Consider the following 57,671-nt stretch of genomic DNA (forward strand, 5'->3'; position numbering starts at 1 on the left):
TAATTATGAAAGAATCACTACCATAAAAATCATCAGCATTTATTACTGCAAAATTAGTGGTAATAACGTTTCTTGCAGACCAAATTGCGTGGCCAGTACCCCATGGTTTTGTTCTTTTGGAAGAAGTAAAATCAAGAGGTAAATTTTGAGTGTCTTGAAAAACAAAATCTACATCAATTTGATTATTAAATTTTGCAATGACTTGTTTTTTAAACTCTTTTTCAAATTCTTTACGAATAACAAAAACAACCTTAGAAAATCCAGCTCTTTTTGCATCAAAAACGGAATAATCAATAATGGTTTCTTTGAAAGAATTAATAGGGCTTAATTGTTTTAATCCACCAAAACGGCTACCCATACCAGCAGCCATTACTAAAAGAGTTAAACTCATAGGATAGTGTTTTTAAATATCTCTCATAATTTCTAAAGGCGTATCTTTTTTCCATTGACCATTTGTAAAATCAGGTATAGGAATTGATAAACTTTTACTAGCTACTGAAATTTCAGAAAGCGGTGTGATAGCGCTCCACATAACACTATCGTAAGCATTAATATCTAACGGTAAACCAAGGTTCAAACATCTGATAAGTCGATACATCATTACAAAGTCCATTCCTCCATGCCCTTGTTTGAAACTTTGACTTATGGTTTTTAATTTTTTAATTATTGGGTGTGTATATTTTTTTGAATAGGATTGATAATCGTCTTTAGAAAGCCATTGATGCCCCCAATAAGCTAGCTCTTCTTTGTCAATATATAATCTGCTAGGATAACCATCATGAGTTGCTTTTGTTCCTACAACTTTATTTATTCTTGAGTATGGACGACCAGTATGAACATCAAACTGAAGTAAAATACTTTTACCTTTAGCTGTTTTAATCATGGTTGAATTCATATCACCACATTTAAAATTTGTGTATGGAGAATTTAGTCTTTTAGCAGTTTCACTTAAGTTAAGTTCTCTAGAGCTCATAGATGTTAGATGGTCAAAAGTATCTCCACGACCAATATTTAAATAAAAACTAATAGGGCCTAAACCATGAGTTGTGTAAAAATTACCATCTCTTTCAATGTGATGCTTTAATCGCCATTGATCTTCATAATAATCTGAACTCAACATGTGAGCTCTTAAATCGTGTAAATAAGCACCTTCAGTATGAGTGATATCTCCAAAAACTCCGTTTTCAATCATATTAAGAACAAATAATTCCTCTTCATTATAACAGCAGTTTTCAATCATAATACAGTGTTTCTGATTTCTTTCTGCAGCTTCTATTAGTTCCCAACATTCACTTAAAGTATAAGCAATTGGTACTTCACATGCTACATGCTTTCCTTGATTCATACCATATATACACATAGGTGTATGTAGTTCCCATGGAGTAGTAATTAATAATAAATCTATATCATCTTGCTTTGCAAGTTTTTGCCATTCGTTTTTATCTCCAAAGTATAAGTTTGGCTTTTTCTTTTGCCATTTACTTAAGCTATCAGCAGCCTTTTGAACTTTTTTCTCTTGTAAATCAGAAAGAGCTACTATTTCACAATATCCTTGTTTAGCAAGCCATTCATACATTTGTAATAGAGTGGTACCTCTATTACCAAGTCCTATAATTCCAACTTTAACTTTTTTTATAGGTGAAGCTTTAAACCCAAACAAATTCCCTTTAGTGGGTTTATAGGTTGCTTTAATTGCACCTAATAGAGCATCATTATCATTAGCATAAGATGAAAAAGGCATTGAAATAAATGCAGAAGCACCTAAGAGTGATTGAATAAAATTTTTTCTGTTCATGAGAATAGGAATTATATCTTGTTTACAGTTACATAGAAGTTGTTGTCTACAACAAGAGTTTTAGTGTTTGTTTTTAGTGTTTGCCATTTTTCAGTTGGCTTTAATGTACAAGCTTTATTGTTGGCTGTAACTTTAATAGCCATGTTAAAGCCTTTTACAACATTATTCCAACGGTATTTTAATTTATTATCAGTAATTTGATACTCAAAAACAGGAATTTTAACGGTACGTAAATATTGATCAAAAACTTTGGTTAAATCAATACCAGATTTATCAATCATATACTTTTCAACTTCTTGAGTAGTTACTGTTTTGTGATAAAACTTTTTATTTAAGCCACGTAAAATTTTACGCCATTTTTTATCATTATCTATTAATTGACGAATTGTATGAAGCATATTTGCTCCTTTGTAGTACATATCACCTGAACCTTCACTATTTACATTATATTGTCCTATAATTGGGATATCGTTTCTTATAGATCGTCGAGTACCAATAACATATTCAGCTGATGCTTTTTTCCCATAATAATAATCTAAGAATAAGTTTTCAGAATACGCGGTAAAGCTTTCGTGTACCCACATGTCAGCAATATCTTTATTAGTAATATTATTAGCAAACCATTCATGACCAGCTTCATGAATAATAATAAAGTCGAATTTTAATCCCCATCCAGTACCAGATAAGTCATTTCCTAGGTATCCTTGTTTATATTGATTTCCGTAAGTAACTGAACTTTGATGTTCCATGCCTAAATAAGGAACTTCTACGAGTTTAAAACTATCTTCGTAAAAAGGATATTTACCAAACCAATGTTCAAAAGCCTTCATCATTTTTGAAGCGTCTTTAAACTGTTTTTTTGCTTTTTCTAGATTATCACGTAAAACGTAATAGTTCATATCTAATACACCATCTTCACCGTCATATTTTTCTGAAAAATTCACATAATCACCAATATTTACATTAACACCGTAATTATTAATAGGATTCTTAACAAACCAATGAAAAGTAGTAGTGTTGTCATTGTGCTTTTCAACTTTTCTAAGTCTACCATTAGAAACGTTTGTTAAATTTTTAGGAACTCGAACACTTATAGCCATACTATCAACTTCATCATACATATGATCTTTATTAGGCCACCAAACACTAGCCCCTAATCCTTGGCATGAAGTTGCTACAAAGTGATTTCCATTCATGTCTTTTTTCCAAGAAAAACCACCATCCCAAGGAGCTCTTATAGCTTCTTTGGGGGTTCCTTCATAATAAACTATAATAGAGTTTGTAGTACCTATTTCTTGTTTTTCTTTTAATTGAATGAAATGAGCATTACCTTCTGAAGTAATCATAAGGCTTTTTCCATTTTGGGTAGCTTTTGTAATTTTTAAAGGAGCTTGTAAATCTATTTGTAGCCTAGAAGCAGGTTTTAAAACTTTATAAGTTACTTTGTTGTTACCTTTAATGAATTTTTTATCAGGATCAACTGAAATATTTAAATGGTAATAAGATAAGTCCCACCAAACTCTTTCAGGAGTAATGGAACCTCTTAGTGTATCTTGACGAGTAAATGTATTTGTGTGTTTAAATAAAGATGTTTGCGCAAAACTTAAAAAGCTTGCAAATATTAAGAAACTACTAAAAATAATTTTTTTGCACATAATTTTTACTGAAATTGAGTTGCTAATATAAGTTTTTAAAGTTTTTTTATTGACTTTAACTTTTGGATATTTGTCTAAAATTATATAGAATGTCAAAAGTTGTATTTATTACCGGAGCTTCTTCAGGAATAGGAAAATCTATAGGATTGTATTTGCATGGTAAAAATTATAAGGTGTACGGTACTAGTAGAAATCCGAGTAAAGTAAATGTTCCTTTTTCAATGGTAGCTTTAGATGTTACTCAGAAAGAATCTATTAAAAGAGCTATCGGCGAAGTGATTGGGATAGAAGGAAAGATTGATGTTTTGATAAATAATGCAGGTAAAGGAATCACTGGGCCAATTGAGGATACGCCAACTGAAGAAATGAAGTTTAATTTTGATACTAATTTTTTTGGAGTTATTGATGTAATTAAAGAGGTGTTACCTTCTATGCGGTTAGAGAAGAGTGGACTCATTATTAATACAACTTCAATAGCAGGTTATATGGGATTGCCATTTAGAGGAGTATATTCTGCAAGCAAAGGGGCTTTAGAATTGGTAACTGAGGCGTTAAGTATGGAAGTTAAGAGTTTTGGTGTACGAGTGGTGAATGTAGCTCCGGGTGATTTTGCTACAAATATTGCTGCTGGTAGATATCATACGCCGGTATTTGAAAATTCAGCGTATAAAGAAAAATATGCTGAGAATTTAGCATTAATGGATAGTCATGTGAGTTCAGGGGAAGATCCAATGATGATGGCAAAAGCTATTTATGAAATAATAAAAAGCAAGTCACCTAAAATACATTATAAAGTAGGAGGGTTTATGGAGAAATTTTCAATTATTTTAAAAAGAGTTTTACCTGATAAAATTTATGAAAAACTATTAATGAACCATTATAAATTGTAAATTTGTAGCGTATTAGAAGAAATATTTTTTTAGAAATAGAACACAACTTTTTAAATTATAAATAGATGAAATTTTTTATTGACACAGCTAATCTTGATCAAATTAAAGAAGCACAAGCTTTAGGTATTTTAGATGGAGTAACTACTAATCCGTCATTAATGGCAAAAGAGGGGATTACTGGAGAAGAAAATATTATTAACCATTATAAAGCGATATGTGATATTGTTGAGGGAGATGTTTCTGCTGAAGTAATTTCAACTGATTATGAAGGAATGGTAAGAGAAGGTGAGGCATTAGCAGCTCTTAATCCACAAATAGTAGTAAAATTACCAATGATTAAAGATGGTATAAAGGCATGTAAATATTTTTCTGATAAAGGTATTAAAACAAATGTAACATTAGTTTTTTCTGCTGGGCAAGCATTATTAGCAGCAAAAGCAGGAGCAACATATGTATCTCCTTTTATAGGTCGTTTAGATGATATATCTACAGATGGTTTAAACTTAATAGCCGAAATTCGTCAAATTTATGATAACTATATGTTTGAAACAGAAATTTTAGCTGCTTCTGTTCGTCATACAATGCATATCATTGATTGTGCTAAATTAGGATCTGATGTTATGACTGGACCTTTAAGTGCTATTTCTGGATTATTAAAACACCCTTTAACTGATATAGGTTTAGAAAAGTTTTTAGCTGATTATAAAAAAGGACAACAGTAATTGTTAGCTGAATTCTTTGAAAATGAAATATAAAGAAATCATATAAAAAATAGATTTCTAGATTAACAAATAAGAATTCCACACTATTAGTGTGGAATTTCTTTTTTAGTAATACTTTTGCACTCTGATGTATCCAAAAAAACAATTAGCACAATTAGTAATTTCAGCATGTCAATTTTATAATATTGGTACTGTTGTAATATCACCTGGTTCAAGAAATGCACCTTTAACAATAGGTTTTACTAATCATCCTGATGTGGAAACTTATAGTATTGTTGATGAGCGTTGCGCTGCGTTTTTTGCTATGGGAATAGCTCAACAAAAACGAAAGCCAGTGGCGATAGTATGTACTTCAGGCTCAGCATTACTTAATTACTATCCAGCAATAGCTGAGGCTTTTTATAGTAAAATACCTTTGTTAGTTATATCCGCTGATAGACCAAAGCACTTAATTGACGTGGGGGATGGACAGGCTATTAGACAAGAAAATGTTTTTGCAAATCATATTTTATATTCAGCAAATTTGTTAGAAGATACAAATGAACTGGGTCGTAATGCGGAAATGTTAAGTGAAGCTATAAGCACAGCAATACAAAAAAAAGGCCCGATACATGTAAATGTTCCTTTTGAGGAGCCTTTATATGAAGTTGTTGATGAGATAGGAGAGGTAATTAAGGATGAGGTATTGAAGGTATCTAAAGAATTAACATCAACTGCAAGGAATATCAACTATGAGTATTTTGCTGATATATGGAATTCAGCAGAACGTAAATTGATTTTAATTGGAGTAAATTACCCTTCTGATGAGTTGCAAAGTATTTTAAGTAAGTATGCAAATGATGAGTCTGTTTTAATAATGACTGAAACAACGTCTAATTTATATGGTTCAAATTTTGTAAATAATATAGATGTATTAATTACTCCACTTAACGAAAAATCTTTTGAAGCTTTAAAGCCAGATGTTTTAATTACATTAGGTGGAATGGTTGTGTCAAAAAGAATAAAACAATTCTTAAGGAAGTATCAACCAAAGCATCATTGGCATATTGATAAACTTGAGAAATTAGATACTTATTTTTGTTTAAGTGAGTTTGTACAAGAAGTGCCAGAGATGTTTTTTTTAGAGTTAATTAATTACAAGAAAAAGATATCAAGCAGTTATAAAGAACACTGGTTAGAGATAGAAAATAAGAGAATAGATAGTCATGAAAATTTTGTAAAAACTATTTCTTATTCTGATTTAGAGGTGTTCAATGTATTGTTAAAATCTTTACCAAATAATTGCCAATTACAATTAAGTAATAGTTCAGTTATTAGATACACACAATTGTTTAAATTGAATCCAACATTACGAGTTTTTTGTAATAGAGGAACTAGCGGGATTGATGGAAGTACTAGTACCGCAATTGGAGCTGCATTAGCAAGTAAAGAACAAACCGTATTTATTTCTGGAGATATTAGTTTTTATTATGATAGTAATGCTTTATGGAATAGTTATGTGCCTAGTAATTTTAGAATCATTATAGTAAATAACTCAGGGGGAGGAATTTTCAAAATAATACCAGGGCCTCAAACAACGAATGCGTTAAATTATTTTGAAACACCACACAGTTTAAATGCTGAATATTTGGCAAAAACATATGGTTTTGAATATGAATCAGTAACGAATATAAAAGAGTTAGAAAATAAGTTATCTGGATTTTACAGTGATTCACAAAAACCGAAAATTTTAGAGATATTTACACCTTCAAGTGTAAATGATAGTATATTAAAAAAATATTTTAAAAATTTATAATGGATTTAAAAATAGGAGATAAGGTAGATTTAGTAATTGGTACTGAAAGTCATTTAGGATATACAGTATTAATAAATGAAGAATTTGAAGGATTACTTTACAGAAATGAAGTTTTTACTGAATTAGAAGAAGGGTTTAAAACTGTAGGTTACATAAAAAAGATTCGTGAAGATGAAAGAATTGATGTTTCACTACAACCTCAAGGTTTTAGAAATGTAATAGATGCTGATGTTGAAAAAATTCTGAATAAATTAGAAGAAAAAAAGTTTCTTTTATTGACAGATAAAAGCTCTCCTGAATCAATTAAATTTCATTTACAAATGAGTAAAAAAGCATTCAAAAGAGCTATTGGTAGTTTATATAAGAATAAAAAAATTGTTTTAAAAGAAGATAGAATAGAATTAAGTTAAGATATTATTTATCCTCCTCTTTTTCTTCTTCTTCATTATCTTCTTCAGGAAGATTTTCTTCATCTGGTTTTTGACTACCCATTAAATCATTCACTCGCTTTATGTTTTCATAAAAAGAGTCAGTGTTAGGATCTGATGGATTCATTTTTCCATAAGCGGCTTTGTAATAAAAATCTGCTTTTTCATAGTCTTTACCAAGTTCATGAAATTTTCCTACATAATAATCTCCTAAATGTAGGTCTGGATATTTAATCATAACAAAATCACCTAAAACTCTTAAGTAGTCACCATCCATTTTGTCCATAACAATACCTTCAATAGCGTAAATATCATCTAATCTTACATTTAAATTAGCGCCATATAAATATTGAATGTCTAAATATTTTTTCTCTAAATATTTTATTGCATCAAGAGGATCTAAGTCTTTTACGTTTTTTTCATATTCACCTTTAGATATTTTGGAGTATAAAGAAAACATATTTGTAAAAGCCCTAGGTATAGTTTCACTAATGGTGGCTAAAAAACTAGGAGAGCTTTCAAATTTATCAAAGTTTACATGAAAGTTTTCAGCATTAAAAGAAGATAAGAAAGTTCCGATTTCGCTATATCTATCATATAACTCTTCTGTTGTTTGTTTTTTAGAGTTACTAGCATATATGTAGTAGGTATTGTCTATTTTTCCAAGTCTGCTAAGTGTATATGAATTGATGATTTGAGGAGCATATTTTGCAAATTCAGGGGTAGCACATATGTAGGCATTAAAAATAGGTTCAGGTTCTTTTAAAAAATGAGTTAAAAAATTAGCTCCTTTTCCTTCACCTGTAATAGACATAAAAGGTGATGTTTTAAAATTGGCTTCCATATAAGGAATTAATTCATGCTTAATAAAGTTATAAAAATGAGAAGATCTACTAGTTAGCATATTAGTAGCTTCTACTATGGAAATATCTTTAGCGTACGTTTTTTCCATATCAATACCAACAACTATTTGTCTTGGAGCTTTGTCAACATTGGCAAACAATTTCGCGTTTCCAACATATAAATCAAATAAATATTGATTACCCAATACAATAGCTAGTGGGTAATTAGCAGTTAAATCTTTTTTGTAGTTTTTTGGAAGGTAAATTTTAAAACTTCTTTTTCGTTTCAATTCTTTAGAATCGATAGATTTAGTAATGACTTCCTGGGAAAAAGAAGAAAATGAAATGCAAAAAGCAAATACAAGAGACAGATATTTCATAGGGATTGGTTTATTAATACTCAAATATAAAAAAGAAAATAAAGTTATTATGCTATTTTTGCTTTATATAACGATAATAGTTTGAAATTATGATACAACCTCAATGGGAAACCGCCAAAGAGTACGAAGATATTACGTATAAGAAATCACACAATGTTGCAAGGATAGCATTTAACAGACCTAATGTGCGTAATGCATTTCGTCCACATACAACATCTGAATTGTTAGATGCATTTAATGATGCACATGAAGATACTAATATTGGAGTTGTATTATTGTCAGCTGAAGGGCCATCAACTAAAGATGGTGTTTGGAGTTTTTGTTCAGGAGGAGATCAAAATGCACGTGGCCATCAGGGATATGTTGGAAAAGATGGGTATCATCGATTAAATATTTTAGAAGTTCAACGATTAATTCGTTTTATGCCTAAAGCTGTAATTTGTGTAGTTCCAGGTTGGGCAGTAGGTGGTGGACATAGTTTACATGTTACTTGCGATTTAACTTTAGCAAGTAAAGAACATGCTATTTTTAAACAAACAGATGCCGACGTAACTTCATTTGATGCAGGATATGGCTCTGCATATTTAGCTAAAATGGTAGGGCAAAAGAGAGCTAGAGAGATATTCTTTTTGGGTAGAAATTATTCTGCGCAAGAAGCTTATGAAATGGGAATGGTGAATGCTGTTGTACCTCATGATGAGTTGGAGCAAACAGCATTTGATTGGGCTCAAGAAATATTAGAAAAATCGCCAACATCAATTAAAATGTTAAAGTTTGCAATGAATTTAACTGATGATGGAATGGTAGGACAACAAGTATTTGCTGGTGAAGTTACACGTTTAGCATACATGACAGATGAAGCTAAAGAAGGACGTGATGCTTTTTTGGAAAAGAGAAAGCCGAACTTCCCTAAAACATGGATCCCTTAAAATTAAATTAACTTGTTGTTATAAATAAAAATGATGAAGTAATCTCATTTTAAAGGTTGCTTCGTTTTGTTTGTAATGACGTTTTGTTTTATAGAATGAAAATAATTTGTATAGGGCGTAATTACGCTAAACACATAGAAGAATTAGAGAATGAGAAGCCTGAAAGTCCAGTGGTCTTTTTAAAACCTGATTCTGCAATTTTACCTAAAAAAATGCCTTTTTTTATACCGCCTTTTTCAAATGACATTCATTATGAAGTTGAGGTGTTGGTAAAAATAAATAAAGTAGGGAAGCATATTTCACCAAAGTTTTCACCTAAATACTATGATGAAATAGGTTTAGGTATCGATTTTACTGCTCGTGACGTGCAGGCTAAATGTAAGGAAAAAGGATTACCTTGGGAAAAAGCAAAGGCATTTGATGGAAGTGCTGTTATAGGAAACTTTTTCCCAAAAGAAGAATTTGATATAAATAAGTTATCTTTTCAGCTTAAAAAAAACAATGAAGTAGTTCAAGAAGGAAATACACAATCTATGTTATGGAAGATTGACGAGTTAGTAAGTTATGTTTCTCAATATTTCACATTAAAAAAAGGAGATGTAATTTTTACTGGTACACCAGCTGGTGTTGGTAAAGTAGAAGAGAATGATGTGTTAACAGGAATTATAGAAAATAAAGAAGCATTTCAAATAAAAATTAAATAAAAAAAGAAAGTTATGTTAGGATTAGTATTGCTCTATTTTATAGGGAAAAAGTTTTATGAATTAGCAGATGAGTATAAAATGAATAAATGGGGTTTTGCCATATTGGGAGTTGTTGTTTATTATACAGGAGCTTTTATTTTTGGTATTGCCTTAGGTGTTTATGCAGTAATAACTGAATCTGATTTTTTAGATACTACAAATGATTTAGTATTAGGGATAATAGCAATGCCTTTTGGACTTTTGAGTTGTTATGGATTGTATTATTATTTAGAGAAAACGTGGAAAAAGAAAAAACCATTAGAAGATAAAATGATAGATCAAATAGGGAATAACTAATTTCTTATTTCAATTTAAACCACTTTATAGCTTCAGCAATACCTACTTCAATAGGTGTTTGTTTAAGCTTTATTTTTTGTGTAGCTTTTTGGTTTGAGTAATAATTATGTACACATAATGTTTTTACATTAATGCTTGATAAATCTGTTTTCACCTTAAAAAAACGAAGTAGATCACCTAAATAACCAATAGAGAATAATAGTAATTTAGGAATTTTAATAAAATAAGATTTTTGATTTAGTTGTTGAGTAACTTTTTTATAAAAGCTTAAATATGATAAATTTTCACCAGATAGAATATAGGCTTCCTTATGTTCGCCATGAATTATTGATTGAATAACTGCTTTAGCTGCATCAATTACATTAATAAAACTTTTTCCTCCTGGAGGATAAAAAATAATTTTCTTTTTATAAGCACTTAAAACCAACCTTCCAGAACTAGGTTTTGTGTCGTAAGGGCCAATCATAAAAGTTGGATTTAAAATTACAAGTTTTGTATGCTGATTTTCTTCAGATAAATTTAAAAGCGCATCTTGTCCTTCCAATTTACTTTTAGCATACAAAGATTTTGTAAAAGGGAAAGAAATAGCTTTCGTTTCGTTTCCTAGATTGTTTAATGAACCATAACCAAAACAATTAGCAGTACTAACGTAAATAAAAGTTTTGATATTATTTTTAATTGCATTTTTATATAGGATTTCAGTGGCTGTAGCATTTACTTTCTTGTATACATTATAATCAATAATGTTTTGATTAGTTAATGCAGCAACATGAATAATACAATCTGTGTTTTTAAGAAGTTCAGTATAAGATTCAACTTGGGTAATATCACCAATTTGTAATTGAAGATTTTTGTTTGGTTCTAATGTAAAACTGTTTGAATTTCTTAGAAAGCCAATAACTTCATTGTTTTGTTGAAGTAGTTGTTGTATGATATTTGTAGCTAATAAACCATTAGCACCAGTAACTAAAATTCTCATTTAAACCTCAATTTCTTTTTTTATAGCTTTACTCAATAATTTTATTTTGGTATTTAAGGGTAAAATTTTTAAGATTACCTTGCTTAGTTTATTTAGTTTACCAGGTATAACTCTTTTTTTACTTTGAAGCATTTTCTCAATACTTTGAAATGCCATTTCATGTAAACTTACTACTCCAGATTTTACAAAACCACTTTGTTTTTCTATCCTACTACTCACCTCATTATTTGTTTTCATTGGTCCAGGATATACAACAGAAACAGAGATATTGAATTCTTTTAATTCTTCTCTTAAACCTAAAGAAAAATAATCAATAAATTTTTTCGAAGCAGGATATACGGTTTTATAACCAATAGGGCTAAAAGCAGCCATACTAGATACATTTAAAATGTAACTCTTAGTATTAGATGCTAAATTAGGAATAATTAATTTGGTAATGAAAGAAGTAGAAATGATGTTTAATTGAATAATTTTCTCAATATAATCTAACGAGGCTTCTGTTATTTTTTTTGAACCTCCACAACCTGCATTATTAATTAAAATAGAAATATTATAATTATTAGCCCAATCACAAAGATTTATAATATTGTTTTTAACAGTTAAATCTGTTTCATAAAACTTAACAATAACGTTAAATTCATTTTCTATGCTTTTTGAACTAGAAGCTAAATTTTCATTTGGTAATGAAACTAATAGTAAATTATAACCACGGCTAGCAAGCTCCTTAGATAAGTACAATCCTAAACCTTGACTTGCACCCGTAATCAAAGCAAAACTATTTTTCATAAGTAAGTTTTTTTTAAAGACATAAAAGTAAAAACTTTGTTACACTTTATGGCATAAATATTAGTTATATCTTTGTGAAACAAAAGTTAAATAGATTTATTTGAACGCAGAAATAATTACCATTGGAGATGAAATTCTCATCGGGCAAATAGTTGATACTAATTCACAATGGATAGGTCAAGAATTAAATAAAATAGGAGTTTCAGTATATCAAATATCTTCTATACAAGACGAAAAGCAACATATTTTAAACGCTTTAAAAGAGGCAGAAGAAAGAGCCGATATTGTTATTATTACAGGAGGACTTGGGCCAACAAAAGATGATATAACTAAAAAAACAATTGCAGAATATTTTAAAGATACCAAGGTTGTTGAATATTCAGAAGTTGTAGATAATATAAAGAGGATTTTTAAAAAGGTTAACCATCCATTTAATGAGGTGCAGAAATATCAGGCACAATTACCTTCAAAGGCAACATTATTAATGAATCAATTAGGAACAGCTCCAGGTATGTGGTTTTATGAAAACAACACAGTTTTTGTCTCGTTGCCAGGAGTGCCTTATGAAATGAAAGGATTAATGACTAATGAAGTGTTACCTAAATTGCAAAAAGAATTTAGCTTGCCTTTTATTTTTCATAAAACAATTATGACTTACGGAACTGGTGAAAGTGTGATTGCTGAAAGAATAGAAGATTGGGAAGAGAATCTACCTTCATTTATAAAATTAGCTTACTTACCTTCATTTGGTAGGGTGCGCTTAAGGTTGTCTGCTAAGGGAGAAAACAAAGCGTTTTTAGAAGAAACGATGTCAAAAAAAGTTCAAGAACTTAAAAAATTAATACCAGACATTATTGCAGGGATTGAAGATGGAGCTTCTATAGAAAAAAGAATAGGAGATTTATTAAAAGAAAGAAAACAAACACTTTGTACAGCAGAAAGCTTAACAGGAGGAAAGATTGCTTCAACAATTGTTTCTGTAGCTGGTTCTTCTGCTTATTATTTGGGGAGTTTTATTACCTATACTGCTAAATTAAAAGAACAATTATTAGATATATCGAAAGAAGTCATTGAAAATCATTCTGTAGTAAGTGAAGAGGTGGCAAAACAAATGGCTTTAGCAGCAAAAAATAAATTAGAAACTGATTATGCTATTGCTGTAACTGGGAATGCAGGACCGACTACTGATAATAATGATAAAAGTGTAGGGGTAGTGTATATAGCAATTGCGAATAATAAAGGTATTGATGTTCAGGAGTTTAATTTTGGTCAGCCGAGAGAAAAGGTAATAAATAGAACGGTAACTAAAGCGTTAGAATTATTGCAAAAAAATATTATGAAAAAATAACCTATAATATTTTGTTTAATTCTGTTAAAAGTTCGTATATTTGCACCTCGTTTAGAAATAACACTATAAAACTGTCAAGAAGATGTCTAGAGTTTGTGAATTAACAGGAAAAAAAGCGATGGTTGGTAACAATGTATCACACGCTTTAAATAGAACTAAAAGAAAGTTTAACGCTAATTTAATGACTAAGCGTTTCTATATTCCAGAAGAAGATAAGTGGGTTACCTTAAAAGTATCTGCTTCTGCATTAAAAAATATTAATAAAAAAGGAATCTCTGCTGTGATTAAAGAAGCTAGAGAAAAAGGTTTCTTAACTAAATAATTCCTTACTTAGATAAAATTTTACAGAGATGGCAAAAAAAGGAAACAGAGTTCAAGTAATTTTAGAATGTACTGAGCATAAAGGTACTGGTCAACCAGGAACTTCACGTTATATTACTACAAAGAACAAAAAGAACACTCCTGATAGAATGGAATTAAAGAAATTTAATCCAATCTTAAAGAAGATGACAGTTCATAAAGAAATTAAATAATTAGAGATTTAAAATATCAAGTATTCGTATTTGAAGTTTTAAAAAACAACCAATAACCTATAGGACATGGCAAAGAAATCAGTAGCAACTTTACAAACAGGTTCAAAAAGATTAACCAAAGCTATCAAAATGGTAAAGTCTCCTAAAACTGGAGCTTACACATTTGTTGAAGCTATTATGGATCCTACACAAGTAAATGACTTTATAGCTAAAAAGTAATTCTTGTTTACAGTTTATAAAAAAGCTACTTTCAAATTTTGAAGGTAGCTTTTTTTATGTATTAAAAAACTGTACTTTTGAGCATTACCCTTCGAGTTAAGTTTTATTATATCAAAATATCTTACTCTTAACACGAAAAGTAATCGTATAAAATGACAATTTGACCATATACTATGTTTGGTATGGTTTTTAACCTAGTATAAGCGATTATAAAATTTAACTATGAGTTTTTTTAAGAAAATTTTTTCAAAAGAGAAAAAAGAAACATTAGATAAGGGCTTAGAAAAAACAAAAACAAGTTTTTTTTCTAAGTTATCAAAGGCTGTTGCTGGTAAAGCAAAAGTTGATGATGATGTATTAGATAATTTAGAAGAAGTTTTAGTTTCATCTGATGTTGGTGTAGATACTACATTAAAAATTATAGAAAGAATAGAAGAACGTGTAGCTCGTGATAAATATTTAGGTACTGAGGAATTAAACCAAATTTTACGAGACGAAATAGCAGGTTTGCTTTCTGAAACGAATACAGGTGATGAAACTGATTTTACAATTCCCGAAAATAAAAAGCCATATGTATTGATGGTTGTAGGGGTAAATGGAGTTGGGAAAACAACAACGATTGGTAAATTAGCTTCACAGTTTAAAAAGAAAGGTTTAAAAGTTGTATTAGGAGCAGCTGATACTTTTAGAGCAGCAGCAATTGATCAGTTACAAGTATGGGCTGATAGAACAGATGTACCTATTATTCGCCAAGAAATGGGGTCAGATCCTGCTTCTGTAGCATTTGATACGGTAAAGTCAGGGGTTAATCAAGACGCTGATGTTATTATTATTGATACAGCAGGACGTTTACACAACAAAGTTAATTTAATGAATGAATTAACTAAAATTAAACGTGTTATGCAAAAGGTAATTCCAGATGCACCACATGATGTATTATTAGTATTAGACGGTTCTACTGGTCAAAACGCTTTTGAACAAGCAAAGCAATTCACTAAAGCGACTGAAGTAACATCTTTAGCAGTTACTAAATTAGATGGTACCGCAAAAGGTGGGGTAGTTATAGGGATATCTGATCAATTTAAAATACCTGTTAAATATATTGGAGTTGGAGAAGGTATAGATGACTTACAAGTTTTTAACAAGCATGAATTTGTAGACAGTTTTTTTAAATAAAAACATTAAAATATAAAATAAAAACTCCCATTTTTTGGGAGTTTTTTATTTTTATACAATATTGATATGTTGTTAAATACTTTGTCATACACTAAATTCAACGATTTTTTATTTCCAAAACTGCTTCTATTTGATTTTTATTGGTGATTCAATTTTATGTTTGACCTTGTCTTTTTTTAATTACTAATATTTTAGTTAGAATTATACAAGTAAATTAAAATGATGTAATAAAGTAAAAGAACTTTATGTTAATCTTTCTTTTGTTTTATAGAGGTAGTTCTTATAATTAATTTTCCATAAATAGATTGTTAATCAGAGTCATAGGTGATTTCAAAAAATGGTTGTCCAGTTTTGATTTAAGTTAATGTCTTTATTCATGTGAAAGTAAATTTTACATGTTTTTTTCTAATCATAATTATAAGACTATTCCTTATTTTAAAATAGTTCTGATGAATTCGGTAACCAGTTTATGAGGTGAGTTAAAAGTAGAGTTATCTTGTGGAACAAATAAAGTGGCAATGAAAAACGGATGTTTTTCAAGTTCTACAATTCTTGCTTCATTATGAATATCACTTCCTACAATTTTAAAACCATTTTTATCAAATAAATTTTGATAATCTGGGTTCAAACCGAAATTACAATAATACTTTTCTTTAATAACACGTTTTTGATAGATAGAAAAAACCTTTGATTTTTCATTTATAATCTCAATTTCTAAAGGATCACCTTTTAAGTCACAAGAAAGAGGATCTACAACTAATCGAGAAGCATATGGATCATATTCTGCATGCTCTGCATCTTTTAAATCAAGAACATTTCGAGCATATTCGATTATCATATGTTGAAAACCCCCACAAGTTCCAAATGTTGGTATATTATTTTTTCTGGTGTATTCAATTAAGTCAATTGCTCCTTTCATACTCTTATACGGACTTCCTGGTGCAATCCAAAAGCCTTGAAATTCTTTCAAAATTAGCTCCATATTTTTTTCAACAGTTTCAGTAGAAATCCATTTTGATTCAAAATCTTGATCAATAATTGAACGTGAGTGTTCAATAGCTTGATTTGTGGCTACATGTGATCTGAAGTTTTCATCGAATTCTCCAATGATTGCGATTTTCATTTTTTTAAATGTTTTAATATTTTAATAGTTATGAGACTTTCTAAGTACAAAGCTAGCCTTGTTATTTATTAAAATCTTGTAAAATATTGCAACTTTTAAAATATGAAATTGGAGTTACACCTACGTAATTTTTAAAATATTTAGAAAAATGACTCTGATCATAAAAGCCAGATTCGAGAGCAACATGACTAAGTTTTACATTTTGAGATATTAATATTTTTGACTTCTCTATTCGTTTTTGCAATACATAAGAAAAAGGAGTCATTCCTGTAGATTTTTTAAATGCTCGAATAGTTTTGAACTTGTTTATTCCCAAAGATTTTGAGATATTATCTAGGTTTAATTTAGTGTCAAATTTTTCATCTAGAATATGTTTTAATTCGTTAATGGAATTCTGGTGTACTTGCTCTTGTTCTTCTGTATTGGTAGCATAGTTTGTAATAAGATGGGAGAGGATTCTCTTAAGTTGATGTTCTAAATTTCCAAAAGAAGTGTTTTCAAAAGAGTTAAAAAATGATTTGATTAGATTAAAGATAAAGTCATCTTGCAAAGTATAATATTTAAAACGAATGTTTTTGCATTTTGATATCCAATATAAAGAATAAACATATTTTACAACATCTGAATTTACGTACATCATTTTATATTTCCATCCATTTTCATCCAGTGCATAGTTTGCGTGAACTTCATTTGGATTAATCATAATAATAGAGTTAGAAGGTACGATTAAATTATTTTTAGCGAAGGATAATATTTGTGATCCTTCTTCAAGTATACCTATACAATAAGCATTGTGAGAATGCATAGGGAATTTTTGATTTACATATGAGGCTGATAATAACTCCATATTATCAAAGCTATTGAGTTTGTATATATTGGCTATATCTTGTTTCTTGTTTTTAATAATCTGTATTTTTATTTTTTAATAGTAAAGAATGTTTTCGTATATTAATAATAGGTTATTATTCAAATTAAAAACAAAGATAGAAGAAAAGAACAGAATGTTAAGTTTAGTTCTCCTCAGCTCTTTTATAGGCTAATAACTTTTTATCATAAGAGGATTGATTAAGTATTAAAACTAAAATATACCATTAACCTGTATAGAAATTCATAACCATGGTTTTTATACAAGTCTATTGAAAATGATGTAATAAAGTAAAAGAACTTTATGTTAATCTCCTTTTTGTTTTTGTTCAGTATGATTTTGATTCCCATAAATCATTTTATCGTCATCATAAACAGCGTTAGACATTCCAAGCATAAATGCAGTAATAATTAAAAGGAATTTTCTTTTTATCCAATGAGTTAGCCGCTTAGATTTACCCAAGTGAGTTTTATTTTTTTGTTTATACATTATAGTTATGATAAATAATTAGACATTTGTTTTATCATTTTATGCACTTAAGCATAAATTATCATAGAAAAGTAAATCAGTTCTATGCTATGTATAAATTTGAATAATGATTACTTGATGTAATTATTTTCCTTAAAAAAACGTGTAGAGCACTTCTTGAGCTTGTTTTTTGGTAAATATCAGTTTGTAATTTAAAAATAAGTTTAACTTGAATATTAAAAGTATATTTTAAAGCACAGTATGTAGTGTGTACAAAGGATAATATTCTTCTAGATAGAATATGCGCAGAGTAAAGATATAATTTCGTTCGCTTATAGTTAAACTTCTTTCTTGTGTTAAGAAATAAAGCCTGAGGATTTGAAGAATTTGTTTGAGAATATATAGAACACTCATTAACCGTCAGTCCAAAAATAAGGAGAAAGGAAATTAGGTATTTTATATATTTAGTCATTATATTTTAACTGTAAACTTTTTTAAACTTATTTTAGATAACTAATTTAGAATATTTTACCTTAAGTATCAAGCTACTTTTTTTGATTGGAAATAGACTATATAAGTTTCATTAATTGTTATAACTTATGGGTGTTCAAAAAATATTAATTGGTCTTTATAAAATAATTATATTTGATTATCAAATAGATAAACAATGAAAAAGCTTTTCTTTCTTTTCGTATTTATAGTAATTTTAGTTGCCTGTAAAAAAGAATCAATAAAAATATCTTTTAAAAAATATAACGAAACTTCAGAAATAAAGGAACAGCAAAGTCACGAAAACCCAAGAATGAAGTTTAAACTAATTCAATCTAAATATTTAGATTTAGGTAAGGTATTTAAACCTTTTGAAAAAGAATTAGCTAGTTTTTCTGAAAAAGAATATCAACGGTTGAAGCCATTTATATTGGAACAGAATATTCCGTCAATTCAAAAAAGTATTTCTGAAAATATTTTTAATTACGAGAAGCTAACATTATTTTATTTATATAGAATAAGAAAGTTTGAAATGGATAGTAGCAGATCGTTAAATGCAATAATTTCATTGAACCCTAAAGTTTTAGATGAGGCAAGGACTAGAGATAAAAATAAGGTAAAAGATTTTTCTTCAGTTTATGGAATGCCTATTTTATTAAAAGATAATATTAACACAAAAGAAATGCCAACAACTGCGGGAGCTTCAATTTTAAAAAACAACATAACTAAAGATGCTTTTATTGTAGAAAGATTGAAAGAATCTGGAGCTTTAATTTTAGGAAAAGCTAATTTAAGTGAATGGGCATATTTCTTTTGTAATGGATGTCCGTTAGGCTATAGTGCAATTGGAGGCCAAACATTAAACCCTTATGGAAGAAAGAAATTTGAAACTGGAGGTTCTAGTTCTGGTAGCGGAGTTTCAATAGCAGCTAATTATGCAGTTGCTGCAATTGGAACAGAAACATCAGGCTCAATTACCTCTCCATCAAGTCAAAATTCGGTAGTAGGCTTAAAACCAACAGTGGGATTGTTAAGTAGATCAGGAATTATACCTATTTCTAGTACTCTAGATACTCCAGGGCCTATGACTAAAAGCGTAATTGATAACGCGCTTATTTTAGAAGCAATGGTAGGTTATGATAAATTGGATACCATTACAAATATGGTTAAGTCAATGAAGAATGACTATAATACAATTGAGTGGAATAGTGATTATTTAAAGGGAAAGAAAATTGGAGTTTTAACAGCATTATTATCTGATTCTATTTATAAAGAAGCTATAAGTAAGTTAAAATTAGCAGAAGTTGAACTTCTAGAACTAGCTCCTGAAGAAATGAATTATGAAGGCTTTTTAAATTTACTAACCACTGAGATGAAACACGATTTACCTAATTATTTTAAATCTCTAAATAATAGTTCAAACACAATTACTTCAGTAGAAAAAATTGTAAATTTTAATAAAAAAGATTCTTTATTAAGAATTCCATATGGACAAGAACTGTTTATGGGAATAGTTAAAGATACAACTTCAAAAGAAGAATTAAAAACTATTAAGTTGAAGTTAAGAAAAGAAGGTGAAAAGTATTTTGAAGCTTTAAAGCAGGATAAAGTAGAAGTAATAGTTTCTATAAATAATTATCATTCAGGAATTGCTGCGGTATCTAATTACCCTACTTTAACAGTGCCAATGGGGTATAAAGTAACAGGAGAACCTATTAGTTTAACTTTTATAGCTAAACCAAAATCAGAAAAAAAACTGTTAGCTTTTGGATATGCTTTTGAACAGTTAACTAAAGTGAGAAAAAATCCTGAAGTATATAATTAGTTTATCAGACTATTAATTTTTGACCATAGTTCATTGTCAAAGCTTGAGAGTGCTAAATTTGTAGTATTAGCTTCTTCTCCCATACGTATTATTACAATGTTCTTACTAGGAACTATGTATATTTTTTGGTCATTTTTACCTAAAGCAGCATACATATCATTTGGAGCATTAGGTATTAAACTTCCTGAGAGTTGTGTTTGGATTTTAGGCAAGAGATAGTTGTTTTTTCCATTTAGCCACCACAAATACCCGTAAGATTCATTAATGTTTTGAGAAGAATTGGTAGCCTCATTTAAAAAGCTTTCAGAAACAATTTGTGAATCATTCCATTTCCCTTTTGCACCAATTAATATCCCAAAACGAGCCATACTCCTGGTTGTACTCCAGTATACATTTGAACTATTTAATTTTATCCAAGATCCAGTCATCCCAATCCTGTCTTTTAATTTTGAGTTGAAGTATGAATTCCATGTAGTACTATTAGCTTGTGCAATTACATCTTGTAGTTTTACATATACATTGTGGTAAGCCCATCTATTTCCTGCATCAGTAAAATAATGTAGATTAGAAGGTAAAACTTCATCTCCTAAGCGATCATCTAATCCTGAATTCATAGATAGTAAATTTTTACAAGTAATTAAGTTTTCTTTTTCTAAGGAAGCACTTGTCCATTTAGTTCCGATGTATTTTGAAACTTTATTATTTAAAGAAATAATACCTTCATCAATAGCAATCCCTGTTAATGTTGAAGTAAGAGTTTTGCCAGCACTAGCCCAATACCAAACTTTAGAAGCATCATGACCATTCATGTATTCTTCTACTACAATTTTTCCATTATGAAGTATCATAAAGCTTTTAGTATTTTTTTCTTTTAAATAATCTAAAAGTGGTTGTAGTTGGTTTTCATTCCATTCTAATTCAGAAATTGTTTTAGTTTCCCAAGTGGTTGCATTCAAAGGAGGGAAATAAAATTTTTCCTCATTTGGTGTTTCAGGTAAAGAGTTTTCATTAGTGTTTGAAGAACAACTAACTACTAGTAATAATAAAAAACATAAAAATAAATGGAATGTGTTTTTCATGACCTATGATTTTATATTTTTAAGACTATAATATAATAAAAAGGTTTAATTAAAATGTATCTTTGCAGTCCAAAATTTTGATATGCGTACTAAATCACCAAAGCAAAATAAAATCAACGTAGTTACTTTAGGATGTTCTAAAAACGTTTACGATAGTGAAGTGTTAATGGGACAATTAAAAGCAAATGGAAAAAATGTTGTACATGAAGATGAAAATGATGATGGAAACATTGTGGTTATTAACACATGTGGATTTATAGGTAAAGCAAAAGAAGAAAGTGTAGATACTATTTTGCACTATGCACAACGTAAGCAGGCAGGTGAAGTTGACAAAGTATTTGTTACAGGTTGTTTAAGCGAACGTTATAAGCCAGATTTAGAAAAAGAAATAACGAATGTAGATCAATATTTTGGAACACATGATTTGCCTAATTTACTAAAAGTATTAGAAGCAGATTATAAGCATGAGTTAATAGGAGAACGTTTAACTACCACGCCACAGCATTATGCATATTTAAAAATAGCAGAAGGTTGTGATCGTCCATGCTCTTTTTGTGCAATTCCTTTAATGAGAGGAAAGCATAAATCTACGCCAATAGAAAACTTGGTTACTGAAGCTACAAAGCTAGCTGAAAAAGGAATCAAAGAAATTATGCTGATAGCACAAGATTTAACATATTACGGGTTAGATATTTATAAAAAACGTGCTTTAGCTGATTTGTTAAGAGAGTTAGTAAAGGTTGAAGGAATTGAATGGATTCGTTTACATTATGCATTCCCTTCTGGTTTTCCTTTAGATGTACTTGAAGTAATGAAAAATGAGCCAAAAGTTTGTAATTACTTAGATATTCCGTTGCAACATATCAATACAGAGATATTGAAATCGATGAAACGTGGTACGACTCATGAAAAAACAACTTCGTTAATTCATAAGTTTAGAGAGTTTGTGCCTAATATGGCTATTAGAACAACTTTAATAGTTGGATACCCAGGAGAAACAGAAGAACAATTTCAAGAATTGAAAGATTGGGTTGAAGAAATGCGTTTTGAGCGATTAGGTGCTTTCGAATATTCACATGAAGAAAATACTGGAGCATACGTTTTAGAAGATAATGTTCCTGATGATGTGAAGTTTAGAAGAGTAAATGAAATAATGGAAGTTCAATCTCAAATTTCCTGGGAATTAAACCAAGAGAAAATAGGTAAAACTTTTCGTTGTTTATTTGATAGAAAGGATGGAGGGTATTATTATGGAAGAACTGAGTTTGATTCTCCTGATGTAGATAATGATGTAATAGTTGATGCCAAAGATCATTATATAAAGCTAGGTGAATTTATAGATATAGAAATTCATGAAGCTGGAGATTTTGATTTATATGGAACTCCATTAGTTAAGCAAGAAAAACCAATTCCTTTAAATCAAAAGAGAAAACAGTAGTAAGAAAATTAATGTATTTAATAAATTAAGCTCATGGAAAAGTTAATAAAATACATTAATAACTATGTTTCTATGGAAAAAGAAGAACTAGAAATAGTTCTATCTTTTTTTAAAGAGAAAAAAGTTTCAAAAGATAAATTTGTAATAAAGAAAGAACAAGTAGTAACAGATTATTATTTTGTTGCTTCTGGAGGGCTAATTATATATGATATAATAGAAGAAATTCAATATACTCGTTACTTTGCTTTTGAAAATGAATTTATTGCCGATGTTGCTAAAATTAAGAAAAGAGAACGTTCAGGTTCCTATATTAGAGCAATAGAAGATACCGAGTTATTCAGTATTTCGTTTCAAGATATGGAAGCGTTATATGACAAATTCCCACTATGGCAAAAGTTTGGTAGGTTGCTTTGGGAAGATGCTTTTGCAAGTGTTTTATACGGTATTCATAATTTTCAAACTTTAACAGCTAAAGAGCGTTACCTAGATTTATTAAAGCGATCAGATTTAATTTTTAGAGTTCCTTTAAAAGATTTGTCGTTATTTTTAGGAATTACTCCACAATCTCTTAGTAGAATACGTAAAGAAATTAGTGCTTCAAAAGGCTAATAGTAGCATCATTATTTAAGATGTTTATACTGAAATCAATTAATTTTTTTTAAAATGATGTTAATTACCATTTGGTAATTTCATGAAGCTTAATTCGAGCAATATTTGTATTGAATTTAATCAATATAAATTATGTTTAGAAACAAAATAGTAATTCTAGCAATATTTCTTTTAGGTAAAGCTTATGGCCAAGTAACAGGTGATGTATTTGTTTTAAATAAAGATAGAGATATGTTCTATCTTCATTATACCCCAGAAATAAATAATACTGCATTATACGATTACGAAAGAGTAAGTGGTAAGTTAGGATTTAAACCAATATTCTTTAAAAAATTAGCACTGTTTAATACTTTAGGAATGGACTATCATTCTATTTCATTTGGACAAAACAAGCCTTCATTTTTAAGTAATAAAGAACATTATTACAATGTAAATTATAGCTTATTAGCTAAATATAGAATTTCAAGAAATTGGTCAATTAATACATTAATAATGCCTCATTTGGTTGGAGATTTTAATCAAAAAATTAAAACTGATGATTTTAAAATAAACGGAATTTTATTTGCAGAAAAACGATTTAACACAAAAAACAAAAACACCTATTTTATTTTAAGCTTTGGTGTGGGGTATTTAACATTATCTGGAGAGAATACAGTTAATCCAGTAGTAAACATAATGGGAAATATTAATAATAAAATATCTTTTGCCGTTGGCTTACCAAATACCTATGTAAAATATAACTTTAATAAAAAACACTCACTAAAAGTCTTGGGAGATTTAAATGATTTTACAGCTAGAATAAATACTAAAACTATAGTTAAAAAGTCTGATAGTCAAAATATTAAACGATCAGTTTGCACTACGGTATCAGTAGGGGCAGAGTACAATTATTGGTTGAGTAGAAGTATTGGAATTATGCTAAGAGGTACTTATTCAGTATTTGAAAAGTATGAATTCCAAAATATAGATGATTCTGTTTTGTTTGATTTTTCTTCCCCATCAAAAGCATATTTATCTGTAGGTATAAAAATAAATCCATTTAGATAATCATAAGATATGCAAGAAAATCATACGAATAAGAATAACTTTTCAGTAAAGAAATTTCTTTTAGCAATTATTCCATCTTATTTTTTTCCAGCTATAATGTCTTGGACACCTGGTTGGATAATGAAAGATCAGGAGCTGATGAATTCAAGTTATACAAGTATTGCTACACCATCGTTGCTAGCTACTATTCTAGTTTATTTAATATTATGGAAAGTACAAATAGATCAAAATTCACTTAAAAACAGATATACTCGAATTACTTTAATGTTATTAGTAACTTTAAGTATTGCTTGTTTGTTTATTCTTCTTTTCAATTTTCAAGAATTTGTATTTAATATAATTCTGTCTACAATTTTAGGAACAGTAATAACTGCATGGAATCATTCTGCAAAATCAAAAGAGTTAATATGAATATTGTAAAACCAACCATAGTTGTATTTGGAGTTACAGGTACTGTGGGTTCTGAAATTTTAAGATTATTAAATTTAGAAAATTGTTTTGTAAGAGGAGTTTTAAGAAGTCCGAAAAGAAAGGTGCCTATTAGTCTTAGTAGTGAAAACAATACTATTAGTTATATATCGGTTGATTTAACTTCAAAAGAAGAGATTAAAAGAGCTTGTTTTAATGTTGATGCAATTTTTTTATTAACTGGTACTTCTCCCAATCAAGTAGTTTTTGAAACTAATATTGTTGAAGTAGCTCAACTTTTAAATATTAAACGAATTGTAAAACTCTCAGCACCAATTGTGCCTGAAAATATATATGTTGAAGTTAGTGATTGGCATCGAAAGATAGAACAAACTATAGCTTCAACAGGAATAGATCATTGTTTTTTACAGCCACATTCATTTATGCAAAATTGGGAGAGAAATACGTTTACTATAAAATATTTTGGTAAAATATATGGAGTAATGGAAGACGCAAAAAGAAATTATGTTGATGCAAGAGATGTTGCTGAAGTTGCTGTGAAATATTTATTACAAACTGAAACTTTAAATGGAGAATCAGTAATAATTTCAGGACCAGAAGCTATATCACATGAAACTATGGCTCAACGAATATCACATGTTACAGGTAAAAAAATAATATATGAAAATATAACCAGAGATGAGTTTTTAAATAAATTAACTAAACAGGCAAAATTACCAGGATGGTTAGCTCGTCATATTGTAGAAATAGATGTTTTAGCTGTTAAAAAAGAAGAGCCAAATACCGATACTATCAATACCTTGTTAAAAAGAAAACCTAGAATAATGGATACATACTTACAAGAATCAAGAGACTTATTTTCACGTAAGTCATGGAGGTTTTTATAAATTGTAGATATTCCTAACAAAACCCTAACTCTTTAGGGTTTTGTTTTATTTTTACAAAATGAAAAAATCCTACTTTAATTGGAGTTCTGGAAAAGATTCTTCCTTAGCATTGTATAAAGTTCTTCAAGAAAAAAAATATAGTGTAGAAAAACTAATAACTAATGTAAATAAAGACTATCAGCGTGTTTCTATGCATGGTTTACATGAAAGTTTACTTATAGCACAAGCTGATAGTATTGGCATTCCTTTAGAGAAAATTGAATTTCCTGCTAATGTTACTATGGATTTATATAATCAGAAAATGAAAGAAAAAACAGCTGAGTTAAAATCATTAGGATTAGAGACGGCTATTTTTGGAGACATTTTTTTAGAGGATTTAAGGAATTATAGAGATACAAAATTACAAGAAGTAGGAATAACTGGGGTATATCCTTTATGGAAAAATAATACCAAAGAGTTGTTAAGAGAGTTTTTAAATTTAGGATTTAAAACAATTACTGTTTGTGTAAATGCTAAAAAGCTAGGTGAAGAATTTGTAGGTAGAATTATTGATGAAAATTTTATAAATGATTTACCTAATGATGTTGATGTATGCGGAGAGAATGGAGAATTTCATACATTTTGTTATGATGGACCTATTTTTAAAAAGCCTATTAAGTTTTCAATAGGAGAGAAGGTTTTAAAATCATATACATTAAATGATGATGATTCTGATAACTGTCATCAAAATAAAGAAGAAGAAAATAATAAAAATTATGATACTAGTTTTTGGTATTGTGATTTAAAATTAATCAACGAATAGCATATTCTTTTTTATATAAAACCTTTATTTCAATAAGTGTTTTTCCTATTTAAAAAGAAGAAAACCCTTTTGTTAGAAACAAGATAAATCATGTAGCCTACTGTTTTTTGGGTAATAGCTTTGTGAAGCAAACTTAAAAAAACGAATCATGGCAAAAAAAAGGGAAGAAAATAGGCTAAAAATATCCATCAAATCAGGTGAAAAAACAGTGCCAATTGATTTAGTAGGATTGTTATTTGATAGAGATAAAAACTTTATTGAAAGAGTAGACATTAAAAAAGATTCAATTCACTTTGAAGCGAGTATAGATAAATTAAGAACCTTTAATTTATTAATAGCACCAAAAACAACAGCAGTTTTAAACGAGAAAAATTACAATATTTTACTCTCTAAGCATAAGGCATATAAGCCTAAACTTTTCAAAAAAGCAAATAAAGAGTTAGAAATTTTATCTATTCCTGAATTGTATATCCCATTTTGGAATTATAAAAAATGCAGGGTTTTTGGAAACGTGTTTAAAGAATTTAATATCAATAATTTTTCTGAGAAAAAAGGTTTATGCAATATGCGTGTTCATATTTGCGAGGTAGATAAAATTCAATGGTTAATACCAAGAATTCCAGATGATATTATCTTAAGAATTCCCGATTTGATATTACGACCAGAAATACCAGTTCCAGTCCCTACGTTACCAGATCCACCAGTACCAAATCCGCCTTTTGAAATAAGAGATTTTAATTCTGTTTTTAGTGGAATTAATAGGCCAAAATTTAAAAAAAACATCTCTATAAATAAGAAGATCTTATTGTCAGATAAAATAAATCCAGTTTTATCTGATCGTAATATAATGACTACTTTAAAAAGTAAAAATCCAAGAATAATTAGAAATACAATCGTAGAAAATTTTAAACTATTTCATCCGTATTTCTGTCATATATCTTGGTTGTGGCCTTATTTTTATAAGTGTGATGAATTAAGAACAGTTTACACAGATGCTAATGGAGATTTTGATACTGAAATTTATTATTCAATTTTCGGAGACCACCCAGATTTGTATTTCTGGGTAGAGGCTTTTATAGATGATCAATGGGAAACAGTTTACAAACCTCAATTACCATGTAATACGTATTGGAATTATAAATGTGGTACTGAAGTACATATTAATGTTACAGATCCAAGAGTAAGATGGGAATGTTCTAATGATATTGATGGTGAGTTAATCTGGATCAAAACAATTAATTGGGGAACAAGTGTTTCACATATAGAACAAAAAAATGTTACTGGGAATGCTATACAAGGAAGGTTTTTGAATAGACAAGGTTTAACTGATAAGCATGAAAATAAAGGTAATTTTAGAAGACCTTTTGGTAAAGGATTATCATTTGTAGTACAATTTAGTAATGATTTACCTAGTTCAAAATATACATATTATCGTTGGTCATATAAAAAGTTAAAACATGCTGATTTATCAAATGCCTTTGGTGCTACAGAAAAATTAAATAATTTAGTTCAAAAAACGTACTCGTATGTTTTTCAAGATTCAAGCGGGCACTTTCACTTTAATTATAATAAAGTAAAATTAGGACCTTTTGATAAAGGAGTAGAAAGAGGTCTATATTTAATACCTACAGCATCACCAACAGATGCTCCATTTAATACAACAGAGCAAGATGCAAACTGGGATCAAAATACCAGAACAATATCGTTTGATTCTTCATTGGAAGGAGACGGTTTGTATGAGTTTAGTTTAGAACTTTTTGATAGAAATGGAAATAAAATAACGAATATCCCAAATGAATTGTTTCAGGTTCCTAACTATGATACTTTCACTCCTTCAATTAACGCACCATCGGTAAATTTGGAAAGTAGTGGAAGAGGTACGTGTAGCGCTTTTAAAATGGTAATGCGAATTGATAATAGTCCTACTAAAGCAGATATTTATAAAATAAAAGTTGATGGAAAAGAAGTAAATCCAACATGTTGTGGTTTTGTTCCATACAAGGACAATAATTCTATAATTGAAATAAAATTTAGAGCGTATCATCCTCATAATTTTGCAGACCTAAATTTTAGAGTTCAAAAAGGTACCTGTACAGATACAAATCAAGCTAATAAAACAAATACTAAAGGAATGGTAATTGGAAATGTCCCAACAAACGATGGAGGTTTATATGCTAGGAATAGTTTTAGTGAATATACCAAAACGTTTTCACCAGCCGACTTATTAGGTACTTGTTTAGGAGAAGAAAGAGCTGCTTTTGCTGAACATTTATATGTTAATGCTTTGGCTACAAATGGGAATCATGAAATTGACGCCTATGATTCATCAAAATTAGTAGCTTTTGCTTTAGATAAAAAGTAGTGAGTTTATATATGTAAAGTTAAAAAGGAGATTGAATAGTCAATCTCCTTTTTTATTAAACAACTTTTTTTTCTAATGCTAAAAAATGAGTTGTCTCTTTATTGTAAAGAGGAAATATTTTAACTTCACACTTATAAGAAGTACGATCTTTTTTATGATTAATAATGATTTCTTTAAAAGGTTCATTATTCTGAAGCTTCTTTCTAATTCTTTTTTTTGTTGCTTCAGAGGTTTCTGATCCTTGTAAAAAATTAGGAGTTTTATTTAAAGCAAAGTTTTTTGCATACCCAGTCATATCTGTAAAACCATTATTAACCCATACAATTTTTCTTGATAAGTCAGTAATAACAATTGCTTCAAAACTATTGTTTTTAATAATCGAGTCAATATTGTTTTCCCAATTATATTGTTTAGCAAGGTTTTTTATGTATGCTAAATCTTTATCTATCTCTAAATTAGAGGTGATTTGATGGTAGTTTTGTAAATGAATATCCCAACTAACTAAGTTAGCTACGTTATAGTCAGTTTTTTGTATGTGTTTTTGAAATGTTAATTGCTCATTAAAGTTTAATGAAGACATATACATATCTAAACACATCATATTTGTTATGTTATTTTTCATAATCAATATTTAGCTGGTCCTATATTTTTTGAACTCTGTTTGATAAATTCACGTAAATCATCATTAGCTTTTTCTAGATCTACTTTACGAAGATACATCATATGTCCACTTCTATACCCTTTGAATGTAAGTCTATTTTTAAAAGTACCACTAGGATCAATTTTTCCCATTGTATATTTTGCAGCAAAATAGGTCGTTGCACCATCATAGTAACCAGATTGAACCAGTACTTTTAAATAAGGGTTTTGAGCCATTGCTTTTCGTAAATTTTCACGTGCATTGTTATTGCTAAAATCCCATGGATGTACTGAGCCAAACATATTGTATTTAACGTCGGTTTTAAACTTTAATATATTTTGAATATAATAATTAATTGCTGGAGTAAAAGAGTGAAGCCATGAAGTAAGTTCTGGACTGTAATCTGGACTTGATCCTGTTAGTTTCCTATCAATACCTAAATATCTACTATCTAAACGTCCAATTGTTTTTCCTGAAGAATTGCGCAATAATTCTTTCCAAAAATAACTGTTTGGAACTTCAAGATTTTGTTGCAAAATTACTTTTTCTTTTATACCAGAGTAATAAGCCATTTTTTTAGCGATACTTTGCCTTTCAGTATCAGAAATATAACCACCTTTAGCAATTGCAGGAAGAAGTTCATTGATGGCAAATTTTTCTGATTCAGGCAAAATCTCTAATAATTCTTGTTCTTGTAGTTTCTTTGGTAGCATATTATGATACCAAGCAGCAGCTGTAAAATATGGAAAGTTAACAGCGTAATCTTCTGAGTTTTTAGTGCGTAATAATTGATAGTCAGCAGGAGAAACCATAATCACACCGTTTAAGTACATCCACTGTTTACTTTGTAATTCATGAGCTAATTGCATTACGCGTGTGCCTCCATAACTTTCACCAATAATATATTTTGGTGATTGCCATCTATTGGTTCGGGTAATGAAAGTGGTTAGCCAATCAGCTAAATATTTGGCATCCGCATTGATGCCAAAAAAGTATTTCTTATCAACTTTTTTATTTTCTTTTACTACAGGTCTAGAATAAGCAGTATTAACTGGGTTAACAAAAACGATGTCAGCTACATCTAAAACAGAATACGGATTATCCTTAATTCCGTATGGTTGAATTGGATTTCCTTCATCATCTATGTTTAAAATTTTAGGGCCAGTGTATGCAATATGCATCCATACAGAAGCTGATCCAGGTCCACCATTGAAAGACATAATTAAAGGTCTTTTTTTTCTGTTTTGTATTCCAGTACGGTAATAGTATGTATAAAATAAGGTAGCTTTTATTTTTCCATTGGCATCAAAAACAGGTTGAGTACCTGTTTGAGCCTTATAGTTTACTTTTTTACCTTTTATTGTAACTGTGTTCGATGTAATAACAGTAGTATCAATAGGAACTCGAGAGTCTTGAGAATATATAGCTATACTAAAAAATAGTGTAGTTAATAAAATAATATTTTTCATTATAGAAAGAAGTTTTAGCTTTTGTATTAACATATTTAGTTAATTAAGCTAAAAGTATTAAAACTTCTCAAAAACACCTAATCCAAATAAAGCAAAATCGTATTTTACAGGATCTTTAGGATCAAAAAGCCTTAGAGTATCGTCAAGTTCAATAAGTGCCTTCCAGTCATTTTGTTTACGAGTTAAAAGCCCTAATTTTCTTGCAACATTTCCGGAATGAACATCTAAAGGACAATGTAAATTTTGTGATAAATGAGATTTCCAAATACCAAAATCTACCCCAGAATTATCATTACGAACCATCCAACGTAAAAACATATTAATACGTTTTGATGCTGAATTTTTTAAAGGATCAGATACATGTTTTAAAGTTCTGGTTTGATAAGGTATTTCAAAAAACACTTTTTTAAAATTATGAATAGCTAATTGATAATTATTTGAATTACTTTCAGGTTTTAAAACATTTTCTAACCCCCCATAATTTTGATAAATGTTTTTAAGTGATTGTATAAAAAAAGTAAAATCATCTGAATTAAAGGTTCTGTGAACAAAACCATCAAAACTAACAAGATCATCTTCAGAATGATTCATAACGAAATCATAAGGAGAATTACCTAATAAGTCCATCATTCGATGTGCATTTTTAATAATCATCTTACGATTACCCCAAGCAATAGTCGCAGCTAAAAAACCAGCTATTTCTATATCTTCTTTTTGAGTAAATAGATGAGGTATTTGAATAGGGTCACTTTCAATAAAGTTAAAAGTATTGTATTTAATAACCTTTTCGTCAAGAAATTCCTTAAGCTCTTGTTTTTTCATTTTAAACAGTTTCTCCAGCAAATGCCATTATCATAAAAAAAGCATTATAGCAAGCATGTAACAATATACTCCACTGTAGGCCAAAACGAACTCTAATAAATCCTAAATAGCCACCTAAAATAGTTTGAGGAGCTATTAAAAGAGGTATTAATAAAAGTACATTTGTAGTTATGTTATAATTAGTTATATGAACTAATCCAAATATAATTGCAAAAGAATAAAAAGCTATTTTAAATGAATTTTTATCCTTGAATAAAGTGATTGGACCTCTAAAAATTAACTCTTCCACAAGTGGAGCTACTATAACAGCAAAGAAAAACACCATAGGTTTAGATAATGTTTTCATCATATCCTCCATAGCATGTTTTTCCATATCAACTAAGCCTAAATATTCAATTAAATAAAATAAAGGCATAATAAGTCCACTTGTAATAATACAAATAATAAGCAGGTGTATAAACTTTGTAAACCTATAGTTAAGATTTGTGTTATTATCTTTCTCTAAAACGGGATTTTTTAAATAGGTAATGAGTTCTTGAAATGTTTGCTTCATGAATGTTGATTTGTAAGTATAAGTAGGTAAAAAAATAACAATGTTACATAAAATAAAGAAAATTACTATTCAACATGATATTTTGATGCTTTTTGAAATATAATCAAAAAATGTTTTTTTATAAAGTTAACTAATGTTTTGAGAAAATAAAGATATACTTATAAATATAAATATAAATAAAAGTATAACTGTTGCTAGTTTTTATGTTGGTGCAAAGAAATAGTTTGTTTTGTACTTAAAAATATATCCCTTATAACATTGTGTATTTTTAAAAAAAAATCTTCTTGTTTCTTTGTTATAGAATTAATTTTTTAAAAGTAGTAATTCTATAACATTAATTAATAATTTAAAATCAAACTATTATGGGAGTAAAAGGACAATTGTCAGAAGATTGTATTAGTGAAATACAAAGTCTTAAAAGAGAAATAAAAGAAATAAAAAAGGGTTTTTCAAGTAAAAAAAAATCACAAATGTTTATACCAGGAAAAAGAATAGGTATAACTAATAGGTTTGTAAATGTAAACAGTGGTAAAAAGGATCTAATATCTGACCTTAGATTACCTATCGACTCTTTTGTCGATTTAGTAGCTCCTATAGGGCATGTTATATTTAGAGATGGAAAACTTAAAGTTTATGCTGTTTGTTTTATAAATAAAGAGTATGAGTTGACGTATAATGAATTTACTTTTTATTATGATTTTAGTCTTAATAGTTCAGGAGAACATCAATTAAATATCTTTATTACATTTAATGAAGAAGAGAGAAAAACTACAGATTATAAATATTATTCTTTTGAATTTGATTTTGAAAAAGGAGCGGTCCATTGTGCGAATGGTAGTGAAGTCCCAATGGAGAAAATAAAAACAGTACAATTTTTTTTAATAAATACAGATCCTGAAACTTCTAGAGGTACTGAAACTACAGTACAATCAGGAGATGATTAGTTTTTTAACTTTTAAAAAGATAAAGTTTTAATTTTAAAATGAATTATAAATAATTAGGGTTTAAAACGTAATTAAAGCAGAGGCTTCCTCTGCTTTTTTGTATTTTAGAAGCAATTTAAATCAAAAATCAGTTAAATTGTTTATTTATAGGAGTTTATTAATACTGTTTTTACTTTTACCTTTAATTTTTTATTCACAAGAGAAAAAAAAAATATCTGTTTTTTTTAAAAGTGTAGAAATTAAAAGTCAAGTTTACAATAAAGTTTTTTTTTTTCATAAGGCACAATCATTTTTTTTAGAAAAAAAGTGGGATTCTACCTTAATATACACAGGTAAGTTGTTAAATGTTAAAACAAAAAACACTGAATTGAATAACTACACCCATTTTTTTAGAGGGTATAGTTTAAAAAAAAAGAGAATATTTGAAGAAGCAAAAAGAGAGTTTTCTATTATAAAAAAAAGCTTTTATTTCTATGATAGAATAGCTATGTATTTAGCAGAAATAGCTGTAGAGCAAGAAGAATATCATAAAGCAATTTCTTACTTTAAAAAAATTGAATCATTAAAATCAGATGCTGTTATAGGTGTTAAAAAAAGTAGCATTTTTCATAATATGGGAGTCAGTTATTTTCATTTAAATAAATATAAAAAAGCAGAATTTTACTTAACAAAAAGTATAAATATTATAAAAAGAAAGAAAGATACCTTTCGGTTAATAAGCTCTTATGCAGATATTGGTAACTTATATTATGCACAATATAAAGATGCAATAGCAATTCCTTTTTATAAAAAAGCGTATTTACTTTCAAAGGATGTTCAAGATTTTGAAACTAAAGGGAAAATGGCTAAAAATATGGCTGTAGTAGAAGAAAATAGAAAAAACTTAACAGCTGCATTAAAATATAGAAAGGAATACGAAAAATGGAAAGATTCTTTAAACAATCAAAATAGAATATGGGAAACGGCTCAATTAGAAAAAAAACATGCTGTACAACAAAAACAACAAGAAGTAAATGTTTTACAAATAGAAAATAGAGCTAAAACTGCAGAAATAAGTAGAATTTTATACACTGTTATATCGTTAGTAGTATTACTATCTATTATAATTTATTTTTTTAGAAAAAATATTAAATCTAAAAAAATTATAGGAGAACAAAATAAACGGTTAAATGACTTGAATGCAACAAAAGATAAATTATTTTCTATTGTAAGTCATGATTTACGTTCTTCCGTAAACACACTTAAACTTAGCAATAAAAAGTTAATTAATAATTTAAAGGCACAAAATATAAACGTTGTATATGAGTTACTGCAAAAAAACAGTGCTATAGTAGGTAGTGCTTATAATTTGTTAGATAATTTACTGAATTGGGCATTACTACAAACCAAACAGTCATATTTTGAAATTAAAGAAATGCATTTGTTTTTTGCTGTAGAGCATTTGGTGTATAACTACTTACCATTCATAAAGGAAAAGGAGTTGCACTTTGAAAGTACAATTTCTAAATCGGCTAAAGTTCTTGCAGATCAAGAATCTCTGAAAATTATTTTGAGAAACTTATTAGATAATGCTATTAAGTTTTCTGAACCTAATGATAAGATTAAGATCTACATAGAAACATCAAAAGAAGGTTTTTTAGATATAGTTGTGGAAGATTCAGGAATAGGAATGAGTGAAAAAACTGTATTGCAACTTCAAAAAGATACTATTGCTATAAGTGAAAAAGAGAATAAAGAAATTATAGGTTCAGGATTAGGTTTTCAACTTTGTAAATCGATGATAAAAAAAAATAATGGTAGAATTTTAGTAGAAAGTGAATTAGGAAAAGGAACAAAAATGATTGTATCTTTACCTAAACCTTTTATTAATGAATAGTTTAAATGTACTTATTGTAGAAGATAATCCGATAGAAAGTGAAGCACTCGTAGATGTGTTAGAAGCTAATGATTATAATATAGTTGATGTTGCTAAAAATTTTAAAGAAGCATTGGCTATATATCTAAACAGAAAAGACATTGATTTGGTAATTATAGATGTTTTTTTAGGGGAAGATCCTGAAGGTATTTTATTTGCAGAAACTATTAATGAGCTTCATCATACAAATAAAAGACCTTTTTTATTTTTAACTAGTTCTACAGATAAAGAAATTTTTGAAAGAGCAAAATTAACTATGCCATTCAATTATATGATAAAACCGTTTAATGAGTTAGAAATTTTGTTTTCTATTCATTTGGCTGTTGAGAAGTTTTATGAACAGAAAAATGTATTTACAGACGAAAAGCAAGATACAGTTGTAACTAAAGAACACTTGTATATACAAAAAGGTAGATCGTTAAAAAAAATACTCATTTCTGAAATTATTTTTATTGAAGTAGAGGGACGTTATTGTAATATTATTACAGAAAAAGGAAAATTTGTGATTTTAATTTCATTAACCAAAATATTAGAGTTACTAGACAAAACTATGTTTAGTAGAGTTAGTAGAAATTTTGTAGCTAACATTCAAAAAATAGAAGAGATTTTTCCAAATGATAACTTAATTGTATTATCAGGTAATCATAAAATTACTCTAAGCGAAAAATATAAAGGAATTATTAAAAAAGAGAGTATTTTAAAATAAATTCTAAAGTTCTTTAACCATTATATCCTCAAACCATTACGTATACAATACATAAAAAGAGTTAGCCTTTCTCGTTAATTAACAAATTAGTTTGTTTCTCATTTATTTTACAGAGGTATCTATTCTTTTTAAAACATAGTAGAACACTATTTCATGTAGTATATTTCTTACTTCATGTCAATACTTCGTTTTTTCGTGCTTATTCAAAGTAGTTTTATACCAGAAATTAAAACTAGCGCTATTTCTAATTTTTGTAAAACTAACCAAAGTAGAGTTCAGGAACTACTGTAAAAAACGAGGCGAAATCTGAAAAGCCAAAAGAGTAAGAAATAAATTTTGAATAAAATGGCACAAGTAAATATTTTGGCAGCAGTAAACGTAGCTGCAGCTATAAAAAGCGGTAATTTAGGTGAATATGTTTTTATGATGGATACAAATGATTATATGGGGACCGGTAATAAAAGTGAAGGTACAGACGAGCTTCATACATTAGTAACTAATGGTGATACTATAGTTTGGAGTGTTGTATCAATTGATCCAAATCTATCAATATCGATTCATAGTTTTCATGGAGAAGCAATAAATGAAGGTCTTATAAAACCTGCGCAATACCCTCAACATGATGGTGCAGTTTGGGGAGGACACGTTAATAGTGCTGGAACAAATGTTCAGTATACGATGACATTGTTAGTTAATGGAAAATTAATGACATTTGATCCTTTTATAACCTCGGTAAACCCTAATTAAATAGTTGTAATGTTGTTGACTCGGTTTTGGCTGAGTTAGTACAGCTTAATTATTTTTTTAAATTAATAAAGCATCTCTTTTAGAGATGCTTTTTTTATTCATCAACTCGTATTGTATTTTAAATAATAGAGTTTTAATGTTGTTTGCTTTTCTTCTAATAACAAAGTGAAGCGCCAGAATAAATGGATTTGGAATAGATAAAAGATTAAGATTGTTTTTCAACGACAGCTTTAAATATGTTAAAGTAAATTACGAAACAGTAGTTCTCGATATAAAACTACTTTTATACAATTACCCCATCTTTCATTACTAATTTTCTGTCTGCCATTTCAGCGAGTTCCTGATTATGTGTAACTAAAACAAAAGTTTGACCAAATTTATCACGAAGCTTGAAAAAAAGATCATGTAAGTTTTTTGCAGAAGTAGAATCAAGGTTTCCACTTGGTTCATCAGCAAAAATCACTGAAGGATTATTTATTAACGCTCTTGCAACTGCAACTCGTTGTTGTTCACCTCCAGATAACTCATTTGGTTTGTGATTCTCTCTATGTGATAACCCTAAAAAAGATAGTAACTCTTTAGCTCTTTTTTCCGTTTCAATTTTATTTTTTTTAGCTATAAATGCTGGGATACAGACATTTTCTAAAGCAGTGAATTCAGGTAATAACTGATGAAATTGGAATATAAACCCAATATGTTGGTTCCGAAATACTGAAATTTCTTTATCACTCAATGTTTTTATAGAAGTCTCGTTAATTTCTAATTGAAAATCAACTTCTTTCTGTGGTTTATCTAATGTGCCTAAAATTTGTAAAAGTGTTGTTTTTCCTGCTCCTGATGGACCAACAATAGCAATAATTTCTCCTTTTTTTATATGAAGATTTACTCCCTTTAAAATTTCAACATCTCCATATTTTTTATGGACATTTTTAGCAATAATCATAGATAGTATGTTAGATAAACGAATGTATAAAAAAGAAATCAGATAAACCTATTAATAAAGTTTATCTGATTTTATAAATTTTAAAAATACTGTTATAAAATATTTTTCAAATTGTTATAATCTATAAAGTATACCAATCGTAATGAAAATGTATGTTGCATATCTTCTTTAAAAAGGCGGTTTATGTTGTCAGAAAAATCAATATCAGCAGGTGCAAAATCATTATCAGGATTAATTGAATTTCTATAAAAAGCTATTAATTGACTACCTGGAGCAAATTGCCAAACATAATTTAAATCTAGATTCCAGCTATTAAAGTTTTTATCGTTATTGCTTTTGTAATTATTAGTAATTAATGTTCCATCATTTTTATTTAAACTATAATATTGATCATGATAAGGAACCTTACTCCAGTTGTGTCTGAAAGTAAGTGATAAAGCTGATTTTGTACTAAAACTATATTTTCCAGTTAAAGAGTTGTCATAAGTAGTCCAATCACGTTCTCCAAAAATAATTTCATCTAAAAGTGGAGCTAATGCAGGATCACTAGAAACATTATCAGTATCAATTTTTGTAACATAACCTTGTTCTCTGTTTGTTTTGTTATAACGTATACCATAGATTAATGAAAATTGATTGCTAAAACGATATCTAGGAGAAAAACGGAAACCATAACTTTCTTTAGGATTGTCTTTAAAGAAAGTGTAATACCAACTGTAATCTACAGCAAATTTTTTCCTGTAATCAGTAGATCCCCAGTGATTAAGGTTTAAGCGCATAGGAGTTTTAAAATAAATACCACTAGTTGAGCCTTCTCTTGGTTCAAAGAAATTTTTTCCTACAGTATTATAATTTATATTACCACCAAATCCAAAACGTTTTCTTGTTTGCGACCCAAAAGATAACCTAACACTTGAGCCAGTATAGGTTCCTGGCGTATGTAAAAAGTTAACATTATAATACATACTAATGTTATAGCTATTAAACATTCCTTTAGGTTGTAAAATTCTATATCTAGCAAAGCCGTATATACCTTGTTCATTGTTGCTAAATAAAATACCCATATCATTAGGGTTGTAATCTTTGTTTTCAAATTGATAACCTATTTCACCAATCCAATTTCCTGATTGTTTTCCTATACTTGTATCAAAAGCATATCCATTGTTTGGGCTATTTATATCATCAGAAATAGCACTCATTTTAAAAGAACCATCAATGTTATACCTACTTTTCTTATCTTCTACATGCCATAATAAACCAGTTACATTCGCATCTCTAAATCTACCATCACGTGTTACGTTAGTGTTTATAAGTGTAATTGCAGAGTTTTGATTAAATTGTTGATCTAAAACTAGAATGTTATAGTTTGAAAAAGGATTTGTAACTACTTTTCTTGTTTCTTGAGTATCCTTATTTAAAATAGTAGCTTCTGTTTTATCTGTAATAGCATTAAAAAAACCAATACCTAAGCCATTTTTAGTTCTACCAGAAATCTTAATAGCATTAAGCATATCAACTTTGTTTGGCTTATCAGTTATTTCTTCATTACTTTTTAATTGACTACTAACATTAAATTGATCAATTGGTCTAGATCCAATTCTTCTAGAATAGAATAAACGTCCTTTTGTAAATAACTCAGTCCCTTCTGTGAAAAATTGACGTTGTTCTGAAAATTGTTGCTCAAAAGGACCAAGGTTCAATGATACATTATCAAAGGCAGTTTGGCCAAAATCAGGAATTAAAGTAGCATCAAGAGTAAAGTTTTCGGTAATACCATATTTAATATCCATTCCAACACTCCAATCAGCATTTGTTTCATTTTTAGTTGAAGTAACAGTTCCTGAAGCATATGGGTAAAAACTTAATCGAGTAGGAGGTTTAATATTCTTAAAATTCTCTACTAATCCATCATATTGCGTCCATTTACCAATAGTATTATCTATATGATTCCAAGTGTACCGTGCATTTAAATTTCTCGTTTCTCTATGGAAGTTCATTCCCCAAGATTGAACATTTTCATTAGAGAAACGTAATGCTCTGTATGGTATTTTCATTTCTACCGTCCAGTTTGTATCATTAATTTTAATTTCACTACTCCAAACAGCACTCCAATTATAGTCTTCATTATTTCCATTTGATACTTTCGAGTCTATTTGAACACCAGAAGCAGTTACAATAAACATAGAAGAATTTTGACCATCATCATTAGGGTTAATCATAGCCATAAAAAAATCTGAATTCCCAAAGTTATCTCTGTTGGTAAATTCAGCAGGAATTTTTGTAGGATCTGGAGTAAACATTACAGCACTTATATAGATAGCTTCATTATCATATAATAGTCGTACTTCTGTTTTGTGTGTATCTTTCTCTGCTTCTCCATTATTTGGGCGCATCATCACAAAATCTTTAGCGATTTCTGCACTTTTCCAAGCTTCATCATCAATAACTCCATCAATTTTTGGAGGAGTTGTTGTTCTTACGGCTTCAAGTTTCTTCCGGTTACTATTTAAACTTTGTGAACTTGATTTATGGGGAATAATCAAAAACACTAATGAGAGTAAGGCTATTCTATGCATATGTTTAACGTATGTAATATTTTGCTAAATTATTTATGTTTAAGGCTCAGAAATCATAAATTCCTGTTAATTACTGTAAAGACCTGTTAAAAAAATGATCGTTACAGATATACTGTTAAAAAAATGTGAAAGTGAAACCCAATATAGGTGTCTTTAATAATTAGATTAAAATAAAAAATAAATTGTAATATATTATAAATTGAATTTGTATTTTTGTTCGACTTTAAAAACATTCTTATCTAATGAACTTACACGAATATCAAGGTAAAGAAATTTTAAACAGTTTTGGCGTTCGTATACAACGCGGAATTGTAGCAAATACACCAGAAGAAGCTGTTGAAGCAGCAAAAAAACTAACTGAGGAAACAGGAACTGGTTGGCATGTAATAAAAGCACAAGTACACGCAGGTGGTCGTGGAAAAGGAGGTGGAGTTAAGTTGGCTAAGAACTTAGATGAGGTAAAAAGTATTTCTGACGATATCTTAGGAATGATGTTAATCACTCCTCAAACTTCAGCAGAAGGAAAATTGGTAAATCAAGTTTTAATTGCTGAGGATGTATATTATCCTGGTGATAGCGAACCAAATGAATTCTACATGTCGGTTTTATTAAACCGTGCGACTGGTAGAAATATGATCATGTATTCTACCGAAGGTGGTATGGATATAGAAACTGTAGCAGAGGAAACTCCGCACTTAATTTTTACAGAAGAAATTGATCCAGCATTAGGATTGATGCCTTTTCAAGCTCGTAAAGTAGCCTTTAACTTAGGATTATCAGGAGGAGCTTTAAAAGAAATGGTGAAGTTTGTAACAGCATTATATACTGCTTACATTAAATCAGATTCTTCAATGTTTGAAATTAACCCAGTGTTAAAAACTTCTGATGATAAAATTATGGCAGTTGATGCTAAGGTTACCTTAGACGAAAACGCATTATATCGTCATAAAGATTATGCAGCAATGCGTGATTTACGTGAAGAAAATCCAATTGAAGTTGAAGCTAAAGCTGCAGGTTTAAACTATGTAGATTTAGACGGTAACGTTGGATGTATGGTTAACGGAGCTGGATTAGCAATGGGTACTATGGATTTAATTAAGCAAGCAGGTGGAGAGCCAGCAAACTTTTTAGATGTTGGAGGTACAGCTGATGCACAACGTGTTGAAACTGCTTTTGGTATTATTTTAAAAGATCCTAATGTAAAAGCTATTTTAGTAAACATTTTTGGAGGAATCGTTCGTTGTGATCGTGTTGCTCAAGGGGTTGTAGATGCGTACCAAAGTATGGGAGACAAAATTAATGTTCCAATTATTTGTCGTTTACAAGGAACAAATGCTAAAGAAGCAAAAGAATTAATTGATAATAGTGGAATGGAAATTATCTCAGCAACTGAGTTCCAAGAAGCAGCTGATAAAGTTGGTGATGTTTTAAACGCTTAATCAACCAGATTAATTTTTAGTTAAATATAAAAAAAACGTTTCACAATTAATTGTGAAACGTTTTTTGTTTGATTAATCTATTAATAGTTTTTAACCACTTTTTTTGTTATAACTTTTTATAAAACTATAAATTTTCTTTTAAAACAGTAATTTCATCACGTAATTGAGCAGCAACTAAAAAATCTAAATTTTTAGCAGCCTCTTCCATTTGTTTTCGTTTTTCACGAATACGTTTTTCTATTTCTTGTTTAGGTAAATACTCTAAGTCTTGTTCAGCAGCTTTTTGAATGGCATTATCATACTGATAAGTTGTAATTGTATCTTTAGAAAGAGTATTGTCTAGTTTTTTATTAATTTGAGTTGGTGTTATTCCGTTTTTAGTATTGTAATTAACTTGTTTCTCTCTCCTTCTAGCAGTTTCATCAATTGTTAATTGCATACTATTTGTTACTTTATCAGCATACATAATAGCTTTTCCATTAACATTTCGAGCAGCTCTTCCAACGGTTTGAGTTATTGAACGGTGACTTCTTAAAAAACCTTCTTTGTCAGCATCTAAAATGGCAACAAGAGAAACTTCTGGTAAATCTAAACCTTCACGTAGTAAGTTAACTCCAATTAAAACATCAAAAATTCCTTTTCGTAAATCTTGCATTATTTGAACACGTTCCAAAGTGTCAACATCTGAATGTATGTATCTACATCTAACTTGGATTCGGGTTAAATATTTAGCTAATTCTTCAGCCATACGTTTTGTTAATGTAGTAACTAGTGTACGTTCATCTTTCTCAACTCGTATTTGAATTTCCTCAATTAAATCATCTATTTGATTTAAACTAGGGCGTATCTCTATTTCTGGATCTAATAATCCAGTGGGTCTAATTACTTGTTCAACAAAAATCCCTTCTGTTTTCTGTAATTCATAGTCAGCTGGTGTAGCAGAAACATAAATTACTTGATTTTGTAAAGCTTCTAATTCGTCAAATTTTAATGGTCGATTGTCCATAGCTGCAGGTAATCGAAAACCATATTCAACTAAGTTTTCTTTTCTACTTCTATCTCCACCATACATTGCATGAGTTTGTGGAATCGTAACGTGACTTTCGTCAATAACCATCAAATAATCTTCAGGGAAATAATCTAATAAACAGAATGGGCGAGTTCCTGGATCTCTACCATCTAAGTAACGAGAATAGTTTTCAATACCAGAACAGTACCCTAATTCACGAATCATCTCTAAATCAAATTCTGTTCTCTCTTTTAACCGTTTAGCTTCTAAATGTTTTCCTATTTCTTTGAAATAATCTACTTGTTTTACCATATCATCTTGTATTTTATGAATGGCATTTTGTAAAACATCAGGAGAGGTAACAAATAAATTAGCTGGGTAAATAGTTAGTTCTTCTAATTTATCAATTACTTGATTGCTTTCTATATCGAAGGTTTCTATTTCTTCTATTTCATCTCCAAAAAAGTGTACACGGTATCCACTATCACCATAAGAAGGATAAATTGTAACAACATCTCCTTTAACTTTAAAAGTTCCACTTTTTATTTCTATTTCGGTACGAGCGTATAAACTGGTGACTAATTGATGTAAGAATTTTGTTCTAGAAATTTGCTGATCTACTTTAATAGGAATAACATTTTTCTTAAACTCATTAGGATTACCAATACCATATAAACAAGAAACTGATGCAACAACAAGAACATCTCTACGACCTGAAAGAAGTGAAGAAGAAGTACTTATTCTTAAACGTTCAATTTCATCATTAATAGAGAGGTCTTTTTCTATATAAGTTCCAGTTACAGGAATGTAAGCTTCAGGTTGATAATAATCGTAATAAGAAACAAAATATTCTACAGCGTTGTTAGGGAAAAATTGCTTAAACTCTGAATATAACTGAGCAGCCAATGTTTTATTATGTGCTAAAACAAGAGTTGGTCTATTTACTTCAGCAACAACATTGGCTATAGAAAATGTTTTACCGGAACCAGTAACACCTAATAAGGTTTGGTATTTTTCATTAGTAATAATTCCGTTTACTAACTGCTTAATTGCTTGAGGTTGATCGCCAGTAGGCTTAAATTCAGATTTTAAATCAAAGTTCATACAGCAAAAATACGGATTGTTTTTTTTAAAACTATCCGTATTTTGTATTAGAAAAAGTAAAATTATTATTTTCTTAGTAAAGAAAAATGCCCGTTATGTAAGTGTGTTTTTCCTTTTCTATCAACGAGTTGTATTTTAAACCAGTAATCATTTGAAGGAAGAACTTTACCATTGTATGTTCCATCCCATCCTTCTCCATCTATGGGGATAATAGCTACAGATTTACCATATCTATCAAAAACATAAATGTTACTAGATGGATAGAAACTAGAATTAGCTCCTTTAATTTTCCAAGTGTCATTATACCCATCATTATTTGGAGTTAAGAATTTTGGGTATTGAATAACAGAAACGTCTAATGTAGCATCAGGAACACATCCATTTTTATCATTAACAAGAACTGTATATATACCTCCAGTAATATTCTTAAAAATAGCTTCATCTTGAAAAGCAGTTTGATCTCCTTTTTCATTTACTAAGGCAAATTGATAATCACCTATACCTAGATTATTATTTTCAGTAATTATTTTAATAGAGTAGGTATCTAAACCATTATTATTGGTGTCATCAACTATTACTATATCCTCTTCTTTTAAGGTTGGATTGATTGATTCATTTACAATAATTTCTCTACTTCTTTTACATCCAGTACCATCTTTCATAGTTGCAGTAACAACATAAGTACCTCCTTTTGTAACATCTAAAAAGGCTACACTACTTAAAACAGTACTGCTTCCTTTTACTACCCATTCATAATCATAGGTAGCAACTGGGTTTATTGGTTCTAAACGAGTTTGTGGAGCATTTAAACAAACAATTACAGGTGAATCAACAGTGAAGAAAGGTAAAGGGTTAATAATTATATTAAACGTTAAATCGTCATGGACACATTTAGTTTGATTATTAACTACACGAACATAAATAGTTTGATTGTTCGAGGTGTTTTGATATTTATTTTCATTTAAAGAGTTGCTTCCTGATTGAGCGTCAGCTAAACTTTCATGGAAAGTTATCGAGAATTTATTATGGTCAGCAACAGGATAATTATTTAAAATTTCTGAAGTTTTATTTTTTAATGTAATATCTCCATTAATTCCATTAGTATCATCATTAGATACATCTGAATTATTATCACAATCCACATAATTATTAATACTAACAGGAATATTAGGTTCAGGATGAATAACTAATTGAAGAGTTGCTATTCCGTATCTACACCCAGTAGTTTTGTTTAGAATACTAATAAAAACTATTTCTGTAGCAGGATCATCACTTGCAAGGTTAGCTGGAAAGCTAGTAGTTGCTGGATCATTTGCATAATTAGTTTTAGATAAAGGTCTAACACCATCTATTGCATCTTGTCTTGTTTTATGATAGCTAACATCATATTGACTAGCAACTCTTCCATTTAAAACGTCTACATCTCTATCTCCTAAAGTGATATTTTGCGCTATTCTATTTCTTGAATCACTATCACTAGCAGTTGGTACATCACAAACTTCTAAATTAGGTATAGCATTAGAAATTGTAGGTAAAGGGTGTATTATAATATCAAACTTAGTATGATCATTAAAACAGTTAGCCGCATTGTTTCGAACTCTAACATAAATAGTTTGTTTATCTCTAGTAGTATTAGTGTAACTAGTATCATTTAAGATAGGATTCGCTCCAGAATTAGCATCTGCTGCAGTTGTATGAAAAGTAACTGTATAATTTAATGGAGATTGTGTTCCTAATATTGCGCTAACTTTATTTCTAAGGTTTATATTAATATTTACACCATCATCAAAAGCACCACTTACAAAATCGTCACATAGTTCTATGTCACTAACAATATTGGCAGTAGGAGTAGGGTTTACATTTAATGTTATATGATGTCCAAAGCCTAAACAATCATTATCTAGATCACTATCTACACGGACATATATGTTTTGAGTATTAGCATAGCCTATATTTCTATAATTAGAAATATCTGGGATTGCATTTTTTTCTGCGGCAGCATCTGCTTCATTTCTATAATAAGTAACATTAATTTTTTGACCAGTAGCGGTAAATAAATTTCTTATTTCAGTATCTACAGAACTGAAATTAAAAGAAGAAACACCATCAGTATCATTATTATTAATATTGTTATTTCCATTAATATCTAAGAAATCATCACAAGTATTGAAAGCTCTTTGAAATGTTGAAGGAATCCCAGTTGTAGATACAGTTAAGTTTACTTCAGAAATTCTTCTACAACCATTAGTATTTGTTATTGTTGCCCAAACTTTATCAGAAGTAACTGTTTTGTTTCTATAAACAGTAGGTGTGGTTATAGGATTGTTGTTGTTTTGAGCATCATTTAGTGATTCATAAAAAACAAAAACTTCATTATTGAAATTACTTGATATATCACTTCGAACTTCTTCTAAATTAAAATCAGCAAAAGCATCAGTATCATTATCACATTGTTTTAATTCAACAACATTATTAATTGTAGGTAACGCATTAACAACAAGATTAAAGGTAACTGAAGAATCATTACATAAACTATTACTGTTGTTTTCAACTCTTACATAAATAGTTTGATTATTTATTGTTTCATTTCTGTAAGGAGTATTTTTATTAATAACATCTGTTGTGTTATCAGTTTGAGCTCCAATTAGTGTTTTATGGTAAGAAACAGAATAAGTTAAAGGATTTAAACTACCTAATACCTCAGTGTCCTTTGTGTTTAAAATAAAATTATTATAAAAGCCATCAATGTCACCACCACTAACAGTATCATCACAAGCTTGGTAGTTTACGGGTGTCTGTGGTGTTGGTTTACCTGTTACATTAAGAGCAAAAGTTTTTACATCATAACATGCATTTGGCGCCGATTTGTTATGCATTCTAGCATATATAGTTTGGCTACTAAATGGAGTAGGATTTGTATAAGGGTTAGTAAGTGCATTAGCATTATTATCAGCATCAGCTTGAGATAAAAAATAAGCTACTTCAAAAGTAGTTGCGCTTTGACCATTAAGAACTTGAGGTGTTACGTCTTTTTGTAAATCAAAAGAATTTAAACCATCTTTATCTACATCACAAAAATTAATATCACTAGGTTTAGTTGCAGATGTAGCTTCATAAACTTCTACTTTAAAAATACCTTCTTGCTCAACTTTATTTCCACATTTATCAATTAATGTAACAATAAGTTTATATTCACCAGCATCAGTAAGGGCGATATTAGTTAAGTTTAAAGAAATAGTACTTGATACATTTGTAGTAGTTGTACCATTATTAAAGGTCCAAGCATATGTTATACCAGTTCCTGTAACAGGATCAGGAGCTATGGTTTTAGTATCACCAATACAAAACTGTAGTGTTTTATCATTTACAGGGTTACCAGTAATTTGGTCTTTAATTTCTATTGGTAAAAGTAATGATGAAATAAAAGGGGGTAAACCTTGGGTAGATTTCTTCCCTTTTAAATCTACAGCATCTTTAGTAAAAGTTACATCAGCTGCTACTGCATCAGGATTCTCTATAACATCTAAATGGGTAGCAAAACCTAGTGGATTACTATAGGTTTGCGGTATTGTGGCATATATTTTACCATTACCGGCTAATTGAAGAGCACCTCTAAAACCATTCTGTTGATGTATTCTTTGCTTAGAACCTGGTATGTTTGTTTGAGTTAAATCAAATTGAAATAGAGTATAAGTACTTGGAGTTGATAAATTATCAGTAAAAGCACTTGTTGTAGATACGTATAGTTTTTTAGAACTTCTTGAAAACTCAACACCATATGACTCACCATCAGTATTTGTTGTTAAAATGATCCCGTCATCAGACACTTGTCCAGTAGTGTTGTTGAAAGAATATAATAATGATTCTCTATTTCCTTGATTAGCAATAGCTAATTTAGTTCCGTCAGGAGATAATTTAAGGTAACCCCTTCTTGTTAAGTTGTTACTGATAGTAGATATAACAGGTACTGCTCCAATACCATTTTCATCAATTTTATAAGCGTAAAATTGATTGTCGGTTGTTGAAACAATCCAAAATGTATTACATTCACTTCCTCTTACTGCAGCAACTTTCTCTGTAAAATCATTAAACTTTCCAACAGAAAGATCCCTTCCAGGACCAGTTACTTCACCATTTCCAGAGTTTAATGACATATCAATAGTATATACATTAAAACCTTTTCCAGGATCTATAACAGAACCAGTTGTGAAATCAATAACAGGGCCATCATCAACAGTAAATAAATAATAAATATTTGTTGAATTAGGTTTTGGTATAATCATGCCTGATTGACTACTAGATGGGTTACCTTTTAAATCATTAGCAAGGTTACCCGTACTATATTTCATAATAGCATGATTTTTATCCCACACGGTTATCCCGTCAGAATAAAATAATAATTTTCCGCTTGCATCAGCAAAAGAAGAACATCCTTCTAATGTACTTAAAGCCCCATCGGTAACAGCAGTAGGTGGTGTAGTATTAAAATCTAATCCGGCATTTTCACCAAAATACCAAATATTTGCTTCTTTTTGTGAATATGTTAAAAAAGTAGTTAAAAATGTAAATAGGATAAGTAGTTTTTTCATTCTAAATAATTTCTTGCTAATATATAACAACTAACTTACTTAAAACCCTCTATAAATCGCGTTTTTTTAACAAAATGAACGAAGCATAGATAAAAATACCACTCCATGCCAGTACAATTAAAATATTTGTGAAGCTAACAGAGTAATCTTTTGTGAAGTTTTGCCCTATTTGACTTGCGATAGATTTTACAGCACCTAATCTTGAACCTGGTTCAATTATAAGATTTTGCATAGACTCTAGCGGTAAGAAATTCTTAATACTTTGAGCTGTATTCCAGTTAGAAACAACTTTCCAACCTAAAATACCATAAATTAACCATTCTGTTAAATACCAAACAATCATAGCTCCGACTGCAAAAGCGGATCTTTTTATCAAAATACCTAAGAATAATCCAAAAGAGAAAAAACCAACCAATTTAACAAAGAAAGCAACCAAGTATTCTAAATCTGAAAAAATGATAGAAAGTTCATTGAAATCAGAATAAATTAATCCTAAAACAATAGAAACAATAAAAACAAAAATAGTAGAAATAAAGGCAAAAGTTACAACAGCATAGAATTTTGAAAGAATAAATTCTTTTTTGCTTAAACCATCTATAAGATTTTGTTTTAGCGTTTTATAGCTATATTCATTAGCCATCATTGAAACGATAACGAGTAATAGAAAAAATTTGAATATTGAAGCAGTAAAAGTATTAAAGTGCCAGATATATGGGAAGTTAAAAATTCCTTGCTCAGCTAAATGAAGCTTGAAAGTACCGATATTAAATTTTATAGCAGCTATTAGAGCAATAGAGGTTAGTAAGCCAAAATAAATAATAGATAATACTCTACTGGCTTTGTTATGTTTTAATTTATGAAATTCAATGTTTAAAAGACGAAACATATGTAGATGGTTTGTTTTAGTTGTTGGTTAAATCTAGAAACTGTTGTTCTAAGCTAGGCTTGCGTTTTACAAGGTGAGATATAGTTATGTTATTCTCAAATAAATATTTATTAAGAGTCGCTGAAGAAATATCATTCTCTAGTTGAACAATAATCAAATCTCCATCTACATTAACACTTGCAGTTTCATGGTAGTTTTTAAGAACATTTATAGTGTTTTCAATATTTTCTTCTGTTTTTATTTCTATAATACCATTAGAGGCAACCATTGTTTCAACTCTTCCGCTATATAATTTTTCTCCTTTCTGCAAAACAATAACGTGTGTGCATACTTTTTCTACTTCATCAAGTAGGTGAGATGCTAGTAATATGGTGGTTCCGTTTTCGGCTATTTTTTTTATTATTTGGCGAATTTCATGAATTCCTTGAGGGTCTAGCCCGTTAGTAGGTTCATCTAAAATTAATATTTCAGGATCATTTAATAAGGCTGATGCTATAGCTAAACGTTGCTTCATACCTAATGAATATGTCCTAAATTTATCATCTTTTCTCTCAAATAAATTTACAGTTTCTAAGGTGTCATTTATTTTATCATAGGAAACACCCTTTATTTGGCAAATCAATTGTAAATTTTGACGGGCAGTCATATATGGGTAAAAATTAGGGCGCTCTATAATAGCTCCAACTTTTTTTAATGCTTTGTGTGTAGATATGTTGCCATTAAACCAGCTAAATGATCCTGAAGTTCTATTTACTACATTTAGTATAATACCTAAAGTTGTTGATTTTCCACTTCCGTTAGGACCTAAAATACCATAAATGTTACCTTTTATAATATCAAAAGATAAATTTTTAACGGCTTGTATTTTTCCGTAATTTTTGTTTAAATCTTTAATAGATAAGATGGTTTCCAAATTGTTTGGTTTTTGTTAGTTATAATTATATGACGATTATTATTGTTTTTTGTTACAAATAAAAAAGCTTCCTAATATAAGGAAGCTTTTTTTATTTTCTTTGTGAAAAGTTATGATTTATCTATTAACCTAAAACCTTCACCATGAATATTTAATATTTCAACATGTTCATCACTTTTTAGATACTTTCTAAGTTTAGCAATATATACATCCATACTTCGTGATGTGAAATAATTATCATCTCTCCATATTTTAGTTAATGCTAATTCTCTAGGCATTAAATCATTTTTATGAATAGCTAACATTCTAAGAAGTTTACTTTCTTTAGGCGATAGTTTCTGCGCTTCACCTTGATTGAAAATTAAATGACGAAGTTTTGAGTTAAAGTCAAATTTACCAATCTTAAATTCAAATTCTTCACTTTCTGTTGACTTTTCATTTTCTTTACGTTGTAATATTGCCTTTATTTTATGCAATAAAACTTCTGAATCAAAAGGTTTATTTAAGTAATCATCAGCCCCCACTTGATAACCTCTTAAAACATCTTCTTTTAATGTTTTTGCTGTTAAAAAAATAATAGGAATTTCTTTATTCGTTGTACGAATGTCTTCTGCTAAAGAAAATCCATCTTTTCTAGGCATCATAACATCTAAAATACACAAATCATACTCTGCATTTTTAAACATTATTAATCCGTCAATTCCATCCTTAGCGTGAGTTACATTGTAATCGTTAAGGGCTAAATAATCTTTAAGAACGGTTCCAAAATTTGGATCGTCTTCTACTAATAGAATTTTTTTACTTCCCATTGTATCCTTTCATTTTATATTAATGGTAATTTTACTGTAAACGTACTTCCTTTACTTTTTTCACTCTCAACATAAACGGTACCTTGGTGGCTATCAATTATCTCTTTAACATAAGCTAACCCTAAACCATGACCTTTTACATTGTGAATATTTCCTTTATGCTCTCTATAAAATTTATCGAAAACATATTTTTGAGCATTTTTACTCATTCCAATTCCTTCGTCTTTTATCTTTAAAATAAAATTTTTATTTGTGCTTTCAGTAAAAACATCAATTTTTGGTGAATTTTCTGAATACTTAACTGCATTTTCAAGTATGTTAACCAATACATTTGTTAAATGAAATTGATTTCCTAGAACTTCAGTTGATATAGCTTTATAATGAGTTTTTACAACACCATTTTTACTATTAACTAATAATTGTATATGTTCAATAGCTTCGTCTACAATGTCGTGAATGTCAACAGCATCCTTACTAATATCTAGCTGATTTTTTTCTAGCCTCGAAATTCGTAACACATTTTCAACTTGTCCATGCATGCGTTTATTTTCGTCACGAATCATTTGTACATACCTTTTAACCTTGCTTTCATCATTAATGATTTTTGGGTTTTTAATGGCGTCTAAAGCTAAATTAATAGTAGCAATAGGTGTTTTAAATTCGTGAGTCATATTATTTATAAAATCAGTCTTTATTTCTGAAATCTTTTTTTGTCTTACCAATTGATATAACGAAGTTGAAAACGCTGCAATAATTATACCAATAAACAATAATGACAATAATAAAATTTTCATCATGCCTGATAACATGTTTTTTTCTTTATCAGGAAATTTTATATATAATTTATATTTACTGTTTCCGTTTTCATCTTCTAAAAGGGGATAGTAAAAGTTATCATTTGGTTGAATGTTAAAATAACCTGATTTTAAAGGGGTTGCAAATCCGTCTTCATATACTCCATATTTGAAATTCTGAGTTATATTTCGTTTACTTAGCTCTTCTTTTAATGTGTTATTTAGTTCTTTATTACTAACTCTTTTGTGTATGGGATAAAAACGTTTTCTTTGTTTAAACATTTCAGAATATTGTAATTTATCCCAATTATCATATCTTTTGTATGAAGAAAAACGTTTTTCATTATAATTAGCTGAAAAATCATTTTTAGAGTTTATAGATTGAACAAATAAAAAATCTTGTTTCCCAGTTATTTTTTTTATAAAAGTTGAATCATTTACAGAAAACCCAGTAGGTATTTTGTAATTCTCTTCAACGTAAGTTCCGAAAATAAAACTTTTATTACCCGTTGTATCTATTTGTTTAAATAGGAAATTCTTTACTTCCGCATCTGTTCTGTATCTATCAGTTTCTAAAAATTTACTATACTCATTGTAAGCTTCATTTTCTTCTCGTTCTTTAATCCGTTCAGATGTTCTCGCTAGAGAAATTGTTACATCGTTTTCAAATTGTTGTCGTTTATTTTTAATAGCGTCTTTTATCCAGTATACTTGTACGGATATAATTCCTATTAATGAGATGCTCATTAAAACAACAATAAGAATAAAAATTTTTTTACCCATTAGTCAAAAATAAATTAATAAAATGAGGTGTAATTTCCTTTTAACTTAGATTAACAAACATTTCTTAAATTTAAGAAAAATTTAAGAAAAAACCCTAAAAAAAGCTAAGTAATTACTTCGTGTTTGTTAAAAAATTATGAATTCTTGAAATTTCCTTTTCAGTTTCATTTAAAGATAAGTTGTGAATTACGTAGTGAGATTGTATTATTTTTTTTGAATCTTTCCATTGGTTGTTGATTCTTTTTTCTACATCTTCATAGGTGCTGTTATCTCTCTTTATAACTCGTTGAATTCTAGTTTTTATAGGAGCCGTAACTGTAATTATTTTGTCGCAAAATAGATTACTTTTATTCTCGAATAAGATAGCATTTTCGTAAAGAATATATTCTTTCTTATTGTTGATTTTTATAAAATTATTCAGGTGGTTATGTACAACTGGGTGAACAATACTGTTTAGTGAATTTAATCTCTCATTGTTATTAAAAACAATATTAGCCAGAAAAGGTCTGTTTAATTGATTGCTTTTGTAAACTTCATTAGAAAATTCTTTGATGAGTTTGTTTTTTATTTCAGAAGAAGTATTCATCAGTTTCTTAGCTTCTAAATCTGCATTGTATATGGCAATATTATTGAATTTAGAAAATAATTTTGCAACAGTTGATTTACCGCTTCCTATGCCTCCTGTAAGTCCTATAACCATTATTTATGTATTAAAAAATCTATTTTATTTGGAATCATTCTCACTGAAGAAACTAAGTTAGTTTTTACATTCAAATGCGGCACTAAATATGTCAAGTTATTTTTTTTGGTAAGCTTGTAATCACAAGAAACATCAAAAGAATTAGTGTTGATTCGGTTAAAGTTCTTTAAGCCAACTTTGTATGTAATAATTACAGTTTTTGGAAAAATATTAATGCTTTCTTTTTCTGGTGAATTTTTTATGGTAATAGGCACTTCTATTTCACCTTCAGTGAATTTGTCAACATCAAAACTTACAGTTGCATTGTTGTTTTTTACTCTAATTTTTTCAGGAATAACTAAATTTAATTTTTTAGTGGTACTTTCAGAAATATTAATCAAATCTTTCTTTTCTGTGTAAATAACATTAATAGTTTCTAAGCTTTTTTTCGTTCCAGAAAGAAGAATAGAGTCTGGAGTTATTTTTAATGGAGTATTTAAATCAAATCCTTTTTTGAAAGTAATATTCAAGTTTGCTTTAATAGGGACTTTTTTAGAGTTCAATTGGTTTATTTTAAATTGAATAGAGTCTTTTTGGATTGAAATTAGTTTGATTCCAGATTTTAATTGTTTTTGAATTTCAGCGTTGTGGTTTTTAGTTAGAAGAAAATAATTCTCTCCTAATTTTTTTTGAAGTTTTTTTAAATCTAGTGTAATTATCTTTTTAGAGAAGCGAGTTGTTATTAGTTTAAAACCACTGCCTTTTATATTGATAATAATATTTTCTTCTGGAGAATTAAGCATTATTTTGTTTAATTCTAAATTTTTGTAATTAACAAGAAAAGAAGCTTCAGTAGTATATTCTTTAGAAAGATTTATTAATAGCCAAAAAAATAAGGAAGCTATTAGAAATCCTATAAATGATTTGGGTATGTTAAAAGCTTTTTTCACTATAATAAAATAGGTTAATAAAGAAAAAGTGAGCTAAAAAGCTCACTTGGATATTGGTTGTTATTTTTTTACTTCCGTATTGTACTTTTTACTAAGTTCTAAAGATATAGCTGATCGTTCAAATTTTATTTTACCAGCACCTGTTTCAATGGACACCGTATTGTCATTATCATTAATTTCAACAATCTTACCATGAATTCCACTAGAAGTAACAACTTTAGTTCCTTTTTGAATTGAAACTTGGAATTTTTTCTCTTTCTTTTGACGTGCCATTTGAGGGCGAATCATAAAAAAATATAAAACTCCAATCATTAAAATAAAAGGAAGCATGCTCATTATTCCGCCACCACTAGCTTGTAAAAAAAATGTTTGTGTTAACATAGTTGTTTTTATTTTTCTTTAGGAGTTACCATCCCAGATATTTTAATTACTTCTCTACCATTTTCTGTATTAGTAGATAAAGTAACAGATTTTGATTGTTTATTTGGTTTTCCATTTGTATTAAAACTAACTTTTATATCAGCAGTTTTACCTGGGGCAATAGGATCTTTTGGCCATACAGGAACAGTACACCCACAAGTAGCTTTAGCGTCTGTAATAACTAAATCAGATTTACCTGTATTTGTAATAACAAAAGTTGTTTCAACAATGTCTCCTTCTGCTACTTTTCCAAAGTCATAAACTTCTTTGTCAAATTTAGCAATTGGAGCTCCCTTACTAATATCGTTATCTCTTTTTAGGGCGCTAGCTATATTTTCTTTTTTAATTTTTGATTTTGCATTTCCCTCTGCACATGAAATTAAAAAACATGAAGAGATTGCAACAGCCAAGGTTAATATTGTTTTTTTCATTTTTAAAAATTATTTAGTGTAAAAATACTAATTTATTATAATAAACCTCTACCAATTTTTACCATTGCATTTGAAGCAAGATAATCTTTCGCTAGTTTATCTAAAACACCATTAATGAAATAACCACTTTTATTTGTAGAATAGTCTTTAGCTAGCTCTATAAATTCATTAATTGTAACCCTACTAGGTATCGAAGGGAAATGTAAAAATTCTGTGATAGCCATTTTGATTAATATCATATCAATATCTGCTATTCTATCTGTTTCCCAATTAGGAGTCTTTTCCTTAATTTGGTCTTCATATTTATGATGATTCAGCATTGTTTTGTTAAATAAATCTGATACAAATTGCTTGTCGTCATTATCTTTATAAAGGCTTCCTAGTATAAAAGGATTTTTAGGGCTCTGTTTATTAAGTGTTTTTAATACCCAAGTATTAACAAATGGCATGTCATCTACCCAAGAAATCATTTTATCTTCAAAATAATCTGCTATTTTTTCATTTGGAGCTATTATTTCTCTAAAAAAACTGATAACAAAACTACGATCAACATTATATGAATCTTCAACTGTGTCCATATATTTTGAATACAATTCACTAGCTAGTAACTCATCAAAAATTATTTGAACATATTTGTCATCTAAATCCCAGTAATTTAAATTATTTAATTCAACATAACTATCTAAACTAACGCTTTCTGAAAGCAAGTTTATAAGTCTATTATTAATAAATTTTTGGTTGGGGTTTAAATCTTCTTTAGTAGCTAAGATTTTCTTTTTTGAAAGTTCAATTCTTTTACGAGCTAACTTCTGTATTTCAATAAGTAATTGAAGGTTTAAAACATACAAGTCAAACATTTTTTGAATGCTATGTTTTAAAAACTTTTCTTCTCTAATTAAATCATCGCTGTTTGATTGCTGCATAGCATAAACAGATTGCATTACTTTAACTCGAATATGTCTCCTATTTATCATTTTAAAGAACTTTAAAAAAAAGAGCGATAGATTAATTTCTAACGCTCTGCAAAAGTAAAACTTTTATTTTTTCTATTTAACTATTTTGTTCTTTTTTACGTGCATTAATTCTTGCTTGAGCAATATTTAAAGCAGCTCTATGAGTAGTAATGTTTTCTTTTTGTGCTAAATCAAAGATTTCTAAAGTAGTATTGTAAATATTTTCAGTTCTTTTTTTACTTTCATCTTTACCGTATCCAGCTACTTCTGCATAAACATTTATAATACCTCCAGCATTAATTAAAAAATCAGGGGCATAAGCAATCCCTTTTTCTTGTAGTAACTTACCATGCTTAATTTCATTAGCTAGTTGGTTATTTGCAGCACCAGCAACAACTTTTGCTTGTAATTGATTAATGGTTGTGTCGTTTAAAGTGGCACCTAATGCACAAGGAGCATAAATATCAACATCTAAACCATAAATATCATTACCTAGTACTACATTAGCATTGTATTTTTTACTTAACTCTTCTAGGCGAGCTTCACTAATGTCGTTTAATATTACTTTTGCTCCTTCATCAGTTATGTGCTTAACCAAAGTTTCACCAACATGACCAACTCCTTGAACTAATATTTTTTTACCTGCTAAGTTATCAGATCCAAACTTGTATTTAGCAGCAGCTTTCATACCCATGTATACACCATAAGCAGTTACAGGAGATGGATTACCTGATCCACCTATAGATTCTGATACACCAGTTACATGAGGAGTAACTTCACGAATAATATCCATATCGCGAGTTTCCATTCCTACATCCTCTGCAGTGATATATTTTCCACTTAAAGAATTAACAAACTCACCAAACTTGCGCATCAAGTTATCGTTCTTTTGTGTTTTAGCATCACCAATTATAACAGCCTTACCACCACCAAGGTTTAATCCTGTTATGGCAGATTTAAAAGTCATACCACGAGATAAACGTAATACATCATTTAAAGCTTCCCATTCACTTTTGTATTGCCACATTCTAGTACCTCCTAAAGCAGGTCCTAAAGTTGTATTATGAATACCAATTATTGCTTTTAAACCTGTATCTTCGTCGTTGCAAAAAACGATTTGTTCATGGTTGTCAAAAGATAATTGACCAAATACAGGGTCGTTTTTAAGGTCCTTAGAATCAATGATTTCTGATGTCATTTAATGTTTTTTAGTTTTGAGCTTATTTTATTAATCTCAAAAAATTAGAAGGCAAAAGTATGAAATCGTTAAAACATAATCAAAAAAACACTCCATAATTGTATTATCTTTAACAATTAACAGGGTTTTAGATTGAATTTTTATTTTAAAATTAAAAGTAACTTTGAAAGCATTAAAATACTTAAACAAATATTTTATAAAATACAAATGGAGATTATTAGCTGGTATCGTTATAACGGTGTTATCTAAACTTCTAGCATTAAGAATACCTGCAATAATTAGAGATTCATTAAACGTTGTAGAGAATTATATAAATGGAGATATTAAAGATTTAGCGGTTGTAAAGAAAGAATTATTGTATAATGTATTCTTTATAATTATAGTTACATTAATTGCTGGTTTTTTTACATTTTTAATGAGGCAAACGATTATCGTTATGTCTAGATTAATTGAGTTTGA

General features: G+C 29.0%; 54 protein-coding genes (2 of these 54 only partly in view). 26 read left to right on the forward strand and 28 right to left on the reverse strand.

Annotation, left to right across the window (positions count from 1 at the left end; genetic code table 11):
* The 3 genes in view from ACKTTQ_RS01795 to ACKTTQ_RS01805 are tightly spaced (at most 12 nt apart) and all read right to left on the reverse strand, a layout consistent with a single transcriptional unit that may run on beyond the window.
* On the reverse strand, positions 1–391 hold the 5' end (the start) of the coding sequence (locus tag ACKTTQ_RS01795; protein ID WP_408048249.1) for a sugar phosphate nucleotidyltransferase. Its footprint begins 515 nt before the window's first position; the window shows 391 of its 906 coding nt (coding positions 1–391); its start codon is at positions 389–391; the stop codon falls past the left edge of the window.
* 12 nt (positions 392–403) lie between these two features.
* Positions 404–1,795 carry a Gfo/Idh/MocA family protein gene (locus ACKTTQ_RS01800; protein WP_408048250.1) on the reverse strand — a complete coding sequence of 464 codons (1,392 nt, stop codon included), beginning with the start codon at positions 1,793–1,795 and terminating at the stop codon, positions 404–406.
* Positions 1,796–1,806: 11 nt separating this feature from the next.
* Positions 1,807–3,450: a M1 family metallopeptidase gene (locus ACKTTQ_RS01805; RefSeq protein WP_408048251.1), complete on the reverse strand. Its 1,644-nt coding sequence runs from the start codon at positions 3,448–3,450 to the stop codon at positions 1,807–1,809.
* 89 nt (positions 3,451–3,539) lie between these two features.
* On the opposite strand from ACKTTQ_RS01805, the gene ACKTTQ_RS01810 reads away from it, so the two are divergent.
* The 4 genes from ACKTTQ_RS01810 to ACKTTQ_RS01825 all read left to right on the forward strand — a co-directional run bounded on the left by ACKTTQ_RS01810 (position 3,540) and on the right by ACKTTQ_RS01825 (position 7,267).
* Positions 3,540–4,340, forward strand: a complete 801-nt coding sequence (locus tag ACKTTQ_RS01810; RefSeq protein WP_093868843.1) for an SDR family oxidoreductase — start codon at positions 3,540–3,542, stop codon at positions 4,338–4,340.
* A gap of 65 nt (positions 4,341–4,405) precedes the next feature.
* Entirely contained in the window at positions 4,406–5,062 is a 657-nt protein-coding gene (gene fsa / locus ACKTTQ_RS01815) for a fructose-6-phosphate aldolase (RefSeq protein WP_093868842.1), read from the forward strand.
* A gap of 127 nt (positions 5,063–5,189) precedes the next feature.
* Positions 5,190–6,857 carry a 2-succinyl-5-enolpyruvyl-6-hydroxy-3-cyclohexene-1-carboxylic-acid synthase gene (gene menD / locus ACKTTQ_RS01820; RefSeq protein ID WP_408048252.1) on the forward strand — a complete coding sequence of 556 codons (1,668 nt, stop codon included), beginning with the start codon at positions 5,190–5,192 and terminating at the stop codon, positions 6,855–6,857.
* Positions 6,857–7,267, forward strand: a complete 411-nt coding sequence (locus ACKTTQ_RS01825; protein ID WP_093868840.1) for a S1 RNA-binding domain-containing protein — start codon at positions 6,857–6,859, stop codon at positions 7,265–7,267. The genes menD and ACKTTQ_RS01825 overlap by 1 nt, the downstream gene beginning before the upstream one ends.
* Positions 7,268–7,271: 4 nt before the next feature.
* Here ACKTTQ_RS01825 and ACKTTQ_RS01830 read toward each other — a convergent pair whose 3' ends face one another.
* On the reverse strand, positions 7,272–8,507 hold the full coding sequence (locus tag ACKTTQ_RS01830) for an alpha/beta hydrolase-fold protein (protein ID WP_299135365.1): 1,236 nt from the start codon (positions 8,505–8,507) through the stop codon (positions 7,272–7,274).
* A gap of 89 nt (positions 8,508–8,596) precedes the next feature.
* Between ACKTTQ_RS01830 and ACKTTQ_RS01835 the strand changes: the two genes are divergently transcribed.
* From ACKTTQ_RS01835 to ACKTTQ_RS01845, 3 genes are all read left to right on the forward strand, one after another.
* The gene (locus ACKTTQ_RS01835) at positions 8,597–9,436 is read left to right on the forward strand and encodes a 1,4-dihydroxy-2-naphthoyl-CoA synthase (protein WP_093868838.1); all 840 of its coding nucleotides are present in this window, start codon (positions 8,597–8,599) and stop codon (positions 9,434–9,436) included.
* A gap of 95 nt (positions 9,437–9,531) precedes the next feature.
* Positions 9,532–10,140, forward strand: a complete 609-nt coding sequence (locus ACKTTQ_RS01840) for a fumarylacetoacetate hydrolase family protein (protein WP_093868837.1) — start codon at positions 9,532–9,534, stop codon at positions 10,138–10,140.
* A 12-nt stretch (positions 10,141–10,152) separates the two neighbouring features.
* Positions 10,153–10,476, forward strand: a complete 324-nt coding sequence (locus ACKTTQ_RS01845) for a hypothetical protein (RefSeq protein WP_093868836.1) — start codon at positions 10,153–10,155, stop codon at positions 10,474–10,476.
* Between the two features lie 4 nt (positions 10,477–10,480).
* On the opposite strand, the gene ACKTTQ_RS01850 is transcribed toward ACKTTQ_RS01845, so the two are convergent.
* Both ACKTTQ_RS01850 and ACKTTQ_RS01855 read right to left on the reverse strand, forming a co-directional pair.
* Positions 10,481–11,455: an NAD-dependent epimerase/dehydratase family protein gene (locus tag ACKTTQ_RS01850; RefSeq protein ID WP_299135366.1), complete on the reverse strand. Its 975-nt coding sequence runs from the start codon at positions 11,453–11,455 to the stop codon at positions 10,481–10,483.
* Positions 11,456–12,241 carry an SDR family NAD(P)-dependent oxidoreductase gene (locus tag ACKTTQ_RS01855; RefSeq protein WP_299135367.1) on the reverse strand — a complete coding sequence of 262 codons (786 nt, stop codon included), beginning with the start codon at positions 12,239–12,241 and terminating at the stop codon, positions 11,456–11,458. It lies immediately after the preceding gene.
* Between the two features lie 100 nt (positions 12,242–12,341).
* Here ACKTTQ_RS01855 and ACKTTQ_RS01860 point away from each other — a divergent pair, with 100 nt between their 5' ends.
* From ACKTTQ_RS01860 to ftsY, 5 genes are all read left to right on the forward strand, one after another.
* On the forward strand, positions 12,342–13,589 hold the full coding sequence (locus tag ACKTTQ_RS01860) for a competence/damage-inducible protein A (RefSeq protein WP_408048253.1): 1,248 nt from the start codon (positions 12,342–12,344) through the stop codon (positions 13,587–13,589).
* 82 nt (positions 13,590–13,671) lie between these two features.
* Positions 13,672–13,911, forward strand: coding sequence for a 50S ribosomal protein L28 (gene rpmB, locus ACKTTQ_RS01865; RefSeq protein WP_020082122.1), 240 nt, complete (start codon positions 13,672–13,674; stop codon positions 13,909–13,911).
* A 28-nt stretch (positions 13,912–13,939) separates the two neighbouring features.
* The gene (gene rpmG / locus ACKTTQ_RS01870; RefSeq protein ID WP_093868832.1) at positions 13,940–14,122 is read left to right on the forward strand and encodes a 50S ribosomal protein L33; all 183 of its coding nucleotides are present in this window, start codon (positions 13,940–13,942) and stop codon (positions 14,120–14,122) included.
* 66 nt (positions 14,123–14,188) lie between these two features.
* Complete coding sequence (locus tag ACKTTQ_RS01875) at positions 14,189–14,341, forward strand: DUF4295 domain-containing protein (protein WP_093868831.1); 153 nt, start codon at positions 14,189–14,191, stop codon at positions 14,339–14,341.
* Between the two features lie 222 nt (positions 14,342–14,563).
* A complete protein-coding gene (ftsY, locus tag ACKTTQ_RS01880) occupies positions 14,564–15,517 on the forward strand; it encodes a signal recognition particle-docking protein FtsY (protein ID WP_093868830.1) in 954 nt (317 codons plus the stop codon).
* 430 nt (positions 15,518–15,947) lie between these two features.
* On the opposite strand, the gene ACKTTQ_RS01885 is transcribed toward ftsY, so the two are convergent.
* The 3 genes from ACKTTQ_RS01885 to ACKTTQ_RS01895 all read right to left on the reverse strand — a co-directional run bounded on the left by ACKTTQ_RS01885 (position 15,948) and on the right by ACKTTQ_RS01895 (position 17,994).
* Positions 15,948–16,640 carry a CTP synthase C-terminal region-related (seleno)protein gene (locus ACKTTQ_RS01885; protein ID WP_408048254.1) on the reverse strand — a complete coding sequence of 231 codons (693 nt, stop codon included), beginning with the start codon at positions 16,638–16,640 and terminating at the stop codon, positions 15,948–15,950.
* Positions 16,641–16,701: 61 nt separating this feature from the next.
* Positions 16,702–17,487, reverse strand: coding sequence for an AraC family transcriptional regulator (locus tag ACKTTQ_RS01890; protein WP_299135371.1), 786 nt, complete (start codon positions 17,485–17,487; stop codon positions 16,702–16,704).
* A 324-nt stretch (positions 17,488–17,811) separates the two neighbouring features.
* Positions 17,812–17,994, reverse strand: a complete 183-nt coding sequence (locus tag ACKTTQ_RS01895) for a hypothetical protein (RefSeq protein ID WP_093868827.1) — start codon at positions 17,992–17,994, stop codon at positions 17,812–17,814.
* A gap of 646 nt (positions 17,995–18,640) precedes the next feature.
* On the opposite strand from ACKTTQ_RS01895, the gene ACKTTQ_RS01900 reads away from it, so the two are divergent.
* Positions 18,641–20,287 carry an amidase family protein gene (locus ACKTTQ_RS01900; RefSeq protein ID WP_299135372.1) on the forward strand — a complete coding sequence of 549 codons (1,647 nt, stop codon included), beginning with the start codon at positions 18,641–18,643 and terminating at the stop codon, positions 20,285–20,287.
* Here ACKTTQ_RS01900 and ACKTTQ_RS01905 read toward each other — a convergent pair.
* On the reverse strand, positions 20,284–21,366 hold the full coding sequence (locus tag ACKTTQ_RS01905) for a serine hydrolase domain-containing protein (RefSeq protein ID WP_299135373.1): 1,083 nt from the start codon (positions 21,364–21,366) through the stop codon (positions 20,284–20,286). The two genes, ACKTTQ_RS01900 and ACKTTQ_RS01905, sit on opposite strands and share 4 nt — an antisense overlap.
* 82 nt (positions 21,367–21,448) lie before the next feature.
* Here ACKTTQ_RS01905 and rimO point away from each other — a divergent pair, with 82 nt between their 5' ends.
* The 7 genes from rimO (at position 21,449) to ACKTTQ_RS01940 (ending at position 28,940) form a co-directional block, all read left to right on the forward strand.
* Complete coding sequence (rimO, locus tag ACKTTQ_RS01910; protein WP_093868824.1) at positions 21,449–22,804, forward strand: 30S ribosomal protein S12 methylthiotransferase RimO; 1,356 nt, start codon at positions 21,449–21,451, stop codon at positions 22,802–22,804.
* A 33-nt stretch (positions 22,805–22,837) separates the two neighbouring features.
* Positions 22,838–23,413: a Crp/Fnr family transcriptional regulator gene (locus ACKTTQ_RS01915; protein WP_093868823.1), complete on the forward strand. Its 576-nt coding sequence runs from the start codon at positions 22,838–22,840 to the stop codon at positions 23,411–23,413.
* A gap of 132 nt (positions 23,414–23,545) precedes the next feature.
* Positions 23,546–24,460 carry a DUF6268 family outer membrane beta-barrel protein gene (locus tag ACKTTQ_RS01920; RefSeq protein WP_408048255.1) on the forward strand — a complete coding sequence of 305 codons (915 nt, stop codon included), beginning with the start codon at positions 23,546–23,548 and terminating at the stop codon, positions 24,458–24,460.
* 9 nt (positions 24,461–24,469) lie between these two features.
* Entirely contained in the window at positions 24,470–24,871 is a 402-nt protein-coding gene (locus ACKTTQ_RS01925) for a hypothetical protein (RefSeq protein WP_093868821.1), read from the forward strand.
* The gene (locus ACKTTQ_RS01930) at positions 24,868–25,776 is read left to right on the forward strand and encodes an NmrA family NAD(P)-binding protein (protein WP_299135375.1); all 909 of its coding nucleotides are present in this window, start codon (positions 24,868–24,870) and stop codon (positions 25,774–25,776) included. The genes ACKTTQ_RS01925 and ACKTTQ_RS01930 overlap by 4 nt, the downstream gene beginning before the upstream one ends.
* A gap of 58 nt (positions 25,777–25,834) precedes the next feature.
* The gene (locus ACKTTQ_RS01935; RefSeq protein ID WP_093868819.1) at positions 25,835–26,578 is read left to right on the forward strand and encodes a Dph6-related ATP pyrophosphatase; all 744 of its coding nucleotides are present in this window, start codon (positions 25,835–25,837) and stop codon (positions 26,576–26,578) included.
* A gap of 148 nt (positions 26,579–26,726) precedes the next feature.
* Positions 26,727–28,940, forward strand: a complete 2,214-nt coding sequence (locus ACKTTQ_RS01940; protein ID WP_408048256.1) for a hypothetical protein — start codon at positions 26,727–26,729, stop codon at positions 28,938–28,940.
* A gap of 55 nt (positions 28,941–28,995) precedes the next feature.
* On the opposite strand, the gene ACKTTQ_RS01945 is transcribed toward ACKTTQ_RS01940, so the two are convergent.
* From ACKTTQ_RS01945 to ACKTTQ_RS01960, 4 genes are read right to left on the reverse strand one after another with little or no spacing between them, the layout of a single operon-like run.
* Positions 28,996–29,562, reverse strand: coding sequence for a PAS domain-containing protein (locus ACKTTQ_RS01945; protein ID WP_408048257.1), 567 nt, complete (start codon positions 29,560–29,562; stop codon positions 28,996–28,998).
* A 2-nt stretch (positions 29,563–29,564) separates the two neighbouring features.
* Entirely contained in the window at positions 29,565–31,049 is a 1,485-nt protein-coding gene (locus tag ACKTTQ_RS01950) for a S10 family peptidase (protein ID WP_299135378.1), read from the reverse strand.
* Positions 31,050–31,106: 57 nt separating this feature from the next.
* Entirely contained in the window at positions 31,107–31,871 is a 765-nt protein-coding gene (locus ACKTTQ_RS01955; RefSeq protein ID WP_408048258.1) for a TIGR02757 family protein, read from the reverse strand.
* A gap of 1 nt (position 31,872) precedes the next feature.
* Positions 31,873–32,424 carry a CPBP family intramembrane glutamic endopeptidase gene (locus ACKTTQ_RS01960; protein WP_408048259.1) on the reverse strand — a complete coding sequence of 184 codons (552 nt, stop codon included), beginning with the start codon at positions 32,422–32,424 and terminating at the stop codon, positions 31,873–31,875.
* A 362-nt stretch (positions 32,425–32,786) separates the two neighbouring features.
* Here ACKTTQ_RS01960 and ACKTTQ_RS01965 point away from each other — a divergent pair, with 362 nt between their 5' ends.
* From ACKTTQ_RS01965 to ACKTTQ_RS01980, 4 genes are all read left to right on the forward strand, one after another.
* On the forward strand, positions 32,787–33,368 hold the full coding sequence (locus ACKTTQ_RS01965) for a hypothetical protein (RefSeq protein ID WP_093868815.1): 582 nt from the start codon (positions 32,787–32,789) through the stop codon (positions 33,366–33,368).
* A gap of 367 nt (positions 33,369–33,735) precedes the next feature.
* Positions 33,736–35,244, forward strand: a complete 1,509-nt coding sequence (locus ACKTTQ_RS01970) for a tetratricopeptide repeat-containing sensor histidine kinase (protein ID WP_143032745.1) — start codon at positions 33,736–33,738, stop codon at positions 35,242–35,244.
* Positions 35,237–35,989, forward strand: coding sequence for a LytR/AlgR family response regulator transcription factor (locus ACKTTQ_RS01975; RefSeq protein ID WP_093868813.1), 753 nt, complete (start codon positions 35,237–35,239; stop codon positions 35,987–35,989). Before ACKTTQ_RS01970 ends, ACKTTQ_RS01975 begins: the two co-directional genes overlap by 8 nt.
* Before the next feature lie 345 nt (positions 35,990–36,334).
* Positions 36,335–36,736, forward strand: a complete 402-nt coding sequence (locus tag ACKTTQ_RS01980; protein WP_093868812.1) for a hypothetical protein — start codon at positions 36,335–36,337, stop codon at positions 36,734–36,736.
* A gap of 283 nt (positions 36,737–37,019) precedes the next feature.
* Here ACKTTQ_RS01980 and ACKTTQ_RS01985 read toward each other — a convergent pair whose 3' ends face one another.
* The gene (locus tag ACKTTQ_RS01985) at positions 37,020–37,679 is read right to left on the reverse strand and encodes an ABC transporter ATP-binding protein (RefSeq protein ID WP_093868811.1); all 660 of its coding nucleotides are present in this window, start codon (positions 37,677–37,679) and stop codon (positions 37,020–37,022) included.
* Between the two features lie 92 nt (positions 37,680–37,771).
* Entirely contained in the window at positions 37,772–40,255 is a 2,484-nt protein-coding gene (locus ACKTTQ_RS01990) for a DUF5916 domain-containing protein (RefSeq protein ID WP_408048260.1), read from the reverse strand.
* Positions 40,256–40,497: 242 nt separating this feature from the next.
* On the opposite strand from ACKTTQ_RS01990, the gene sucC reads away from it, so the two are divergent.
* Positions 40,498–41,694: an ADP-forming succinate--CoA ligase subunit beta gene (gene sucC, locus ACKTTQ_RS01995; protein ID WP_093868809.1), complete on the forward strand. Its 1,197-nt coding sequence runs from the start codon at positions 40,498–40,500 to the stop codon at positions 41,692–41,694.
* Positions 41,695–41,818: 124 nt separating this feature from the next.
* Here sucC and uvrB read toward each other — a convergent pair whose 3' ends face one another.
* From uvrB to ACKTTQ_RS02055, 12 genes are all read right to left on the reverse strand, one after another.
* Entirely contained in the window at positions 41,819–43,807 is a 1,989-nt protein-coding gene (uvrB, locus tag ACKTTQ_RS02000; protein ID WP_113786685.1) for an excinuclease ABC subunit UvrB, read from the reverse strand.
* 65 nt (positions 43,808–43,872) lie between these two features.
* Positions 43,873–48,396, reverse strand: a complete 4,524-nt coding sequence (locus ACKTTQ_RS02005; protein WP_408048261.1) for a T9SS type B sorting domain-containing protein — start codon at positions 48,394–48,396, stop codon at positions 43,873–43,875.
* Between the two features lie 49 nt (positions 48,397–48,445).
* Positions 48,446–49,282: an ABC transporter permease gene (locus ACKTTQ_RS02010; protein ID WP_408048262.1), complete on the reverse strand. Its 837-nt coding sequence runs from the start codon at positions 49,280–49,282 to the stop codon at positions 48,446–48,448.
* Between the two features lie 16 nt (positions 49,283–49,298).
* On the reverse strand, positions 49,299–50,195 hold the full coding sequence (locus ACKTTQ_RS02015; RefSeq protein ID WP_093868804.1) for an ABC transporter ATP-binding protein: 897 nt from the start codon (positions 50,193–50,195) through the stop codon (positions 49,299–49,301).
* A 110-nt stretch (positions 50,196–50,305) separates the two neighbouring features.
* Positions 50,306–51,004, reverse strand: coding sequence for a response regulator transcription factor (locus tag ACKTTQ_RS02020; protein ID WP_093868803.1), 699 nt, complete (start codon positions 51,002–51,004; stop codon positions 50,306–50,308).
* A 14-nt stretch (positions 51,005–51,018) separates the two neighbouring features.
* Complete coding sequence (locus ACKTTQ_RS02025) at positions 51,019–52,581, reverse strand: sensor histidine kinase (RefSeq protein WP_093868802.1); 1,563 nt, start codon at positions 52,579–52,581, stop codon at positions 51,019–51,021.
* 112 nt (positions 52,582–52,693) lie between these two features.
* Positions 52,694–53,281: a dephospho-CoA kinase gene (gene coaE, locus ACKTTQ_RS02030; RefSeq protein ID WP_408048263.1), complete on the reverse strand. Its 588-nt coding sequence runs from the start codon at positions 53,279–53,281 to the stop codon at positions 52,694–52,696.
* On the reverse strand, positions 53,281–54,210 hold the full coding sequence (locus ACKTTQ_RS02035) for a YbbR-like domain-containing protein (protein ID WP_113786689.1): 930 nt from the start codon (positions 54,208–54,210) through the stop codon (positions 53,281–53,283). Before ACKTTQ_RS02035 ends, coaE begins: the two co-directional genes overlap by 1 nt.
* A 60-nt stretch (positions 54,211–54,270) precedes the next feature.
* The gene (yajC, locus tag ACKTTQ_RS02040; protein ID WP_093868799.1) at positions 54,271–54,591 is read right to left on the reverse strand and encodes a preprotein translocase subunit YajC; all 321 of its coding nucleotides are present in this window, start codon (positions 54,589–54,591) and stop codon (positions 54,271–54,273) included.
* 8 nt (positions 54,592–54,599) lie between these two features.
* Positions 54,600–55,061 carry a DUF1573 domain-containing protein gene (locus ACKTTQ_RS02045; RefSeq protein ID WP_093868798.1) on the reverse strand — a complete coding sequence of 154 codons (462 nt, stop codon included), beginning with the start codon at positions 55,059–55,061 and terminating at the stop codon, positions 54,600–54,602.
* 35 nt (positions 55,062–55,096) lie between these two features.
* A complete protein-coding gene (nusB, locus tag ACKTTQ_RS02050) occupies positions 55,097–56,035 on the reverse strand; it encodes a transcription antitermination factor NusB (RefSeq protein WP_093868797.1) in 939 nt (312 codons plus the stop codon).
* Between the two features lie 76 nt (positions 56,036–56,111).
* A complete protein-coding gene (locus ACKTTQ_RS02055) occupies positions 56,112–57,212 on the reverse strand; it encodes a Glu/Leu/Phe/Val family dehydrogenase (protein ID WP_093868796.1) in 1,101 nt (366 codons plus the stop codon).
* Positions 57,213–57,375: 163 nt separating this feature from the next.
* Between ACKTTQ_RS02055 and ACKTTQ_RS02060 the strand changes: the two genes are divergently transcribed.
* A protein-coding gene (locus tag ACKTTQ_RS02060; protein ID WP_408048264.1) for an ABC transporter ATP-binding protein crosses the window boundary here: on the forward strand, positions 57,376–57,671 show its beginning. It continues 1,459 nt past the right edge of the window; 296 of the gene's 1,755 nt are visible here — the first part of the coding sequence; the start codon lies at positions 57,376–57,378; the stop codon falls past the right edge of the window.

Origin of the sequence: Tenacibaculum halocynthiae, from assembly GCF_964512825.1 — a bacterium.
In the GTDB taxonomy this organism is placed as follows: Bacteria; Bacteroidota; Bacteroidia; order Flavobacteriales; family Flavobacteriaceae; genus Polaribacter; species Polaribacter halocynthiae.

Bases quoted from the DNA above. Each gene is read 5' to 3' on its own strand.
- ACKTTQ_RS01845 (WP_093868836.1), top strand. From the start codon at position 10,153: ATGTTAGGATTAGTATTGCTCTATTTTATAGGGAAAAAGTTTTATGAA.
- ACKTTQ_RS01960 (WP_408048259.1), bottom strand. From the start codon at position 32,424: ATGAAGCAAACATTTCAAGAACTCATTACCTATTTAAAAAATCCCGTT.
- ACKTTQ_RS02025 (WP_093868802.1), bottom strand. From the start codon at position 52,581: ATGGGTAAAAAAATTTTTATTCTTATTGTTGTTTTAATGAGCATCTCA.
- ACKTTQ_RS01985 (WP_093868811.1), bottom strand. From the start codon at position 37,679: ATGATTATTGCTAAAAATGTCCATAAAAAATATGGAGATGTTGAAATT.
- ACKTTQ_RS02010 (WP_408048262.1), bottom strand. From the start codon at position 49,282: ATGTTTCGTCTTTTAAACATTGAATTTCATAAATTAAAACATAACAAA.
- ACKTTQ_RS01965 (WP_093868815.1), top strand. From the start codon at position 32,787: ATGGGAGTAAAAGGACAATTGTCAGAAGATTGTATTAGTGAAATACAA.
- yajC (WP_093868799.1), bottom strand. From the start codon at position 54,591: ATGTTAACACAAACATTTTTTTTACAAGCTAGTGGTGGCGGAATAATG.
- ACKTTQ_RS01835 (WP_093868838.1), top strand. From the start codon at position 8,597: ATGATACAACCTCAATGGGAAACCGCCAAAGAGTACGAAGATATTACG.
- ACKTTQ_RS01930 (WP_299135375.1), top strand. From the start codon at position 24,868: ATGAATATTGTAAAACCAACCATAGTTGTATTTGGAGTTACAGGTACT.
- ftsY (WP_093868830.1), top strand. From the start codon at position 14,564: ATGAGTTTTTTTAAGAAAATTTTTTCAAAAGAGAAAAAAGAAACATTA.
- sucC (WP_093868809.1), top strand. From the start codon at position 40,498: ATGAACTTACACGAATATCAAGGTAAAGAAATTTTAAACAGTTTTGGC.
- ACKTTQ_RS01875 (WP_093868831.1), top strand. From the start codon at position 14,189: ATGGCAAAGAAATCAGTAGCAACTTTACAAACAGGTTCAAAAAGATTA.
- ACKTTQ_RS02045 (WP_093868798.1), bottom strand. From the start codon at position 55,061: ATGAAAAAAACAATATTAACCTTGGCTGTTGCAATCTCTTCATGTTTT.
- ACKTTQ_RS01915 (WP_093868823.1), top strand. From the start codon at position 22,838: ATGGAAAAGTTAATAAAATACATTAATAACTATGTTTCTATGGAAAAA.
- ACKTTQ_RS01885 (WP_408048254.1), bottom strand. From the start codon at position 16,640: ATGAAAATCGCAATCATTGGAGAATTCGATGAAAACTTCAGATCACAT.
- ACKTTQ_RS01895 (WP_093868827.1), bottom strand. From the start codon at position 17,994: ATGTATAAACAAAAAAATAAAACTCACTTGGGTAAATCTAAGCGGCTA.
- ACKTTQ_RS01990 (WP_408048260.1), bottom strand. From the start codon at position 40,255: ATGCATAGAATAGCCTTACTCTCATTAGTGTTTTTGATTATTCCCCAT.
- ACKTTQ_RS01975 (WP_093868813.1), top strand. From the start codon at position 35,237: ATGAATAGTTTAAATGTACTTATTGTAGAAGATAATCCGATAGAAAGT.
- ACKTTQ_RS01805 (WP_408048251.1), bottom strand. From the start codon at position 3,450: ATGTGCAAAAAAATTATTTTTAGTAGTTTCTTAATATTTGCAAGCTTT.
- uvrB (WP_113786685.1), bottom strand. From the start codon at position 43,807: ATGAACTTTGATTTAAAATCTGAATTTAAGCCTACTGGCGATCAACCT.
- ACKTTQ_RS01920 (WP_408048255.1), top strand. From the start codon at position 23,546: ATGTTTAGAAACAAAATAGTAATTCTAGCAATATTTCTTTTAGGTAAA.
- ACKTTQ_RS01825 (WP_093868840.1), top strand. From the start codon at position 6,857: ATGGATTTAAAAATAGGAGATAAGGTAGATTTAGTAATTGGTACTGAA.
- menD (WP_408048252.1), top strand. From the start codon at position 5,190: ATGTATCCAAAAAAACAATTAGCACAATTAGTAATTTCAGCATGTCAA.
- ACKTTQ_RS01955 (WP_408048258.1), bottom strand. From the start codon at position 31,871: ATGAAAAAACAAGAGCTTAAGGAATTTCTTGACGAAAAGGTTATTAAA.
- nusB (WP_093868797.1), bottom strand. From the start codon at position 56,035: ATGATAAATAGGAGACATATTCGAGTTAAAGTAATGCAATCTGTTTAT.
- ACKTTQ_RS01800 (WP_408048250.1), bottom strand. From the start codon at position 1,795: ATGAACAGAAAAAATTTTATTCAATCACTCTTAGGTGCTTCTGCATTT.
- fsa (WP_093868842.1), top strand. From the start codon at position 4,406: ATGAAATTTTTTATTGACACAGCTAATCTTGATCAAATTAAAGAAGCA.
- coaE (WP_408048263.1), bottom strand. From the start codon at position 53,281: ATGGTTATAGGACTTACAGGAGGCATAGGAAGCGGTAAATCAACTGTT.
- ACKTTQ_RS01950 (WP_299135378.1), bottom strand. From the start codon at position 31,049: ATGAAAAATATTATTTTATTAACTACACTATTTTTTAGTATAGCTATA.
- ACKTTQ_RS01890 (WP_299135371.1), bottom strand. From the start codon at position 17,487: ATGGAGTTATTATCAGCCTCATATGTAAATCAAAAATTCCCTATGCAT.
- rpmG (WP_093868832.1), top strand. From the start codon at position 13,940: ATGGCAAAAAAAGGAAACAGAGTTCAAGTAATTTTAGAATGTACTGAG.
- ACKTTQ_RS01855 (WP_299135367.1), bottom strand. From the start codon at position 12,241: ATGAAAAATAGTTTTGCTTTGATTACGGGTGCAAGTCAAGGTTTAGGA.
- ACKTTQ_RS01830 (WP_299135365.1), bottom strand. From the start codon at position 8,507: ATGAAATATCTGTCTCTTGTATTTGCTTTTTGCATTTCATTTTCTTCT.
- ACKTTQ_RS01810 (WP_093868843.1), top strand. From the start codon at position 3,540: ATGTCAAAAGTTGTATTTATTACCGGAGCTTCTTCAGGAATAGGAAAA.
- ACKTTQ_RS01925 (WP_093868821.1), top strand. From the start codon at position 24,470: ATGCAAGAAAATCATACGAATAAGAATAACTTTTCAGTAAAGAAATTT.
- rimO (WP_093868824.1), top strand. From the start codon at position 21,449: ATGCGTACTAAATCACCAAAGCAAAATAAAATCAACGTAGTTACTTTA.
- ACKTTQ_RS01945 (WP_408048257.1), bottom strand. From the start codon at position 29,562: ATGAAAAATAACATAACAAATATGATGTGTTTAGATATGTATATGTCT.
- ACKTTQ_RS01935 (WP_093868819.1), top strand. From the start codon at position 25,835: ATGAAAAAATCCTACTTTAATTGGAGTTCTGGAAAAGATTCTTCCTTA.
- ACKTTQ_RS01840 (WP_093868837.1), top strand. From the start codon at position 9,532: ATGAAAATAATTTGTATAGGGCGTAATTACGCTAAACACATAGAAGAA.
- ACKTTQ_RS02020 (WP_093868803.1), bottom strand. From the start codon at position 51,004: ATGGGAAGTAAAAAAATTCTATTAGTAGAAGACGATCCAAATTTTGGA.
- ACKTTQ_RS02005 (WP_408048261.1), bottom strand. From the start codon at position 48,396: ATGAAAAAACTACTTATCCTATTTACATTTTTAACTACTTTTTTAACA.
- ACKTTQ_RS02055 (WP_093868796.1), bottom strand. From the start codon at position 57,212: ATGACATCAGAAATCATTGATTCTAAGGACCTTAAAAACGACCCTGTA.
- ACKTTQ_RS01905 (WP_299135373.1), bottom strand. From the start codon at position 21,366: ATGAAAAACACATTCCATTTATTTTTATGTTTTTTATTATTACTAGTA.
- ACKTTQ_RS01980 (WP_093868812.1), top strand. From the start codon at position 36,335: ATGGCACAAGTAAATATTTTGGCAGCAGTAAACGTAGCTGCAGCTATA.
- ACKTTQ_RS01900 (WP_299135372.1), top strand. From the start codon at position 18,641: ATGAAAAAGCTTTTCTTTCTTTTCGTATTTATAGTAATTTTAGTTGCC.
- ACKTTQ_RS01940 (WP_408048256.1), top strand. From the start codon at position 26,727: ATGGCAAAAAAAAGGGAAGAAAATAGGCTAAAAATATCCATCAAATCA.
- ACKTTQ_RS01850 (WP_299135366.1), bottom strand. From the start codon at position 11,455: ATGAGAATTTTAGTTACTGGTGCTAATGGTTTATTAGCTACAAATATC.
- rpmB (WP_020082122.1), top strand. From the start codon at position 13,672: ATGTCTAGAGTTTGTGAATTAACAGGAAAAAAAGCGATGGTTGGTAAC.